General features: G+C 72.6%; 49 protein-coding genes and 2 tRNA genes (2 of these 51 running past the window's edge). 41 read left to right on the top strand and 10 right to left on the bottom strand.

Features of this window, described 5'->3' with window-relative positions:
* The 3 genes from ABZ576_RS03235 to ABZ576_RS03225 all read left to right on the top strand — a co-directional run.
* Nucleotides 1-800, top strand: the 3' portion of a protein-coding gene (locus tag ABZ576_RS03235; RefSeq protein ID WP_360735184.1) for a bifunctional cytidylyltransferase/SDR family oxidoreductase. The gene continues 697 nt to the left of window position 1, outside the view; the window shows 800 of its 1,497 coding nt (coding positions 698-1,497); its start codon lies beyond the left edge, outside the window; the stop codon is at nt 798-800.
* Between the two features lie 157 nt (nt 801-957).
* Nucleotides 958-3,078 (top strand): hypothetical protein, encoded by a 2,121-nt coding sequence (locus ABZ576_RS03230; protein ID WP_360735182.1) that lies wholly within the window; start codon nt 958-960, stop codon nt 3,076-3,078.
* 338 nt (nt 3,079-3,416) lie between these two features.
* The gene (locus ABZ576_RS03225) at nt 3,417-4,577 is read left to right on the top strand and encodes a glycosyltransferase (RefSeq protein WP_360735521.1); all 1,161 of its coding nucleotides are present in this window, start codon (nt 3,417-3,419) and stop codon (nt 4,575-4,577) included.
* Between the two features lie 52 nt (nt 4,578-4,629).
* Here ABZ576_RS03225 and ABZ576_RS03220 read toward each other — a convergent pair whose 3' ends face one another.
* Nucleotides 4,630-6,060 carry a polysaccharide pyruvyl transferase family protein gene (locus ABZ576_RS03220; RefSeq protein WP_360735180.1) on the bottom strand — a complete coding sequence of 477 codons (1,431 nt, stop codon included), beginning with the start codon at nt 6,058-6,060 and terminating at the stop codon, nt 4,630-4,632.
* 211 nt (nt 6,061-6,271) lie between these two features.
* Here ABZ576_RS03220 and proB point away from each other — a divergent pair, with 211 nt between their 5' ends.
* The 5 genes from proB to ABZ576_RS03195 all read left to right on the top strand — a co-directional run bounded on the left by proB (nt 6,272) and on the right by ABZ576_RS03195 (nt 11,354).
* Complete coding sequence (gene proB, locus ABZ576_RS03215) at nt 6,272-7,378, top strand: glutamate 5-kinase (RefSeq protein ID WP_360735519.1); 1,107 nt, start codon at nt 6,272-6,274, stop codon at nt 7,376-7,378.
* 168 nt (nt 7,379-7,546) lie between these two features.
* Nucleotides 7,547-7,972, top strand: a complete 426-nt coding sequence (locus ABZ576_RS03210; RefSeq protein WP_360735178.1) for a hypothetical protein — start codon at nt 7,547-7,549, stop codon at nt 7,970-7,972.
* Nucleotides 7,973-8,224: 252 nt separating this feature from the next.
* Complete coding sequence (locus tag ABZ576_RS03205) at nt 8,225-9,511, top strand: glutamate-5-semialdehyde dehydrogenase (protein ID WP_360735176.1); 1,287 nt, start codon at nt 8,225-8,227, stop codon at nt 9,509-9,511.
* Between the two features lie 92 nt (nt 9,512-9,603).
* Entirely contained in the window at nt 9,604-10,194 is a 591-nt protein-coding gene (locus ABZ576_RS03200; protein ID WP_360735174.1) for a hypothetical protein, read from the top strand.
* 89 nt (nt 10,195-10,283) lie between these two features.
* Nucleotides 10,284-11,354: a hypothetical protein gene (locus ABZ576_RS03195; RefSeq protein ID WP_360735172.1), complete on the top strand. Its 1,071-nt coding sequence runs from the start codon at nt 10,284-10,286 to the stop codon at nt 11,352-11,354.
* Nucleotides 11,355-11,508: 154 nt separating this feature from the next.
* Here the strand turns inward: ABZ576_RS03195 and ABZ576_RS03190 are convergent, their stop codons facing one another.
* The gene (locus ABZ576_RS03190; protein ID WP_360735170.1) at nt 11,509-12,594 is read right to left on the bottom strand and encodes a M48 family metallopeptidase; all 1,086 of its coding nucleotides are present in this window, start codon (nt 12,592-12,594) and stop codon (nt 11,509-11,511) included.
* A 104-nt stretch (nt 12,595-12,698) separates the two neighbouring features.
* Between ABZ576_RS03190 and ABZ576_RS03185 the strand changes: the two genes are divergently transcribed.
* The 7 genes from ABZ576_RS03185 (at nt 12,699) to ABZ576_RS03155 (ending at nt 17,092) form a co-directional block, all read left to right on the top strand.
* Nucleotides 12,699-12,860 carry a hypothetical protein gene (locus ABZ576_RS03185; RefSeq protein WP_360735168.1) on the top strand — a complete coding sequence of 54 codons (162 nt, stop codon included), beginning with the start codon at nt 12,699-12,701 and terminating at the stop codon, nt 12,858-12,860.
* A 168-nt stretch (nt 12,861-13,028) separates the two neighbouring features.
* Nucleotides 13,029-13,193 (top strand): hypothetical protein, encoded by a 165-nt coding sequence (locus ABZ576_RS03180; RefSeq protein WP_190013708.1) that lies wholly within the window; start codon nt 13,029-13,031, stop codon nt 13,191-13,193.
* Nucleotides 13,194-13,248: 55 nt separating this feature from the next.
* Nucleotides 13,249-13,935: a nicotinate-nucleotide adenylyltransferase gene (gene nadD, locus ABZ576_RS03175; protein WP_360735166.1), complete on the top strand. Its 687-nt coding sequence runs from the start codon at nt 13,249-13,251 to the stop codon at nt 13,933-13,935.
* 16 nt (nt 13,936-13,951) lie between these two features.
* The gene (locus ABZ576_RS03170) at nt 13,952-15,676 is read left to right on the top strand and encodes an LCP family protein (protein WP_360735164.1); all 1,725 of its coding nucleotides are present in this window, start codon (nt 13,952-13,954) and stop codon (nt 15,674-15,676) included.
* Nucleotides 15,677-15,814: 138 nt separating this feature from the next.
* On the top strand, nt 15,815-16,258 hold the full coding sequence (gene rsfS, locus ABZ576_RS03165; RefSeq protein ID WP_360735162.1) for a ribosome silencing factor: 444 nt from the start codon (nt 15,815-15,817) through the stop codon (nt 16,256-16,258).
* On the top strand, nt 16,258-16,926 hold the full coding sequence (locus ABZ576_RS03160) for a histidine phosphatase family protein (protein ID WP_360735160.1): 669 nt from the start codon (nt 16,258-16,260) through the stop codon (nt 16,924-16,926). The genes rsfS and ABZ576_RS03160 overlap by 1 nt, the downstream gene beginning before the upstream one ends.
* A 93-nt stretch (nt 16,927-17,019) precedes the next feature.
* A tRNA-Ala gene (locus ABZ576_RS03155) sits at nt 17,020-17,092 on the top strand.
* Between the two features lie 122 nt (nt 17,093-17,214).
* On the opposite strand, the gene ABZ576_RS03150 is transcribed toward ABZ576_RS03155, so the two are convergent.
* A complete protein-coding gene (locus ABZ576_RS03150) occupies nt 17,215-18,114 on the bottom strand; it encodes a helix-turn-helix transcriptional regulator (RefSeq protein WP_360735158.1) in 900 nt (299 codons plus the stop codon).
* A 301-nt stretch (nt 18,115-18,415) separates the two neighbouring features.
* On the opposite strand from ABZ576_RS03150, the gene ABZ576_RS03145 reads away from it, so the two are divergent.
* The 3 genes from ABZ576_RS03145 to ABZ576_RS03135 all read left to right on the top strand — a co-directional run bounded on the left by ABZ576_RS03145 (nt 18,416) and on the right by ABZ576_RS03135 (nt 20,259).
* On the top strand, nt 18,416-19,780 hold the full coding sequence (locus tag ABZ576_RS03145) for an MFS transporter (protein ID WP_360735517.1): 1,365 nt from the start codon (nt 18,416-18,418) through the stop codon (nt 19,778-19,780).
* A 68-nt stretch (nt 19,781-19,848) separates the two neighbouring features.
* Nucleotides 19,849-20,022, top strand: a complete 174-nt coding sequence (locus tag ABZ576_RS03140; protein WP_360735156.1) for a hypothetical protein — start codon at nt 19,849-19,851, stop codon at nt 20,020-20,022.
* Between the two features lie 3 nt (nt 20,023-20,025).
* Nucleotides 20,026-20,259, top strand: coding sequence for a hypothetical protein (locus tag ABZ576_RS03135; protein WP_030653820.1), 234 nt, complete (start codon nt 20,026-20,028; stop codon nt 20,257-20,259).
* Here the strand turns inward: ABZ576_RS03135 and ABZ576_RS03130 are convergent.
* The gene (locus tag ABZ576_RS03130) at nt 20,228-21,472 is read right to left on the bottom strand and encodes a glycosyltransferase 87 family protein (protein WP_360735154.1); all 1,245 of its coding nucleotides are present in this window, start codon (nt 21,470-21,472) and stop codon (nt 20,228-20,230) included. The genes ABZ576_RS03135 and ABZ576_RS03130 overlap by 32 nt on opposite strands.
* Before the next feature lie 103 nt (nt 21,473-21,575).
* Here ABZ576_RS03130 and ABZ576_RS03125 point away from each other — a divergent pair.
* Nucleotides 21,576-21,648, top strand: a tRNA-Ala gene (locus tag ABZ576_RS03125).
* A gap of 118 nt (nt 21,649-21,766) precedes the next feature.
* Here the strand turns inward: ABZ576_RS03125 and ABZ576_RS03120 are convergent.
* Together ABZ576_RS03120 and ABZ576_RS03115 are read right to left on the bottom strand one after the other, a co-directional pair.
* Nucleotides 21,767-23,377: an NADH-ubiquinone oxidoreductase-F iron-sulfur binding region domain-containing protein gene (locus ABZ576_RS03120; RefSeq protein WP_360735152.1), complete on the bottom strand. Its 1,611-nt coding sequence runs from the start codon at nt 23,375-23,377 to the stop codon at nt 21,767-21,769.
* Complete coding sequence (locus tag ABZ576_RS03115) at nt 23,374-24,642, bottom strand: cytochrome b/b6 domain-containing protein (RefSeq protein WP_360735150.1); 1,269 nt, start codon at nt 24,640-24,642, stop codon at nt 23,374-23,376. Before ABZ576_RS03115 ends, ABZ576_RS03120 begins: the two co-directional genes overlap by 4 nt.
* Nucleotides 24,643-25,044: 402 nt before the next feature.
* On the opposite strand from ABZ576_RS03115, the gene leuS reads away from it, so the two are divergent.
* The 5 genes from leuS to ABZ576_RS03090 all read left to right on the top strand — a co-directional run bounded on the left by leuS (nt 25,045) and on the right by ABZ576_RS03090 (nt 34,007).
* Nucleotides 25,045-27,918: a leucine--tRNA ligase gene (gene leuS, locus ABZ576_RS03110; protein ID WP_360735148.1), complete on the top strand. Its 2,874-nt coding sequence runs from the start codon at nt 25,045-25,047 to the stop codon at nt 27,916-27,918.
* 141 nt (nt 27,919-28,059) lie between these two features.
* Nucleotides 28,060-28,794 carry a hypothetical protein gene (locus ABZ576_RS03105; protein ID WP_360735147.1) on the top strand — a complete coding sequence of 245 codons (735 nt, stop codon included), beginning with the start codon at nt 28,060-28,062 and terminating at the stop codon, nt 28,792-28,794.
* 72 nt (nt 28,795-28,866) lie between these two features.
* Nucleotides 28,867-29,712, top strand: coding sequence for a DegV family protein (locus ABZ576_RS03100; protein ID WP_360735145.1), 846 nt, complete (start codon nt 28,867-28,869; stop codon nt 29,710-29,712).
* A gap of 255 nt (nt 29,713-29,967) precedes the next feature.
* Nucleotides 29,968-31,128: a helix-hairpin-helix domain-containing protein gene (locus tag ABZ576_RS03095; protein ID WP_360735143.1), complete on the top strand. Its 1,161-nt coding sequence runs from the start codon at nt 29,968-29,970 to the stop codon at nt 31,126-31,128.
* Between the two features lie 83 nt (nt 31,129-31,211).
* Nucleotides 31,212-34,007, top strand: coding sequence for a ComEC/Rec2 family competence protein (locus ABZ576_RS03090; RefSeq protein WP_360735515.1), 2,796 nt, complete (start codon nt 31,212-31,214; stop codon nt 34,005-34,007).
* On the opposite strand, the gene ABZ576_RS03085 is transcribed toward ABZ576_RS03090, so the two are convergent.
* A complete protein-coding gene (locus tag ABZ576_RS03085; RefSeq protein WP_360735141.1) occupies nt 33,984-34,280 on the bottom strand; it encodes a hypothetical protein in 297 nt (98 codons plus the stop codon). The two genes, ABZ576_RS03090 and ABZ576_RS03085, sit on opposite strands and share 24 nt — an antisense overlap.
* Here ABZ576_RS03085 and ABZ576_RS03080 point away from each other — a divergent pair.
* From ABZ576_RS03080 to holA, 3 genes are all read left to right on the top strand, one after another.
* Complete coding sequence (locus ABZ576_RS03080) at nt 34,279-35,115, top strand: arylamine N-acetyltransferase (RefSeq protein WP_360735139.1); 837 nt, start codon at nt 34,279-34,281, stop codon at nt 35,113-35,115. The genes ABZ576_RS03085 and ABZ576_RS03080 overlap by 2 nt on opposite strands.
* A 148-nt stretch (nt 35,116-35,263) precedes the next feature.
* A complete protein-coding gene (locus ABZ576_RS03075; RefSeq protein WP_360735137.1) occupies nt 35,264-35,509 on the top strand; it encodes a hypothetical protein in 246 nt (81 codons plus the stop codon).
* Between the two features lie 87 nt (nt 35,510-35,596).
* Nucleotides 35,597-36,586 (top strand): DNA polymerase III subunit delta, encoded by a 990-nt coding sequence (holA, locus tag ABZ576_RS03070; protein ID WP_360735135.1) that lies wholly within the window; start codon nt 35,597-35,599, stop codon nt 36,584-36,586.
* A gap of 263 nt (nt 36,587-36,849) precedes the next feature.
* On the opposite strand, the gene rpsT is transcribed toward holA, so the two are convergent.
* Nucleotides 36,850-37,116: a 30S ribosomal protein S20 gene (gene rpsT, locus ABZ576_RS03065; RefSeq protein WP_067006864.1), complete on the bottom strand. Its 267-nt coding sequence runs from the start codon at nt 37,114-37,116 to the stop codon at nt 36,850-36,852.
* Between the two features lie 225 nt (nt 37,117-37,341).
* Between rpsT and lepA the strand changes: the two genes are divergently transcribed.
* From lepA to hemW, 4 genes are all read left to right on the top strand, one after another.
* Nucleotides 37,342-39,216: a translation elongation factor 4 gene (lepA, locus tag ABZ576_RS03060; RefSeq protein ID WP_360735133.1), complete on the top strand. Its 1,875-nt coding sequence runs from the start codon at nt 37,342-37,344 to the stop codon at nt 39,214-39,216.
* Between the two features lie 259 nt (nt 39,217-39,475).
* Nucleotides 39,476-41,350, top strand: a complete 1,875-nt coding sequence (locus tag ABZ576_RS03055) for an AMP-dependent synthetase/ligase (RefSeq protein WP_360735131.1) — start codon at nt 39,476-39,478, stop codon at nt 41,348-41,350.
* 458 nt (nt 41,351-41,808) lie between these two features.
* Nucleotides 41,809-43,629, top strand: a complete 1,821-nt coding sequence (locus ABZ576_RS03050; RefSeq protein WP_360735513.1) for a SpoIIE family protein phosphatase — start codon at nt 41,809-41,811, stop codon at nt 43,627-43,629.
* A gap of 28 nt (nt 43,630-43,657) precedes the next feature.
* Nucleotides 43,658-44,890, top strand: coding sequence for a radical SAM family heme chaperone HemW (gene hemW, locus ABZ576_RS03045; RefSeq protein ID WP_360735129.1), 1,233 nt, complete (start codon nt 43,658-43,660; stop codon nt 44,888-44,890).
* Nucleotides 44,891-45,121: 231 nt separating this feature from the next.
* Here hemW and ABZ576_RS03040 read toward each other — a convergent pair whose 3' ends face one another.
* Together ABZ576_RS03040 and ABZ576_RS03035 are read right to left on the bottom strand one after the other, a co-directional pair.
* Nucleotides 45,122-45,952 (bottom strand): DUF3097 domain-containing protein, encoded by an 831-nt coding sequence (locus ABZ576_RS03040; protein WP_360735127.1) that lies wholly within the window; start codon nt 45,950-45,952, stop codon nt 45,122-45,124.
* Between the two features lie 248 nt (nt 45,953-46,200).
* Nucleotides 46,201-46,923, bottom strand: a complete 723-nt coding sequence (locus ABZ576_RS03035) for an MBL fold metallo-hydrolase (protein ID WP_360735125.1) — start codon at nt 46,921-46,923, stop codon at nt 46,201-46,203.
* Between the two features lie 162 nt (nt 46,924-47,085).
* Here ABZ576_RS03035 and hrcA point away from each other — a divergent pair, with 162 nt between their 5' ends.
* The 10 genes from hrcA to ABZ576_RS02985 all read left to right on the top strand — a co-directional run.
* Nucleotides 47,086-48,102, top strand: a complete 1,017-nt coding sequence (gene hrcA / locus ABZ576_RS03030) for a heat-inducible transcriptional repressor HrcA (RefSeq protein WP_360735123.1) — start codon at nt 47,086-47,088, stop codon at nt 48,100-48,102.
* Complete coding sequence (gene dnaJ / locus ABZ576_RS03025) at nt 48,103-49,239, top strand: molecular chaperone DnaJ (protein ID WP_360735121.1); 1,137 nt, start codon at nt 48,103-48,105, stop codon at nt 49,237-49,239.
* A 468-nt stretch (nt 49,240-49,707) separates the two neighbouring features.
* Nucleotides 49,708-50,784, top strand: coding sequence for a nitronate monooxygenase (locus ABZ576_RS03020; protein WP_360735119.1), 1,077 nt, complete (start codon nt 49,708-49,710; stop codon nt 50,782-50,784).
* Nucleotides 50,781-51,527, top strand: a complete 747-nt coding sequence (locus ABZ576_RS03015; protein WP_360735117.1) for a 16S rRNA (uracil(1498)-N(3))-methyltransferase — start codon at nt 50,781-50,783, stop codon at nt 51,525-51,527. Before ABZ576_RS03020 ends, ABZ576_RS03015 begins: the two co-directional genes overlap by 4 nt.
* A gap of 16 nt (nt 51,528-51,543) precedes the next feature.
* Nucleotides 51,544-51,936, top strand: a complete 393-nt coding sequence (locus tag ABZ576_RS03010; protein ID WP_360735115.1) for a VOC family protein — start codon at nt 51,544-51,546, stop codon at nt 51,934-51,936.
* An 85-nt stretch (nt 51,937-52,021) separates the two neighbouring features.
* Nucleotides 52,022-52,549, top strand: coding sequence for a hypothetical protein (locus ABZ576_RS03005; protein ID WP_360735113.1), 528 nt, complete (start codon nt 52,022-52,024; stop codon nt 52,547-52,549).
* A 120-nt stretch (nt 52,550-52,669) separates the two neighbouring features.
* Nucleotides 52,670-55,828 carry a PDZ domain-containing protein gene (locus ABZ576_RS03000; RefSeq protein WP_360735511.1) on the top strand — a complete coding sequence of 1,053 codons (3,159 nt, stop codon included), beginning with the start codon at nt 52,670-52,672 and terminating at the stop codon, nt 55,826-55,828.
* A gap of 84 nt (nt 55,829-55,912) precedes the next feature.
* Nucleotides 55,913-56,266 (top strand): histidine triad nucleotide-binding protein, encoded by a 354-nt coding sequence (locus tag ABZ576_RS02995; RefSeq protein WP_360735111.1) that lies wholly within the window; start codon nt 55,913-55,915, stop codon nt 56,264-56,266.
* A gap of 6 nt (nt 56,267-56,272) precedes the next feature.
* Nucleotides 56,273-57,178, top strand: coding sequence for a ribonuclease Z (locus tag ABZ576_RS02990; protein WP_360735109.1), 906 nt, complete (start codon nt 56,273-56,275; stop codon nt 57,176-57,178).
* A 20-nt stretch (nt 57,179-57,198) separates the two neighbouring features.
* Nucleotides 57,199-57,465, top strand: the start of a protein-coding gene (locus tag ABZ576_RS02985) for an adenosine deaminase (protein WP_360735108.1). 738 nt of this gene lie beyond the right edge of the window; only the first 267 of its 1,005 coding nucleotides appear in the window; its start codon is at nt 57,199-57,201; its stop codon lies off the right edge, out of view.

The raw sequence follows: 57,465 nt of genomic DNA, 5'->3' as shown, positions 1-57,465 counted from the left end.
CGGTCGACGTCTTCATCGCCGACAAGCTGTTCCAGCTCGCCTCCACCGCCGCGCCCGAACAGAAGGGCGAGGAGGTCTACCGCGAACTCCTCACCGGCAAGACCGTCGTCATCTTCGGCGGCTCCTACGGCATCGGCAAGGACATCGCCGAACTCGCCGGTTCCTACGGCGCGAACGTCTACGCGCTGGGCCGCTCCACCACCGGCACCCACGTGGAGAACCCGGAGGAGGTCGACGACGCGCTGTCCAAGGCGTACGCGGAGACCGGCCGGATCGACTACGTCGTCAACACCGCGGGCGTGCTGCGCATCGGCAAGCTCGCCGAGACCGACAACGCCACCATCGAGGAGGCGCTGAAGGTCAACTACCTCGCCCCGGTGCAGATCGCGCGCTCCTCCTACAAGTACCTGGCCGAGACCAAGGGCCAGCTGCTGCTCTACACCTCCAGCAGCTACACCCGCGGCCGCGCCGAGTACTCCCTGTACTCCTCCACCAAGGCCGCCATGGTGAACCTCACCCAGGCGCTGTCCGACGAGTGGGCCGGCGACGGCATCCGCGTCAACTGCATCAACCCGGAGCGCACCGCCACCCCGATGCGCACCAAGGCCTTCGGCCAGGAGCCCGCGGGCAGCCTGCTGTCCTCCGAGGCCGTGGCCCGCACCTCCCTCGACGTGCTGCTGTCGGAGCTGACCGGGCACGTCATCGACGTCCGCCAGCAGGACCCGACCGCCGGCGCGGCCAAGGCGTCCGGCTTCGAGCAGGCGCTGGCCACCGTGCTGGACCGTCAGGCCGACGTGTAATAATCGGAAGTAATCAAGGTTTTGGAATTCAGGCCTCTGTGGGTACTCGTTCACCGGGTATTCGCAGGGGCCTGAATCCGTACCCCGCCCTCTTTCCGGCCTCTCCCGGCATTTGTGTACAAAACCGGCAGTCCCCCCTCCCAGAGCAGGTTTCTCCGTGATATCCACCGCTATTCGCGTCGCCCGGGTGGGCAGCGCGGCCGAGCTGGCCGCGGCGGCCCTCGTGATGCTGGGCTTCCCGGCGCTCATGCTGGCCGCGCTCGTCCCGAGCATTCCCGCCTTCGCGGCCGTGGCCGCCGTGACGTACCTGGCGGACCACTATCTGCACCGCAAGGGCAGCTACCTGATCAACCGCCTCAGCAAGGTCCGGGCGGGTCTGTCGATACGCTTCCTGATCCGCCAGCTGCTGCTGATCCTGCTGCTCGCCCGCCTGTCCCTCTCGGACGACCTGATCTTCTACGGCGCGGTCGCCTGCTTCATCGCCTTCTACGGCCTCCAGGCCCCGCACGGCGCCCTGGTCACCCTGATCCGCAACCGCCGCCGGATGCCGGTCGCCACCCGCAACGTCGACCTCAAGTCCCGCATCCGGATCCCGGACTCCCCGCCGCGCCGGCTGCTGCACCGCTCCGCGGAGAAGATGCTCCACCTCGACCTGTTCGCGGTCGTCGGCATCCTCGTTGCCGCCCAGCTGGAGTCGGCCGGCTTCGGCTTCTTCGGCATCGGCCTCACCGTCGGCCTGGGCATCGGCTACGTCCTGCGCCTGCTGCCGTACGTCCGGGGCAAGAGGATCCCGCCGCGCGCCGACGTCGTCCTCGCCGCCGTGGACGACTGGCTCGCCGCCTACCGGCCCGAGACCGTGCTGTACTTCTCCGGCTCCAAGGACTCCGCCTACCAGGTCAACATGTGGCTGGAGACGATGGAGCAGCTGGAGACCCGGCCGCTGATCATCCTGCGCGAGCGCGCCATCCTGAACAACCTGGCGCCCACCACGGTCCCCGTCATCTGCGTGCCCGGAGGGGTGCACCTGATGAACATGGACCTGTCGACCGTGCGCGTGGCCCTGTACGCGGCCAACGTCGGCAAGAACATCCACATGCTGCGCGTGCCCACCATCAAGCACGTCTTCATCGGCCACGGCGACAGCGACAAGCTCGCCAGCGTCAACCCGTACAGCAAGGTCTACGACGAGGTGTGGACCGCCGGCCGCGCCGGCCGGGACCGCTACGCCATCGCCGACGTCGGCGTCCGCGACGACGACATCGTGGAGGTCGGCCGCCCGCAGCTCGCGCCCATCCAGACCTGGCAGGGCGTGCCCGAGGACCGCATCCCGACCGTCCTGTACGCGCCGACCTGGGAGGGCTGGGACGGCAACCCGGGCAACACCTCGATCGTCCTCGCCGGCGAGAACATCGTCACCCGCCTGGTGACGGCCGACCCGCCGGTCCGCGTCCTGTACAAGCCGCACCCGTTCACCGGCACCGTCAGCAAGGAGGCGGGCGCCGCCCACAAGCGGATCACCGCCCTGGTCGAGAAGGCCGCCGCCGAGCGCGCCGCCGACCCCCGCTTCACCGCCGACACCGCCGCCATGGACCAGGCCAGGGCCGAACTGGCCCGGATCGAGGCCCGGCTCGCCGAGCTGGCCGGCTCCGGCGGCACCAGGCGCGACGAGGCCGAGGCCACCCGCGACGGCATCGTGGACGTGCACAAGCACGAGGAGATCGCCCGGCTGCGCGCCGAGTGGAACGCCGCCTACTGGCGCTCCTTCCCGACGTACGAGCACCGCGTCATCAAGGGTGCCCAGCCGCGCCTGTACGACTGCTTCAATGTCTCGGACGCGATGGTCTCCGACATCTCCTCCGTGGTCTCCGACTTCATCGCCAGCGGCAAGCCGTACGCGGTCACCGACTCCGGCGAACTCGGTCACGAGGAGTTCAGGCGGCAGAACACCGCCGTGCGCGCCGCGGTGATCCTCTCCAACGACGCGGGTGAACTGGGCGGCCTGCTGGACGCCGTACGCGACCCGTCCGCCGACCCGCTCGCGGACGCCCGCAAGGAGCTCAAGCAGTACCTGCTCGGTCCGGACGAGCCGGCGTCGATCGACCAGTTCAACGCCGCGGTCGCCGACCTCGCCCTCAAGGCCGAGGCCCGCAACGTCGGCCAGGAGTCCCGGGTGGGCGCGGCCAACGCCGACCCCGCCGAGACGGCCGAGCTGACCAACGCGGTACCGGGCCAGCGCGCCGCGTCGGCCGGGGAGACGGACGGCGTGAGCGCGGGCTGACCGTCCCGCCGCGCGCCACGGGCCCCCGAGGAGCACCTCCTCGGGGGCCTTCGTCATGTTTTGCCCTACGGCGCCCCGCTCCCACCGTGCCCCGCTCCCACCATGCCCCGCTCCCGCCGTGCCCTGCTCCGTCCGTTGCCGGGCGGCTCCTGCCTCGTACGCGTACGGTTATGTGACGTGCACCACTCATTACCCAGGGTGAGGCAACCCCTTTCCCTGTGTACCCGTCTAACAAATTGCGATTGAGGCGATACGGGGGAAATATTCCGTGGCGAGGGGGAAGAGTGACCGTCGTGGCGCAGCCTGATGTCAGCGTGATCATCGGGGCGTACGAAGCGATGCCGTACCTGGTCGAATGCCTGGCATCCGTCGAGGCGCAGACCATCGACCCGGCACGCGTGGAGGTCATAGCGGTCGACGACGGCTCGACGGACGGCACGGGGGAGTGCCTGGAGGAGTTCGCGGCCCGCGCCGCCATGCCGGTCACCGTCGTCCGCCAGGAGAACTCCGGCGGCCCCAGCGGCCCCCGCAACGTGGGCCTCGGCAAGGCGTCCGGGCGGTACGTCTTCTTCCTCGACGCCGACGACCGGCTCGGCCCCGAGGCACTGGAGCGCATGGTCGCCATGGCCGACGAGAACGGCACGGACGTCGTCCTCGGCCGCGTCGAGGGCGTCAACCGCACCGCCCCCAAGTCCATGTGGGGCAAGACGCTCGGCCGGACCGACGTCTTCTCCTCCAACATCAAGTTCACGCTGAGTGCGCAGAAGCTGTTCCGCCGCGCCCTGCTGGAGCGGCACGGCATGCGGTTCGACGAGTCGCTCTTCACCGGCGAGGACGCCCTGTTCACGCTGGAGGCGTACCTGCGCGCGGACGGCGTCTCGGTGATCGCCGACTACACGTGCTACTACCTGGTCGGCCGCGACGACGGCAAGCACGTCACCAAGACCGGCTCCTACACCCTGCGCTTCGACTCCGCGCGGGCCCTGATGAAGCTGATCTCCGACATGGTCCCGGCCGGCGACAAGCGCGACCTGCTCATGGTCCGGCCCTTCCTCATCACGCTGCTGCCGCAGTTCGGGCCCAAGTTCCTCACCGACACCGAAGAGGTGCGGCGGCACAAGTTCGAGCTGGCCAAGCCGCTGATGGAGGCCTACTGGACGCCCGGCGTGGCCCGCCGCCTCAAGGTCCACGAGCGGCTGCGGCTGCACCTGGTGGCCATGCAGCGGGCCGATCTCCTGCTGGACGTCGTCAAGTTCGTCAAGGCGAAGAAGCAGGCCGCCGCCGTCCTGGAGAAGCGCGGAACCCGGCTCTACCTCGTCTACCCGCACTTCCGGTCCAAGACGGCCGGCATCCCCGACGAGATCTTCCTCGCCGAGGCCCGCGAGGCCCGCGTCTTCGAGGGCTACCGGGAGGCGGCCGCCAACTCCCTGCCGCGCCGCGCCCTGCGCAAGCTCCGGCGGATCCTGCGCACCAAGGGCTTCGGAACGGCGGCCACCTGAGGCGCCGGGCCGGCCGGTCCGTCCGGTCCGCTCGTCCGGCCCGGCGTCCGCGCTACTGCTTGCCCGACTGGAGCGCCCGCCGCAGCGGCCGGCCCACCACGCGCCGCGCGCGCCGGTAGACGGACGCGGCGGGGGCCGGCACCACCGCCGCCGCCTTCTGCTTGACCTTCTGCGTCTTCGCCAGCTCCCGCCGCAACCGGGCGTTGTCCTGGCTCAGTTCGGTCACCTGGCTGTGCAGCCAGCCGAAACGGGTGCTCAGCGACGTGAGATCGGTGTCGTTCCACGGCCGGATACCCGGCGGGAACGGAAGCGACCGCATCCTCTCGTCGAAGGCCGCACCCCCGTCCCCATGCGTGAAGGTGTTGCGCAGCCCGTTCTTGTCCAGGAAACCCACGAACCGGTCGAAGCGCTCCGCGTGGCCCCCGACCAGCCCGCTCAGATCCGTCTCCGCGTACAGCCGGGCCGGGTCCGCCGACTCCGGGTCCTTCGCGACCTGGTCCAGCCGGCGGTGCGGGATCTCGAAGTAGCGGCACAGCTCCAGCGTGCGCGAGTCCCCGCACAGCACCATGGCGGGCGTCCCGGCGAGCAGCGCCGCGATGTTGCCGTGGATGCGGGAGCCGAAGGAGAAGTCGAAGGACCGCAGGTCGTCGATCCAGGTGACCGGGTCGACGTACACCCGGACCTTGCCCTCCCGGTACATCGGGTGGTCCGGGTGCGTCGGCATCGCCGTCACGCGGGCGTTCGGGTCCGTGAGGTCCCGCCAGTGCAGCTGCCGCGCGTCGCTCAGGTTCTGCCCGACGAAGCACAGGTTCGGGTAGCGGGCGTGGGTGCGGGTGATGATCCGGTCCAGGCCCTGCTTCTGCACCGCGCTGTGCGAGCCGTTCACCGCGATCCGCGCGTCCGTCGTCAGCTCGGGCACCCGCTTGCGGACGTCGAGCTCACGGCCGTACAGGAACAGCGACGGGCAGCCGATGACCTCCACGTCGTTGAAGCCCATGTCCCGCAGGTACTGCTCGGTGAACTCACCGCGCACCCCGATCGAGGCGCTGCGCTCCAGCACCGCCGCGCAGAACTCGCGCACGGACTGCTCCATCGGCTTCAGCCGCGCCGGGTCGTAGCTCACTCCGGTCTGCGCGCCGACGCCCAGCACCACGACGGGGATCCGCAGCTTGCCGATCAGCCGGGTCAGCCGCTTGAGCCGGCCTTCGAAGGACGGCCGGAAGGCGTTGGCGAGCGGTACGACGAAGGCGTCGTACTCCTCGTTGATCCGGGCCGCCGCCGACAGGTCCGTACCGATGCCGTTGGAGACGACCTCGGTCTGTGGCGTCGACAGGATCTTGTGGGCGGCGTCGCTGAAGATCAGGTTGCCGGCGTTGGTGGCGATGACGTCCCGGTGGAGGGCTTCCTCGACGGAGAGCGCGTCGAACGGGCTCTTGCCGGAGCGCAGCAGAATGCGTTGAGCAGGGCGAACGGTAGATGACACAAAGTTCAACTTATGTTGGAAGAGGATTTAATTTCTACAAGCAACCGACACAACCTTTTTGCCGTATGCGAACAGTGAGCGAACGGCTACGGCCGCGCCGTCCGCGAGGTGGACCGGCGCGCACCGACCGATCCACTTCGCGTAGATTGCCGCAGAGGCAGCCGGAACGCGCGAGGGGACGGAAGGCACCGTGGCAAGGGCAAGGCAGGCCGTGGGCGAGGCCCGCAGGATCGTCGTCAAGGTGGGCTCCTCGTCCCTGACCACCGCCACCGGCGGCCTGGACGCCGACCGCGTCGACGCGCTCGTCGACGTCCTCGCCAAGCTCCGCAGCGGCGGGGAGAAGGAGATCGTCCTCGTCTCCTCCGGTGCCATCGCCGCCGGCCTCGCCCCGCTCGGCCTGCGCCGCCGCCCCAAGGACCTCGCCCGCCAGCAGGCCGCCGCCAGCGTCGGCCAGGGCCTGCTCGTGGCCCGCTACACCGCCTCCTTCGCCCGCTACGGCGTCCGCGTCGGCCAAGTCCTCCTCACCAGCGACGACATGAGCCGCCGCGCCCACCACCGCAACGCCTCCCGCACCCTCGACAAGCTGCTCGCGATGGGCGCGTTCCCGATCGTCAACGAGAACGACACCGTCGCCACGGACGAGATCCGCTTCGGCGACAACGACCGCCTCGCCGCCCTCGTCGCCCACCTCGTCCACGCCGATCTGCTCGTCCTGCTCTCCGACGTCGACGGCGTCTACGACGGCGACCCCAGCAGGCCCGGCACCTCCCGCATAGCGGAGGTGAGGGGCCCCGAGGACCTCGCCGACGTCGAGATCGGCAGCGCGGGCAAGGCCGGCGTGGGCACCGGCGGCATGGTCACCAAGGTGGAGGCCGCCCGGATCGCCGCCGCCGCCGGCATCCCGGTGGTGCTGACCAGCGCCGTCCACGCGGCCGAAGCCCTGGCCGGCGGCGACACCGGCACCTTCTTCCACCCCACCGGCAAGCGCTCCGCCGACCGGCTGCTCTGGCTCCAGCACGCCTCCACCCCGCAGGGCGCGCTGATCCTGGACGACGGCGCGGTGGACGCGGTCGTGCACCGGCGCACCTCGCTGCTGCCCGCCGGCATCGCCGCCGTGGAGGGCGAGTTCGCCGCCGGCGACCCCGTCGAGCTGCGGGACGCGGCGGGCCGCGCGGTGGCCCGCGGGCTCGTCAACTTCGACGCCAAGGAGATCCCCCGGCTGCTCGGCCGTTCCACCCGCGAGCTGGCGCGCGAGCTGGGGCCCGCCTACGAACGCGAGGTCGTACACAGGGACGACCTGGTGCTCCTGCACACCTGACTCTCGCAAAACCACTCGTAAAACAGGGCGTAAGGAACGCCCCCGGTGGGGGACGTTCCGTAAAACCCCCACGCGGAGCCCTGCGGCCTGCTCAACTTTGTGTCGGGGACAGTTGAAGGGACAGGTTCCGTCAAGGGGTCCTGCGAGCCATGCGTGAAGGAGGCCGTCGTGAGACGAGTGCGCCCTGGGGCGGCGTCCCGCGGTGCTCTGACGAGCGTCGCGGCCGGGGACACCTACGAGGAGCCGAAGGGCCTGCCCAGGCTGTGGCACGTCACCCTCAGCGTCTCCGGGAAGAAGGTCCCCCTGCCCGAGCTGCGGCGGGCGCTGGAACAGCTCGCCCACGACCACCCCTTCCTGCTGACCAGCAGATACGCGACCGACCACGCGGAGATCCGGTACTGGGAAGAGGCCCGCGACCTGCACGACGCGGCCGCCGTGGCGCTGCGCCTGTGGGGCGAGCACCGGCAGAGCGCCGGCCTGCCGCCCTGGGAGATCGTCGGTCTGGAGGTCATCGACCGCGAGACCTACCACCACCGCATCGCCGCGGGCTACGGCCCCGCCCCGGCGACACCGGTGGGAGTCCACCCCTTCTGACCCCCCGGACCACCCCGGCCGCGCTCCGGCGAGCCCGGGCTCGCGGCGGGCGGGGGTATCGGGAGTGGTGAGCCGGGCCTTGTGAGTGGCCGGCCGGGCCTCGGGGCGGGCGGGAGCTCGCGGCGGGCGTGCTCAGGGGTTGAGCCCCGGGAGGGGCCGGTGGACCCGGCCGCGGCAGTTCACCCCTTTTGAGGTGTCTCGGGGTGTGGGACGACCGCTGAACCGCCGCGCCCCGCGCACTACGCTTCCCTCATGACCACGCTCTCGCCGTACGACTCGATGTCCCCGGTCACCCAGGCCGCCTACCGGGCCAAGGCCGCCGCCGCCGACCTCGCGCCGCTCCCGCGCGCCGTGAAGGACGACGCGCTGCTCGCCATCGCCGACGCCCTGGAGGTCAGGACCGCCGAGATCGTCGAGGCCAACGCCAAGGACGTGGCGAAGGCCCGGGAGAACGGCACCAGCGAGGCCATCGTCGACCGGCTCACCCTCACCCCCGAGCGGGTCCGCGCCATCGCCTCCGACGTCCGCGACGTCGCGGGGCTGCCCGACCCGGTCGGCGAGGTCGTCCGCGGTTCCACCCTGCCCAACGGCATCGACCTGCGCCAGGTCCGCGTCCCGCTCGGTGTCGTCGGCATCATCTACGAGGCCCGCCCGAACGTCACCGCCGACGCCGCCGCCCTCTGCCTGAAGTCCGGCAACGCGGTCCTGCTGCGTGGATCCTCCTCCGCCTTCGAGTCCAACACCGCGCTCGTCCGGGTGATCCGGGACGCCGTCGGCGGCGCCGGGCTGCCCGCCGACGCCGTCCAGCTCGTCCCCGGCGAGAGCCGCGACTCCGTGCGCGAGCTGATGCGCGCCCGCGGCCTGGTCGACGTCCTCATCCCGCGCGGCGGCGCCTCCCTGATCCGGACCGTGGTCAACGAGTCCACGGTCCCCGTGATCGAGACCGGCACCGGCAACTGCCACGTCTACGTCGACGCCCAGGCCGACATCGACACGGCCATCGAGATCCTGATCAACTCCAAGGCCCAGCGGGTCAGCGTCTGCAACGCCGCCGAGACCCTCCTGGTCCACCAGGACATCGCCCCCGACTTCCTGCCGCGCGCCCTGGACGCCCTCGCCGAGGCCGGCGTCACCGTCCACGGCGACGAGCGGGTCATGGCCTACGGCAAGGACTCCAAGGCCACCGTGGTCGAGGCGACCCCCGAGGACTGGGAGACCGAGTACCTGTCCTACGACATCGCCGCCGCCGTCGTGGAATCCCTCGACAGGGCCGTCGAGCACATCCGGCTGTGGACCTCCGGCCACACCGAGGCCATCGTCACCACCTCCCAGCAGGCCGCCCGCCGCTTCACCCAGCTGGTCGACTCCACCACCGTCGCCGTGAACGCCTCCACCCGCTTCACCGACGGCGGCCAGTTCGGCTTCGGCGCGGAGATCGGCATCTCCACCCAGAAGCTGCACGCCCGCGGGCCGATGGGCCTGCCGGAGCTGACCAGCACGAAGTACATCGTCACCGGCGACGGGCACGTCCGCCGCTGAGGTTCACCCGTTCGGCGGTGTCTGCCCGCGCGGGGCGGAACGGCCGAAAGGCGTCTCACCAGGCAGACGAATTTCCGTACCGTCTGCCCAAATTGACCCCCCAGGTCTACTCTGGATCCGTGCCGGAGGACGTGGGGGGCACGCCGTTCCCGGACGGCTGGGAGCCCGACGACGACCACGACCGCGGGGTGTCGGACGAAGAGTTCGCCTCCGTGGTCTTCGACGAGGCCTTCATACGGGCGGCCACGGTCCACGAGCCGACCGCCGTCGAACGCCTCCTTGCCGCCGCCCAGGCCAGAGCCGAGGCATCCGAGGCGGAGGCCCGCCGCGCCCACGCCCGAGGCGAGCGCTACGACGACGGCTACGGCCCCGAGAGCGCCGCATTCGGCCAAGATCACGACGACGACGAACTGGACGACACCTACGTCCTCGGCGACCACCACGGGCCCTACGGCAGGCAGGTCCGCTGGCACCGGCCCGTGGCCTGGATCCTCGCCGTCGTGATGGGCATCGGCATGGTGGCCCTGGCCTTCGCCGCCGTCTACCGCGGCAGCTCCTCGGGCACCCGCGACCGGGTCCCCGCCCCCGCCTCGACCGGCCTCGGACAGGGCGGCGCGTCGTCTCCCGCCACCTCCGCCGAACACTCCCGGCCGGCCGTCTCGGCCATCCCGCCCTCCCCCTGAACACCGCCTCCCGTTCTTGGTGAGAACCTGTCAGAAGTTGTCGCCCGGCGGGGCGTTTACCCGGGGCTGCCGAGACCTACCCTGAAAGTATGGGCGGGCCTGGAGACCCACCGGAGGGGACACCCGAGGGCGGCCCCGGCGGTGCGGAGGACGAATACCGATCCGTCGTCTTCGACGAGTCGTTCGTCCGTGCTGCCCGCCTCCGGGAGTACTCCGCCGAGGAGCGGATGGCCGACCACGCCCCCGCCGTACGCCGCCGCCCGCCCCTGCACCGCGGGCTCACCCGGCAGGCCCTGATCCTCGCCGCGCTCATCGCCATCGCCTTCACCACCGCGATCTACATGGGCCTCCGCCAGCCCTACGACTCCCCGCAGGCCCGGCGCTCCGTCGAGCCGCTGCGCACGACGGTCATTCCACTCGCCCCCCAGGGCAAGGTGCCCGGCGCCACCGACGCCGAGCGGCTGTACGCACACAGCCCCGCCGCCCGGTTCGAGACCGGCGCCGAGGGCATACCCCTGCCGGCCTCCCGCAGCACCGCCCACTTCTCCGACAGCCAGGTCGTGACCGCCCTCACCACCGCCAAGGACTACATCGTCCGCTCCTCCCTCCACCCCGAGGTGCTCACCGGCCGCGACGTGCACCCCGCCCGCGCCCTGGTCGACCCGGACCAGCTCGACCAGTTCGACCGGAGCCTCGACCACCCGGCGGCGGACGGCCGGCACGCGCCCACCGGCTGGATGGTCCGTTTCGACCCCGCCCGTGCCGAGCTGGCCGACGACAGGATCCGCGTCTCCGGCGACCTGCGAGCCGCCGAGACCGACTCCGCGACGCTGGAGGTCACGGCCGACCACACCTTCGTCTACGCCCTGCGTCCCACCGGCGCCGCCTCCGACGCGCCCGCCTCCCTGTTCACGGTCCGCCGCGAGCTGACGTTCCGCTTCGACCACGCCGACCTGCGCACCCGCCAGGTCCAGCTGGCCACGTCCTACGTCCAGGCGGGCCCCCTCGCCTGCGCCGAGGACGCCACGGCCTACCTCCGCCCCCTCCTGGCCGGCCAGACGGCCAGGTCGGGCGGCCCCGCGGGCACCAACCCCTACGAGACCGACAGCGCCACGGCCCTGTGCGGAACCCTGTCCACCAGCGCCCAGCCGAAGGTGTGAGCGGCAGCCGGGCGGAGGGCTCCGGCGGCCGGCCGGCCGCGCGGGCGCCAGGCGGCGGGGTGGCCCTCCACCATCCGCTCCCGGTCGCCGGCCGGCCCCGGTCGCCGGCCGCGCGGAACGTCATCCGGCGACCCGGGGGCGGCGGTCACTGCGGTCACTCCCCGTCCGGGTCCCGACCGTCGCCCCCGGCCGGCGGCGCGCTCCTGAAGCCGTCGAAGCCCCGCCGCACCCGGCCGCCCAGGCCGCCCGCGCCGCCCGCCAGATCCGTGACCAGCTTCATCAGCGGGTCCTTGGACGTCTTCACATCGCTCGCGTAGCTCGCCGCCGACTCGCGGAAGGAGTCGCTGACGGAGGTGTCCCCGTCCTCGCTGCGCCGCGGGTAGTGGCCGTCCATCAGCCGCTGGTGGTCGCGGGACTCGGCCCACTTCTTCAGCTCGGCCGCCCGGATCGTGGCGAACGGGTGCGAACGCGGCAGCACGTTGAGGATCTTCAGCACGGAGTCGCGCAGATCCCCACCGGACTCGTACTCCTCGGCCTGCTCGAGGAAGGCGTCCACGTTCATCTCGTGCAGGTGGTTGCCACCCGCGATCTTCATCAGCCCCCGCATCGAGGCCTGGAGGTCCTGGCCCACCAGCAGCCCCGCCCGGTCCGCCGACAGCTCCGACTTGCGGAACCACTCCCGCAGCGCCGTCACGATCGCCATGATCGCGAAGTTGCCCAGCGGGATCCAGGCGACCTTCAGCGCCAGGCTCGTCAGGAAGAGCAGGATCGTGCGGTACACCGCGTGCCCGGACAGCGCGTGCCCCACCTCGTGCCCGACGACCGCCCGCATCTCCTCCTCGTCGAGCAGCTCCACCAGGCCCGTACTGACCACGATGACCGGCTCGTCCAGCCCGATGCACATCGCGCTCGGCTGCGGGTCCTGGGTGACGTACATCGGCGGGACCTTCTCCAGGTCCAGGATGTAACAGGCGTCCAGCAGCATGTCGTGCAGGTGCGGGAACTGCCGCTCGGAGACGCGCACCGAGTCGGACAGGAACAGCAGCCTGAGACTCCGCTCCGGCAGCAGCCCGCTGAGCGCCTTGAAGACGGTGTCGAACCCGCTCAGCCTGCGCAGCGCGACCAGGGCCGAGCGGTCGGCCGGGTGCTCGTAGGCACGCGAGGAGATCCCCGGGAAGCGCCTGCGCTGCCTGCTCGGCACCCGCTCGTGCCCCGTCTGCCGGTGGCCGTCGTCGGACATGTCTTCCCCCATGTGCGTGTGAGTGCCCACGTGTGCCCCCGAGGCGGGGCCCAGCCTAGGCGGAGATACCGTGGACGGGCAGTACACCCGAAGGAGTCCACGCCATGGAGCACCACCCCGCAGCCGCCCGGCTGACCGAGGCCGCCACACTGGCCGTCCAGCAGCACGGGTCGGGAAACCTGCTGCGTGTCGTCCTGATCGTGATGGTGCTCGGCTGTGTTCTGACCGCCTGGTTCCTGCTGCGCGGCTACAAGAAGGACGACTGACGGGCGGGGAAGGTTCCCCGCGCGCGGCCGGCGTCACGACACCCGCCGCGGCCGGCCCGCCGGGCCCCCTCCTCCCCAACGGCGGAGTCGGCGTGATAGCCGCGGACCCGCCCGCTTACGATGAGCCGACATCTTTATTCCGCCCACACGCGATAGGTCCTGCCGAAGATGAGCTTCCACAGCGCCGCAGCCCAGTTGGTCACCCTCGCCGCCGAGGGCGAGGAGCACGGCGGAAACCACAACAGCCTGAACCCGGCCGTCACCGGCGGCGGCGCCCTGATCATCCTCCTCCTCCTGCTGTGGATCACCACCCGCTTCAACCGCGACCGCTGAACGGGGACCCGTCCCCGGCCGGACGTCCGAAGCCGGGCCGGTAGGGTCTGCACGCATGGGAGAGCAGGACATGCCTACCGGTCCGGCGCACGAGGCGGCCGGCGACACGGCGAAGCACCCGCAGCACGGACCGGGCAACGGCCCCGCCCACACGGGCAAGCGGCGCCTGGGCGTCATGGGCGGAACCTTCGACCCGATCCACCACGGGCACCTCGTGGCGGCCAGTGAGGTCGCCGCGCAGTTCCAGCTGGACGAGGTGGTGTTCGTCCCCACCGGCCAGCCGTGGCAGAAGTCCCACCGCAAGGTCTCCCCGGCCGAGGACCGCTACCTGATGACGGTCATCGCGACCGCCGAGAACCCGCAGTTCTCCGTCAGCCGCATCGACATCGACCGCGGCGGCCCCACCTACACCGTGGACACCCTGCGCGATCTGCGCGCCCTCAACCCGGACACCGACCTCTTCTTCATCACCGGCGCCGACGCCCTCGCCCAGCTGCTGACCTGGCGCGACTCGGAGGAGCTGTTCTCCCTCGCGCACTTCATCGGCGTCACCCGTCCCGGCCACCACCTGACCGACCCGGGACTGCCCGAGGGCGGCGTCTCGCTCGTCGAGGTCCCGGCGCTCGCCATCTCCTCCACGGAGTGCCGCGCGAGAGTCGCCAAGGGGGACCCCATCTGGTACATGGTGCCGGACGGAGTCGTGCGCTACATCGACAAGCGCGAGCTGTACCGCGGCGAGTGAGCCGAGAGGGGCACCGGTGAACGACCGATACGACGCGGGGTACGGAACGGAACCGTACGAACTCGTCGGCTACGACGAGTACGGCCGGCCCATGTACCGGCAGATCCCGGCACAGCAGGCTCCGGCACAGCCGTCCGCGCAGGCCCAGCAGGCGGCCTACGACCCGTACGCCCAGCAGCAGGGCTACGGCTACGACCTCTACGCCACCGGCCAGCAGGCCCCGGCGCCCTCCTACGGCCCGGACCGGCAGCATCCCGCCCACGACCCCTACGGCTCCCCGGCCCCGTACGACCCCTACGGGACCGGCACCCAGGACGCCGCCGGCCACGACCCCTACGGGCAGGCGGCGACCAGCGCGCAGCAGCCCCGGGCCGCCGGGCAGACCGCCTACATCCCGCAGCAGGCGGGCCCCGCGGAGGACGCGCACACCCCCGAGGAGACCGAGCCCGCCCCGGGACGAGGGGAGTACCACACCGAGCAGTTCGCCTTCGTCGAGGAGCCGGACGGCGACTCCGAGGACGTCATCGACTGGCTGAAGTTCACCGAGAACCGCACCGAGCGCCGCGAGGAGGCCCGCCGTCGCGCCCGCGCCCGGATCACCGCCCTCCTCGTCGTCCTCGCCCTGGTCGCGGTCGGCAGTGTCGGCTACCTCTGGTTCGCCGGAAAGCTGCCCGGGCTGTCCTCCTCCGACGGCGAGAGCGGCACCGCCACACCGGTCGCCGCCCAGAAACGCGACGTGATCGTCGTCCACCTGCACAACACCGGCAAGGGCGGCACCTCCACGGCACTGCTGGTCGACAACACCACCACCGAGCAGGGCACCACGGTCCTGCTGCCCAACTCCCTCGCGCTGACCGGCGACGACGGCTCCACCACGACCCTCGCCAAGTCCGTGGACGACGACGGCGCCTCCGGCACCCGCGACCAGCTCGACACCGTCCTCGGCACCAGCATCCAGGGCACCTGGCGGCTGGACACCCCCTACCTGCAGAACCTGGTCGAACTCGTCGGCAACATCGAGGTCGACACCGACACCGACGTGCCCGACCCCGATGCCAAGACGAAGGGCACCACGCCGCTCGTCCACAAGGGCCGGGACCAGACCCTCAGCGGCAAGATGGCCGTCGCCTACGCCACCTACCGCGCGTCCGGCGAGTCCGAGAACGCGCAGCTGGAGCGGTTCGGCCAGGTCATGCAGGGCGTGCTGCGCAAGATCTCCTCCGACCCGTCGTCGGCCACCACCACCGTGCAGACCCTCGCGCAGATCCTCGACCCGCCGCTCACCGACAAGGACCTCGGCGCCTTCCTCGCCAAGCTCTCCGACCTCGCCAAGAGCGGCGACTACAAGACCGCCCTGCTGCCCGTACAGGCCGACGGCACGCTGAGCGCGCAGACCGGTGACAGCGTGGTCAAGGACATCCTGGGCGGCACCGCCAAGAGCCCCGACGCGGGCTCCGCGGTCCGGGTCTCCGTGCAGAACGCCACCGGGGCGAAGGACGACACCGAGAAGGCCCGGGTCGTACTCCTCAACGGCGGGTTCACCTTCCTGGAGGGCGGCAGTGCCTCCGGTACCCGGGCCGCCAGCGAGGTGATCTACGCGGACGCCGCCGACAAGGCGAACGCCTCCGAGGTCGCCAAGACCCTCGGCCTGCCCGCCGGCTCCGTGACCAAGGGCACCGTCTCCTCCGGCGCCGACGTCTCGGTGGTCCTCGGCCGCGACTACGAGCCGTCGTCCTCCTGACCACGGGCCGGCCGCCGGCCGCCTCCGCTTGCGGGGTGCGGCCGGGGGCCACCCCACGTGCCGCGGTAATCACGTGGGGTGCTCCGGGCCGTCCGTGAGACCCTTGAGGGCAAAAGTCCGCCGACGGAAAGCCATGTAGTGACCGCCACCGACCGTTCCCTTGAGCTCATCAACACCGCCGCCCAGGCGGCGGCCGACAAGCTCGCCCATGACGTCATCGCCTACGACGTGAGCGACGTGCTGTCGATCACGGACGCCTTCCTGCTGGCGTCCGCGCCGAACGACCGCCAGGTCAGGGCCATCGTCGACGAAATCGAAGAGCGCCTGCTGAAGGAACTCGGCGCCAAGCCGGTCCGCCGCGAGGGCGACCGCGAGTCCCGCTGGATCCTCCTCGACTACGTCGACATCGTCGTGCACGTGCAGCACAGCGAGGAGCGGGTCTTCTACGCCCTGGAGCGGCTGTGGAAGGACTGCCCCGAGCTGGAACTGCCCGCCGACGCCAAGGCGACCCGTGGCAAGGCCGAGGAGCACGCCCGGCTCCAGGCCGCCGAGGCCGACCAGGAGCCGGGCGGGGAGTGGTGATGAGCGCCACAGGTGAGGTGACCGACCGCAAGGGCCGGGGCCGCCGCATCATCCTGTGGCGGCACGGCCAGACGTCCTGGAACGTGGAGCGCCGCTTCCAGGGCACCACGGACGTCGAGCTGACCGAGACCGGCCTCGGCCAGGCGCGCCGCGCCGCCCGGCTGCTCGCCTCCCTGCGGCCCGACGCCATCGTCTCCTCGGACCTCCGGCGTGCCGCGCACACGGCCGCGGAGCTGGCCGCCCTCACCGGTCTCGACGTCACCCGCGACGAGGCCCTGCGCGAGACCTACGCGGGCGTCTGGCAGGGGCTGACGCACGAGGAGATCATCGCCCGGTACGGCGAGGAGTACGCCGCGTGGAAGCGCGGCGAGGCGGTCCGCCGCGGCGGCGGCGAACTGGAGACGGAGGTCGCCGACCGCGCGGCCCCCGTCGTCCTTCGGCACGCCGAGAAGCTGCCCGAGGACGGCACCCTCGTCGTCGTCAGCCACGGCGGCACCATCCGCACCACCATCGGCCGGCTCCTCGGCCTGGAGGCCCGGCACTGGGAGAGCCTCGGCGGCCTCTCCAACTGCTGCTGGTCGGTGCTCGGCGAAGGCGCCCGCGGCTGGCGCCTGCTGGAGCACAACGCGGGCACCCTCCCGGAGCCCGTCCTCGGCGACGACGACTGACCGTCCCGAGGGTCCTGAACCCCGGATTTCACTTTCCGGCAGGTCACAGGCTAAAGTTCTTCTTGTTCGCCCCGCCGAGCGGGAAGAACACCAGGGGCTATAGCTCAGTTGGTAGAGCGCCTGCATGGCATGCAGGAGGTCAGGAGTTCAATTCTCCTTAGCTCCACTGGTCGACACTCTGTTGAGTTGTCAAAGATCGGTGATGAGAATCCCGTCCCCGCAGGGGGCGGGATTTTTCGTGTCCGGCCGTGTGCCGCGGGCAGGGCCTGTCGGACGTGTCCGGCGCCGTCAGCCGCGGACGGCCTCCTCGGCCTCCCTTCCCTCGGCCGCCGTCGGACGCGGCCGCTCCCGCCGCTCCCGCAGCAGCGCCATCTTCCGCGTCGTCTCGTCGTCCACCGGGGTGTAGACGACGATCCGGCATTCGGGCATCCCGTCGATGGACAGCGACTGCGAGGTCATCCGCAGCTCGCCCACCGCCGTGTGCCGCAGCGTCTTCACCCGCGGTCCCGGAGGCACCACCGCACCGCTCGCCCACAGCTGCGCGAACCAGTCACTCGCCGCCGACAGCCGGCGTATGTACTCCTCCCAGGCCGGCTCGCCCACGTGTCTGCCGTAGGACGACCGCAGCGTCGCCACCATCAGCGGCAGCTCCTCCTCGCGGCGGACCAGCGGGCAGACCCCCTCCGGCAGCGTGAACAGCGTCCACAGCGCGTTCGGCAGGCCCAGGCCGGCGCCGAGCGCCTCCTGTCCCAGGAACAGGTCGCGGTAGGCCGGGTTGGTCGCCAGGATGTCGTACCGCGAGTTGTAGACCACCGCCATCATCGGGTCGAGGGCGTCGATGACGCCCTGCACCTCCGGGCCGACCTGCCGGACGAGGCCCTTCGGGTCCGGCTCGAACGGGACCTCCGCCAGCCGGTACAGGTGCTCCCGCTCCGGCGGGTCGAGTCGCAGTGTGCGCGCGACCGCGTCCAGCACCTGCGGCGATGCGTTGATCGGCCGGCCCTGCTCCAGCCAGGTGTACCAGGTCACACCCACCCCCGAGAGCTGGGCGACCTCCTCCCGGCGCAGACCGGGCGTACGCCGCCGCAGGCCCGGCGGCATCCCCACGTCGGCCGGTGTCACCCGGGCCCGCCTGCTGCGCAGAAAGGTGGCCAGCTCCGGCCTGCGCCGCTGTGTCCTCGTCCCCATCGCCATCGTCCAGCCCCCGTCGTCCCCGTCTCCATCGATCGTCGGCGCCCGGAGCCGCCCCTGCCAGGTGCTGGCACTACCAGCATCGGCGGGCACTCGGCACCGGTACCGGCCCGCCGCGAAGCTCGACGCCATGACGACGACCTCCCCCGGGCCGGGCTCCGAGCCCGCCTCGCCCCTCGCCTACAGTCAACCATCCACCACTGACAGTGACGAACCGGCCGTCGGCCGATCATCCTCACCCGTCACCGACAGTGAAGCACCCGCCACTGACAACCGGCCCCGGCTGCTGCTCGGTGTGCTGCTCGCCGCCCTGTTCATGGCGGCCCTCGACGTCTTCATCGTGAACGTCGCGGCCCCGTCGATCGGTTCCGGCCTGCACGCCTCGGGCGCCGACCTCCAGCTGGTGATCGCCGGCTACACCATCACCTACTCCGTGTTCCTGATCACCGGGGCGCGGCTCGGCGACCGGCTCGGCCACGGCCGGGTCCACCTGGCCGGACTGGCCCTGTTCACCCTGGCCTCGCTCGCCTGCGGACTGGCGCAGGGCGCGACCGGGCTGATCGTGTTCCGGCTCGTGCAGGGCCTGGGCTCGGCGCTGATGATCCCGCAGGTGCTCAGCCTGATCCAGCGCTCCTTCACCGGCGAGGCCCGGGCCCGGGCGCTGGGCGCCTACTCCGCCGTCCTCGCCGTCGGCGCGGCGGCCGGGCAGGTCGCCGGTGGAGTGCTGGTCAGCGTCGACCTCCTCGGCACCGGCTGGCGGCCGGTGTTCCTGGTCAACGTGCCGGTCGGGGCGCTGCTGCTCGTGCTGGGCCGGCGGGTCCTGCCGCTGGGGGTCACGGCCGGGCGGCGGCGGGTCCGGGCACTGGACCTGCCGGGACTGGTGCTGCTGGGCGCCGCCGTGTCACTGCTGACGGTGCCGCTGGTGCTCGGGCAGGAGGAGGACTGGCCGCTGTGGACCTGGCTGTCGCTGGCCGCGGCCGTCGTGCTGTTCGTCCTGTTCTGCGGCTACGAGTCGCGGCTGGCCCGGCGCGGTGGCGCCCCGCTCATCAGGCCGCGGGTGCTGCGCCACCCCGGGATCGGGCGGGCCGTCTTCCGGATCCTCGCCGTGATGTCGGTGAACGCCGGCTTCCTCTTCGCGCTGACCCTGCACGTCCAGGGCGGCCTCGGCTACAGCGCGCTGCGGGCCGGACTGAGCTTCGTGCCGACCGCGGCCGTGTTCGGTGCCGTCAGCCTGACCTGGCGGAGGTGGCCGGCCGCCTGGCAGCGGGCCCTCGCGCCGGCCGGGTTCACGCTCACCGCGGTGTCCGTCGCCGTAGTGGGGCTCGCCTTCCACGGCGGCGGGGACGGGGGAGCTCTCCTGTACGCGGGGTACGCGGGCACGGGTGCCGGACTGGCGCTCGCCTTCAGCCCGACGCTCACCGGGGCGCTGGCCACCGTGCGGCCCGAGGACGCGGCGGACGCCAGCGGCCTGCTGGCGACGGTGACGCAGCTCGGTCAACTCATCGGCGTGGCGGCTTTCGGCACACTGTTCCTGAACCGGCTTGAGTCATACGGGGTCCTGCGGCCGTACACCTCTGCGGAGGCGTTCTGGGTCTGCGCCTGGGCACTGGCCGGAACGGCCGCGGTGGGCGCCGTGTCCGGACTGGTACTGAGGCGTCGCTGACCGTATTGCTCCGGCCGTGGCAGAATCAAACGGCCGGAAGGGGGCGCGGCCCGACGGGAGGAGTAGCGATGCCTGCGAGCATCCTTGAGGAGGTCGGCCACCTCCTCGGTGCGGCGTTGACACAGGACACGACCACCCGGCTCAGCTGCCCTTCCTGCGGTTCCGCGCACGTGGCGCAAGTTCTCGGCGACAATGGCGGAATCTCCTACGTGTGCACGGCCTGCGGCCACAGCTGGAGCTGATCGATGGGTGCACACCGGCGAAAGTGCGACTGGTGCGGGAGCGGTACGCCGATCGTCCGCGACATGGAGCCGATCAATCCCGATTACCAGTACTGGTGCGAGGAATGCGCGCGGGCGCTGATCATAAAAGGCGACCCCATCGAGACGTACCGGGAACTGGAGGGCGAGCCGATCTACGGCCGGCTCCTCGAGGAGCACTGCACGCTCAAGAGGTTCTACCAGTTCGTGACGGCCTGACGTCGATCGCACCGGACCCGGTCCTCGGCAACGATGTCCGGGCCAGTGCGAGGAAAAGCGCACCGGCGCCTGTGTAGAGCGCGGACAGCGTCAATTCCGCGCCGTCCAGGTGCAGTTCCGGCCGACCGGATCCGTGCGGCACCCACCACGGGGCGTACGAGCAGAAGACCACCAGCGCGCCCAGGGCCGCCGCCCGGTGCCCGCGCGTCCACAGCAGCAGCACCAGTGGCACGCACCACACCCAGTGGTGGGTCCAGGACACCGGGCTGACCACCAGGGCGGTCACCGCGCAGGCGCACACCGCCCAGGCCCGCCGCCCCCGCAACTCCGCCCGTACGGCCAGCGCCAGCCCCAGGACGGCCACCAGGGCCGCACAGACCGCCCAGAGCGCTCCCGGGTCGCCCGTGCACAGGAGGCGGGCCAGGACGCCGCGCAGGGCCTGGTTGGCGGTGTCCTCGGCATGACCGACCCGGCTCGCGCGGAACGCGAAGTCCGTCCAGAACCGCCAGGAGTCCCGCGGCAGGAGGGCCGCCGCCAGCAGGGTCGCCCCCAAGAACGCGGCAGCGGCCCCGCGCGCGTGCCGCAGCCACGGCCGCCCGTCACCGCCCGCCAGGCGGGCCACGAGGCCGGTGGCGAGCAGGAACGCGGGGAACAGCGCCGGCGTCAGCTTCACCGCGGCGGCCAGGCCGAGACCCGCCCCCGTCCAGCGGTCGCACCCGCCGGCGGGGCGACGGGTCAGATCCCACAGCACCAGGACGGCCAGCAGCAGGTTGATCTGGCCGTAGCGCAGGGTCGTCCACACCGGCTCGCACCACACGGCCGGCGCGGCGACCCACCAGACGGTCTCCACGCGCGCGTGGCCGACGAGTTTCAGCGACAGCCGCACGAACACCACCAGCAGCGCGAGATTGCCGGCGGTGGCCAGCACGCGCAGGACCTCCGTGTCCAGCAGGGACAACGGGGTGAACAGCAGGGCCGCGAACGGCGGGTAGGTGGTGGGCAGGTGCGCGGCCGTCGCGCGCAGCGCGTAGAGATCTCCGCCGGCGCGCACGGTGGCGCCCTCGGCCCGGTACACCATCAGGTCGATCAGCGACACGTGCGCCGCCCGCTGTGCGGCCCAGAACGCCGCGAAGGACGCCAGGCACACGCCCAGCGCGACCGGGACCCGGCGGTGGGCTGCGGACGACGCGATCACACTCACGAAAGCCGACATTAGTGGTCGTATCGGCACTGAGTCGAAACCGATTTGGTGCTGCGCCGACGGGCCTGTAATGTTTACGTCGTCGCCGGGGGAACCGGGCGAGACAACAAAACAAGGGGCTATAGCTCAGTTGGTAGAGCGCTTGCATGGCATGCAAGAGGTCAGGAGTTCAATTCTCCTTAGCTCCACAGCAATCGAAGGCGGATCATCCTCACGGACGGTCCGCCTTCGGCGTGTTCCCAGGCGCGGCACGCGTGAACGGCGCGGCGGGCCACCCGGTCGGGTGGCCCGCCGCGCCGTTCGTCCTCAGCGGCCCAGTGCGCGCCGGCCGCGCCCTTGGGAGAGGACCGGCAGATTGCGCGACGGTGCCTGCCCGCGCGTGTCCTCCTCGATGCGCAGGGCGAGTGCGGGGCAGCGGCGCACCGCGCGCAGCGCCTTCGCCTCCGCGTAGCGCGGCACCTGCGCCTGGGCGACGGTCGGGAAGCCGTCGGCGCCCAGCTCGAACACCTCCGGGAGGATGTCCGCGCACAGTCCGTGGCCCCGGCAGAGCGTCCAGTCGACGTAGATCTTCTGGCGGCTGGAGCCCGTCTCCTCGGCGTCTGCGCCGCCCAGGGCGCCCGTGGCGGCCCTGCCTCCCTCGAAGAGCGGCAGAACGCCCTCCACGGGCCGTCCGCAGCCGTTGCCGAGGACATGCGCGGCCAGGTCGTCGGTGAACGCCTTGATGGTCGATTCCAGGAACATCGCCGAGCCGTCCGGGTGGGAACACGCCCCGCGCCTCTTGACGTTCTTCGCGACCTGCTTCAGCGCTTCCAGGGCGGCCGGTCCACCGCCGTTCAGGATGTCCTCCAGGCCGCGAGCGGCGGCCGGCAGCCCCAGGTAGCAGGGGCCGCACTGCCCGGCGCTCTCCTCGGCCAGCCACTGCGCCACCCGCAGCGACTCGCCCAGCGGGCAGGTCTCCTGGCTGATCGGCAGGATCGCGCCCGCGCCCAGGGAACCGCCCACGGCGTCCAGCGAGTTGCGGGAGACCACCGCCTCGCCCACGGTCGCCGCGTCGAGCCACTTGCCGTGATAACCACCGGTCAGCACGCCCTGCGGCACCGGCGGGGCGCCCGCCAGCTGGAGTATGTAGCGCAACGGCACGCCGGTGGGCGCCTCGATCACCATCGGGCGGGCGACCGCGCCGGACACGGTGAGCATCACGGTGCCCGGTTCGTCGTACAGGCCGGTGTTGCCGTAGCGCTCCGGTCCGATGCGGGCGGCGATGGCCAGCTGTGCGAAGGTCTCCGCGTTCGACAGCAGGGTGGGTGCTCCGCCGACGCCGCTCTGCGAGGCGCTGATCTTGCGGCCGGGCGGGATCGCCGGGCCCCCGTCGATCGAGCGGATCAGCGAGGCGGCCGCGCCGGTGACCATCCGCACCGGATTGCGCTGCACCCACGCGCGCAGCGCCGATCTACGGCTGTTGCTCAGGCCGCGCTCGGCCAGCGCGGCCTCCATGGAGCGCTGTGTGGACTCCCGGGTGACGCCGATGACGAGCGTGCGCGCGCCGAGCGCCTCCGCGCACAGCAGCGCGCCGTCCAGGATCAGGTGCGGCGCACGGTTGATGAGGACCGTGTCCTTGCGGCAGGCCGGTTCGTCCTCGCTGCCGTTGACCACGACGACCGGCCGCACCCCGCGCTTGATCGCCGATTCCGCGACCGAGCGCAGCTTCTTGTGGAAGGGGAAGCCGGCGCCGCCGCGGCCCCTGAGGTTGATGCGTTCGGCGAGCTGGGCGAGCTGCTCGCCGCCCAGTGGGTCGAGCGGCCCGTGCACCTTCAGGTGCATGGGCAGGTCGAGCCGCTCCACAAGGTCGAAGCCCGACGTGAGCTGGGGAAGTCCGACCACACGGACCTCGGGGACGTCGGGCAGGGCCTCGTTCACTTAAAGCCTCCGGAAGGCGTGTTCCAAGGTTCGCCCGAACCCGGCGTGTCATAGGGGAAGCCGGGCAGCGTTTCGGTGGCGGGACCGCTGTTGTACATGTCGGAGGGGTAGTACGTGCCGTACAGGCCGTTCGTCTCACCGGTGTCGTACACGTCACTCCCGCCGTATCCGGCCGCGCCCGTGTCGCCGTAGGCGGGGATGGTGTGCCCGGTGTCCTGGAGCGGGTCGTACGCGGACGGCGGGGCCTCGCCGACCGGTGGCGGGGACGGGATCGGCCAGCTGCCCGAGGTGCTGGAGGGGCCGTCCACGCGCGGGAAGGCCTCCGTGGGCCGGAGGTCGGGCGGCAGGTCCGCACGCGCCGTCTGGGCGGCCGTGAAGGGCTGCTGGGGGCGGCCCGGCGTGGACACCGCGCGGTAGGCCGCCGCGAAGCCGGAGGCGGGCTCGGCCGGGGTCTGGTAGAGCGGGCCGGCCGCCGTGGCGGCGGGCGAGGACTGCGGCTCGCGGCGGCCCTCGAAGCCGGGCGGCGGGGACCCGGCCCGGGAGCGGCTCGCGTCCAGTTCGTCCAGCCCGGGCCGCTCGGAGCTGCCGAACAGGGCCACCAGCCGGTCGGCGACCTTGCGCTTGACGGGCCGCGGGGCCGAGCGCAGCGCGAGGGCGCCCATGACGCCCAGCAGGGACAGGCTGTAGAGGATCACGAAGACCGGTTTGGCCGGTCGACCCGCGTAGAGGCCGTGCACGAGCGCCGCGCACCAGGCCGGGTAGGCCAGCATGTGCATGGCCCGCCAGCGGGCGGCCACCGGGGCGGGGGTGGCGAAATTGCTGCGCAGCGCGCCGGTGACACCTACGAAGATCATCAGCAGGCCCGCGAGCGAACCGAGCCCGATCAGGCCGGCGATTCCGGAGACGCCGAGCGAGAACGGGATGATCGCGGCGATCAGCTCGGTGTGGCCGAGCGCGATCTTCGTGGTGACGTGCAGCAACAGGAACGCGATCGAGGCGACCGCGGTCGTCCGGTGCACCGCCTGTCCGATGATGCGCTGCCGGGTGTTCAGGAAGATCCGGTCCTGGGCGAACAGGCCCCAGATCACCGAGCAGCTCAGCGAGACGAGGGACAGCACGCCCGCGCCGAAGTTCAGGAACTCGCGGAACTGGCTGCCTCCGACCAGCACGACCACGGGTATGAGCAGCAGGGCGACAGCTGACGCCACCCCATAGGCCGAGCGGCCCGGTTTGGGGAGCGAACTGGTACTACGACGAGGGTTCATGGGGGCAACTCCGAGCAGTTTCGGGAAAGCGGTCCCGCTGCCGCACTCTAAGTGGAGCCATACCGATCAGTACGGGGTTTGAGTTATTGCGTTGTTATCAACGGACAATGCGACTGGGGCGGTGTCCCTTAGGGGACGGTACGCGCAGTAATCCTTGACCTTTGTTCAGCTTCGGCGGGCTACGTGACATGTCCACCAGGCATACGGAAGCGCGTCGCGGCTTGCTCAAGGGCTGCGGTACCCTAGCGCCATGCGTGCCGTACGCCTTCTGCTTAGCGGGCCGCGCTGATCAGTACCGACCCCCGGTCAAGCCGTGAGGTCGGCATCGGCGCGGCGTCCCCTCCTGTGCGAGGGGTTTTTTCATTTCCGCAGGCAGAGACGATCGATGGAGCTTTGAGGATCATGAGCGAGACGAACCCCGCTGCCACCGCCGAGGTGGCTGCGCCGCACCGCTACACGGCCGCCGTGGCAGCCGAGATCGAGGCACGCTGGCAGGACTTCTGGGACGCCGACGGCACCTACGCGGCGCCGAACCCCACGGGCGATCTGGCGGGCGACGCCGAGCTGGTCGCACGGCCCAAGAAGTTCATCATGGACATGTTCCCGTACCCCTCCGGTGCGGGCCTGCACGTCGGCCACCCGCTGGGCTACATCGCCACCGACGTCTACGCCCGGTTCCAGCGCATGACCGGCCACAACGTCCTGCACACCCTGGGCTTCGACGCCTTCGGCCTGCCCGCCGAGCAGTACGCCGTGCAGACCGGCACGCACCCGCGCGTCTCCACCGAGGCCAACATCGAGAACATGAAGGCCCAGCTGCGCCGGCTGGGCCTGGGCCACGACAAGCGCCGGTCGTTCGCCACGATCGACCCGGAGTACTACAAGTGGACCCAGTGGATCTTCCTGCAGATCTTCAACTCCTGGTACGACGACGAGGCGCGCAAGGCCCGCCCGATCTCCGAGCTGATCGCCCAGTTCGAGTCCGGTGAACGCGGGATCGAGGGCACCACGCGCGCGTGGAACGAGCTGAGCGCCGCCGAGCGCGCCGACGTCCTGGGCGAGTACCGCCTGGCCTACGCCTCCGACGCGCCCGTCAACTGGTGCCCGGGCCTGGGCACCGTGCTGGCCAACGAGGAGGTCACCGCCGACGGGCGTTCCGAGCGCGGCAACTACCCGGTCTTCAAGGCCAAGCTGCGCCAGTGGAACATGCGCATCACCGCCTACGCCGACCGGCTGCTGGAGGACCTGGAGGAGCTGGACTGGCCCGAGGCCATCAAGCTGCAGCAGCGCAACTGGATCGGCCGCAGCGAGGGCGCCCGCGTCGACTTCCCGATCGACGGCGAGCGCATCACGATCTTCACCACCCGCCCGGACACCCTGTTCGGCGCCACCTACATGGTGCTGGCGCCCGAGCACCCGCTGGTCGACAAGTTCACCCCCGCGGCGTGGCCCGAAGGCACGCACGAGGTGTGGACCGGCGGCCACGCCACCCCGGCCGACGCCGTCGCCGCCTACCGCGCGCAGGCCGCCTCCAAGTCCGACGTCGAGCGGCAGGCCGAGGCCAAGGACAAGACCGGCGTCTTCACCGGCGCGTTCGCGACCAACCCCGTCAACGGCGAGCGGATCCCGGTCTTCATCGCCGACTACGTCCTGATGGGCTACGGCACGGGCGCGATCATGGCCGTCCCGGGCCACGACAGCCGCGACTTCGCCTTCGCGCGCGCCTTCGAGCTGCCGGTCCGCTGCGTGGTCGAGCCGACCGACGGCCGCGGCACCGACCCGTCCACCTGGGACGACGCCTTCGTCTCCTACGACGCGAAGATCGTCAACTCCGACAGCGACGACGTGCGGCTGAACGGCCTGGGCGTGGCCGACGCCAAGGCCCGCATCACCGAGTGGCTGGCCCGCAAGGGCATCGGCGAGGGCACCGTCAACTTCCGGCTGCGCGACTGGCTGTTCAGCCGCCAGCGCTACTGGGGCGAGCCCTTCCCGATCGTCTACGACGAGGACGGCATCGCCCACGCGCTGCCCGAGTCGATGCTGCCGCTGGAGCTGCCCGAGGTCGAGGACTACAGCCCGCGCACCTTCGACCCGGACGACGCCGACACGCAGCCCGAGACGCCGCTGTCGCGCAACGAGGAATGGGTCAACGTCACCCTGGACCTGGGCGACGGCCCGAAGAAGTACCGCCGCGAGACCAACACCATGCCCAACTGGGCCGGCTCCTGCTGGTACGAGTTCCGCTACCTGGACCCGCACAACGAGCAGCGGCTGGTCGACCCGGAGATCGAGCGCTACTGGATGGGCCCGCGCGAGGGCCAGCCGCACGGCGGTGTCGACCTGTACGTCGGCGGTGCCGAGCACGCCGTACTGCACCTGCTGTACGCGCGCTTCTGGTCCAAGGTCCTGTACGACCTGGGGCACGTCTCCTCCGCGGAGCCGTTCCACAAGCTGTTCAACCAGGGCATGATCCAGGCCTACGTCTACCGTGACAGCCGGGGCATCGCGGTGCCGGCCGCCGAGGTGGAGGAGCGCGACGGCGCCTACTACCACCAGGGCGAGAAGGTCAGCCGCCTGCTGGGCAAGATGGGCAAGTCCCTGAAGAACGCGGTGACCCCGGACGAGATCGCCGCGGAGTACGGCGCCGACACGCTGCGCCTGTACGAGATGGCCATGGGCCCGCTGGACGTCTCCCGCCCGTGGGACACGCGCGCGGTGGTCGGCCAGTTCCGGCTGCTGCAGCGGCTGTGGCGCAACATCGTCGACGAGACGACCGGCGAGGTCACCGTGACCGACGCCGAGCCGGACGAGGAGACCCTGCGCGCCCTGCACAAGGCCGTCGACGGCGTGCGCCAGGACCTGGAGGGCCTGCGCTTCAACACCGCCATCGCCAAGATCACCGAGCTGAACAACCACCTGACCAAGGCGGGCGGCGCGGTGCCGCGGTCCGTGGCCGAGCCGCTGGTGCTGATGATCGCCCCGCTGGCCCCGCACATCGCCGAGGAGCTGTGGCGCAAGCTGGGCCACACCGACTCGGTCGTCCACCGGGACTTCCCGGTCGCCGACCCGGCGTACGTCGTCGACGAGACCGTGACCTGCGTCGTGCAGATCAAGGGCAAGGTCAAGGCCCGTCTGGAGGTGCCGCCGGCCATCTCCGAGGAGGAGCTGGAGAAGGTGGCGCTGGCCGACGACAAGGTCGTCGCGGCGCTGGGCGGCGCGGCCATCCGCAAGGTCATCGTGCGGGCGCCGAAGCTGGTCAACATCGTCACGGCGTGATGACCGGGCGCCGGGCACGACCGGCGTCGGGGTAGTCCCCTACGGGCAGGTTCGGGGTCCTTCCGGAACTCCGGGCCTGCCCGCTGCGTTTACCGTGGAGAGCACAGCGGCCCGGGCCGTGCCGACCGGAGGAGGAGCGTCATGGAAGTTCTGCTGACCGTGTTCGCCCTGATGTTCCTGCTCTTCGTCGGTCTGGGCGCGTACGCCACGGTCAAGGCGGTCGGCGCCGCCAAACGCGGAGTGGACCGGACCATCGCGCAGGCCCGCCGCACGGTCGAGGACCACACGCTGCGCGCAAAGTCCTTCGCCCAGCTCGGCCCGGCCGGGGAGATCGCCCAGCTGCGGCTCGCGCTGCGCACCTCCATGCGGGCCACGCAGGACGCGCTGCACGCCGGCGCGGCCGAGGACGCGTCGCTGAAGGAGTCCCGCGGCCTCTTCGAGCGGCTCAGCGCGCACGGGCACGAGCTGGACGCGGACCTCAGGCGTCTGGAGTCCGAGCCGGACCGGACCACGCTCGCCGCGCACCTGCCCGAGCTGCGCAGCCGCACCGAGCGCATCACCAAGTCCGCGGACTCCCTGCGCTGGGCCGTCCGCGACCGGGCCCGCCGGTTCGCCGAGGACGATCTGAGCACTCTCAGCGCGCAGATCGACATCGAGGCGGGCGCCCTGCGCCACTGGACGCGTACCGAGACCGGCCAGGTGCCCCCGCAGTGGTCCGACGCGCCGTCCCCCGCCGACGGCCCGGCCGCGGAGCGGCCCCGGCCGACGGCGCCCGGGGCGGCCGCCGAGGAGCCCGCTCCCGACGCCATCGCCCCGCCCTCATGGCGTCCCGGGTTTCCGTGGCAGAAGAAACCCCGCCCCGAGAGCACCACATGAGCGGGCGGCTCCGGGGCCGCACCGCAGGGGCCGGGCTGCCGAGCGAGCACTACGCCAGGTAACCTCCAGGGCATGTCCCGCCATGTCGCGATCGTCACCGATTCCACGGCCTACCTGCCGCCCCGGACGATGGAGCGTCACGGCATCACCGCGGTACCGCTGACCGTCGTCCTCGGCAACCAGGCTCTCGAAGAGGGCACCGAGATCTCGACCCGCTCCCTGGCTCAGGCGCTGCAGAAACGGCGCTCCGTCACCACCTCCCGCCCCAGCCCCCAGCTCTTCGCGGAGACCTACCGCAGGGTCGCCGAGTCCGGCGCCGACGGCATCGTCTCCCTGCACCTGTCCGCCGAGTTGTCCGGCACCTACGACGCGGCGGTCCTCGCGGCGCGCGAAGCACCGGTTCCGGTGCGGGTAGTGGACACCGGGATGGTCGCGATGGCGCTCGGCTTCTGCGCGCTCGCCGCGGCCGAGACCGCGGAGGCGGGCGGCACCGTGGACGAAGCCGTCACGGCCGCCGAGAAGCGGGCCGCGGGCACGTCCGCCTACTTCTACGTCGACACCCTCGACTATCTCCGCCGTGGTGGCCGTATCGGAGCCGCGCAGGCGCTGCTGGGTTCCGCGCTCGCCGTGAAGCCGCTGCTCCAGCTGGACGGCGGCCGCATCGAGCTGCTCGAGAAGGTGCGCACGGCGTCCAGGGCGATCGCCCGCCTCGAGGAACTCGCAACCGAGCGGGCGGGCGGCGCGGAGGTCGACATCGCCGTCCACCACCTCGCCGCCCCGGACCGGGCCGCCGCACTCGCCGACCGCCTGCGAGCCCGCCTCCCGGGCCTGGCCGACCTGCACGTCAGCGAGGTCGGCGCGGTGATCGGCGCACACACCGGGCCCGGACTGCTGGGCGCGGTCGTCTCACCCCGCTGACACCGCGAACTCCTGCGCTTCCGCTCCAGTCGGCGGCCGGGGTGGGGCTGTGCTCTCTCCGGTCGGCGTCCGAGGTGGGGTGATGTGCTCTCTCTGGTGGGCGTTGGGGGTGGGGCGGTCCGCTTTCTCCCCAGTCGGTTTCCGGAGCCGGCTGGTTTCCCTCGTGCGAGTGACGCGGTTTTCCACAACCTCGCTGTCATCCACGGGAATTGACCAAGATCATCGCGAAGCGGCGGAAGCGTCCACGCTCGTCGCATGGCACTTCGATCCCGTTCACGCACAGCGACCCCGACCAGTGGCCCCGGCCGCGGCCCGGCCTCGGACGGCCGCATCCGCCACCGGCGCGTCACCGGGCGCCGCCACACCACCGAGCGCCGCCGCACCCGGCACCACCGGCCCGCACCGGGGGAGGAGACGCGCCGTCGAGCGGAGCTTCTCTTCGGCGAACGGGCCGTGCAGTGGCGGGAGTCGGGGAACGCACCACCGGGTCACAGCGGGTCCGCGAGCACGCCGACGGCCACGGTGACGGGCCAGGTGCTCGGCCTGAGTCCGGCGCGGACAGCCACGGCGGCCGCACCCGAGCCGGGCCCGACGCCGGCACGGGAACCGGACGGTGCGGCCGGCCCGGCGCCGCTGCCGGGCGGCACCACACGTCGCGGACCGGCCGGGTCGGCGCGAGAAACCGGGCCCGAGGAGTCCGCCGGCCCGGACTGGCGGGAGCGAGCCGGGTCGGCGCTGCGGGAGCGGATGCCGGTGTGGCTCCAGGCGCGGTACGGAGTGGAACGGCGGGGAGTCCTGGCGCTCGCCGTGGTGCTGCTGGCCGCCGCCGTGTTCGCCGTGCAGCACTTCTGGACGAGCCGGCCGCAGTCCGTGAGCGCCCCTCAAGTGGTGCGCCCGGCAGCGCCGTGCGGCAAGAAGAGTGAGGGAGGGGCAGCGGGTGCGGCCGGCGGTGATCGGGCGGCACCGGGCGGACAGATCGTCGTGGACGTCAGCGGCAAGGTCCGGGAACCGGGGATCCGGCGGCTGCCCGCCGGCGCCCGGGTGGCCGACGCGCTGCGGGCGGCGGGCGGGGTCAGGCCGGGTGTGAGCACGGAGGGACTCAACCGCGCCCGCTTCCTGATCGACGGCGAACAGGTGGTCGTCGGCGCTCCGGCCGCCCAGGCCGCTCCGCCCGGTCCGGCAGCGGGATCGCTCACCGGACCCGGCGGCACCGGCTCCGCGGCGGCGCCGGTCTCCCTCAACACGGCCACCGCGGACCAGCTGGACACCCTGCCCGGAGTCGGCCCGGTACTGGCGCAGCACATCATCGACTACCGCACCCGGCACGGCGGTTTCCGTTCGGTGGACGAACTGCGCGAGGTCAACGGCATCGGTGACCGCCGGTTCACCGACCTGCGTGCCCTGGTACGGCCATGAGCCGCGCGCTCGACAGAGCGGGCCCGCGCACGCCCAGGAATCCCGAGGAGCCCGCGACCGCGCCCGAAGGCCCCAGCGGCCCCATGGACCTCCGCCTGGTGCCGCCCGCGCTCGCTGCCTGGGCCACGGCGGCCCTGACCCTGGACGCACCAGCGGCCTGGACCACCGGGACCGTCGTCGTCGGCCTGGTCGGAGGACTGCTTCTGCTGTCGGCGCGGTGGCCGGGGCGGGCCGGGGCAGCCGCCTGGGCTGGGCGGGCTGGCGGAGCCGAAGGGGTGGGGCGGGCCGGAGGAGCTACGTGGGCCGGGCGGGCCGGGGAAGTCGAAGGGGTTGGGCGGGCCGGGGAAGCCTCGTCGGCCGGGCGGGTACGGGCCGGGTGGGTGCGTGACCGGTTCGGCTGGGCGAGGGCCGCCGTCGCCGCGGTGCTGCTCTGTGCCGCCGCCGCAGCCGCGTCCGCCGGACTGCACGGGGTGGACGTGCGACGTGGGCCGGTGCCCGAGCTGGCCCGGCGGTTCGCGACCGTGACCGCCGAGGCCGAGGTGACCGGCGACCCATGGCTGAGCAGGCCACGGGTGCGCGGCGATCACGCGGCGCCCGTGGCGGTACTGGTGAGGGCCGAGCTGCGGAGCGTCGAGGAGGCCGACGGTAGGCGTGAGCGGATCCGGACTCCCGTGCTGCTGATCGTCGACGCCGACGTTCCGGCACCCGGCCGGAGTGCCGAAGACACCCGGAGTGCCGAAGACACCCGGAGTGCCGAAGACACCCGGAGCGCCGGGGGCAACGGGAGAAGCGAGGGCAACGGGAGAAGCGAGGGCACCGGGAGTGGCGAAGGCGCCTGGAGTGACGCGCCGCCGCGGGCCGTCGCCGAACGGGCGGGGCACGGGGGCCGTGCCGCCTGGCTCGGGCTGCTGCCGTCCACGCGGCTCCGGCTGGCAGGACGGCTGGCGCCCGCGCTGACGGGTGGGGACCGGACCGCGGCCGTGCTGCGGGTCCGCGGCCGGCCGGAGCCCCGGATCGTGGCGGGGCCGAGCGGGCCGCAACGGCTGGCGGGGCGGCTCAGGGCCGGTCTGCGCGAGGCCAGCGAAGACCTGCCGGACGATGCTCGGGCGCTGCTTCCCGGGCTGGTCGTCGGGGACACCTCACGCATCACGCCCGAGCTGGACGACGCCTTCCGGGCCACGGACCTGACGCACACGCTCGCCGTCTCCGGCAGCAACCTCACCGTCCTGCTCGCGCTGCTCATCGGTCCGCCCGGCCTGGCCCAGCGGGCCGAGCGCCGTGGCCTCGCGCCACGCCTGGGGCTCTCCCTGCGGGCGACCGCCCTGCTCGCGGGAGCGCTGACGCTGGGCTTCGTGCTCGTCTCCCGGCCCGACCCCAGTGTCCTGCGGGCTGCCGCCTGCGGTGCGGTGGCGTTGCTCGCCCTGGCCACCGGGCGGCGCAGATCCCTGATCCCGGCGCTGGCCACCGCCGTTCTGCTGCTGGTGCTCTACGACCCCTGGCTGGCCCGCAGTTACGGCTTCCTGCTGTCCGTACTGGCCACCGGCGCACTGCTGGTGCTGGCGCCGGGCTGGAGCGCGGCGCTGCGCCGGCGCGGGGTACCCCCGAGGCTCGCCGAGGCGCTGGCGGCGGCTGCCGCCGCGCAGGCCGTGTGCGCACCGGTGGTGGCGGTGCTGTCGGCCCGGGTGAGCCTGGTGGCGGTGCCGTGCAACCTGCTGGCCGAGGTGGCGGTGGCGCCGGCCACGGTGCTGGGGTTCGCGGCGCTCGCCACGGCGCCGCCGGCCATGCCGGTCGCCAAGGCGCTGGCCTGGTGCGCGGGCTGGCCCGCCGGGTGGATCGCCGGCGTCGCCAGGGCCGGTGCAGCGCTGCCGGGCGCCGGCGTGGACTGGCCGGCGAGCTGGCCGGGGGCGCTGGCGCTGGCGGCGGTCACCGTGGCCGTCGTCCTGGCAGGCCGCCGGCTGCCACGGCACCCAGGGTGGGCCGTGCTGCTGGCGCTCCTGGTCGTGGTGCTGGTGACGCGGCCGGCGCCGCTGACCCGGGTGCTCACGGGCTGGCCGCCGCCGGGCTGGCGGTTCGCGATGTGCGACGTCGGACAAGGGGACGCGACCGTGCTGGCGGCGGGCGAGGGTGCCGGAGTGGTCGTGGACGCCGGACCGGACCCTGCCCTGGTCGACGACTGCCTGCGGCAGCTGGGCATCACGCGCGTCCCCCTCCTGGTCCTGACCCACTTCCACGCCGACCACGTGGCGGGCCTGCGCGGCGTCCTGCGGGGCCGCCCGGTGGCCGCGATCGAGACCACGGGCTTCGCGGAACCCGCGGACCAGGCGGAATTCGTCCGCAAGGAGGCGGCTGAGCGGCACATCCCGGTCACGACGGCCGTCGCGGGAGAGGAACGGCACACCGGACCGCTCACCTGGAAGGTCCTGTGGCCCCCTCCGCGGAGCGGGCCGCCCTCCGGCACCCGGGTACCCCCGGCCCGGCCGGGCGCCGTCTTCGAGCCCGAGGGCCCCAACGACGCCAGCGTCGCACTGCTGGTGCGTACGGGCGGGCTGCGGATGCTGTTGCTCGGCGACCTCGAACCACCGGCCCAGCAGGCGCTGCTGCGGTCACCGGCGGCGGCCGAGCTGGCCGGAGTGGACGTCCTCAAGGTGGCGCATCACGGATCGGCCTATCAGGACCCGGAGCTGACACGGCTCGCGGCACCCCGGGTGGCGCTCGTGTCCACCGGTGCCGGCAACCCCTACGGCCACCCGGCACCGGCCACCGTGGCCGCGCTGCGGGCCGGCGGCGCGGTGGTCCTGCGCACCGACCGGGACGGCGCGCTGGCGGTCGGTGGGACCGGAGGGAAGGACGGGGAGCTACAGGTGACCGCAGAGGACTAGCGCGCACGGCAGGCCCCTGCGGACGAGCAGGCCGAACAGGCGCAGGAGGGCCAGGAGAGCGAAGAGAGCCAGGAGAGCCAGGAAAGCGAAGAGGGCGGGGAGGGCGGGGAGGGCGGGGAGGGCCAAGAGAGCCGGGAGGAGCTGGAGGCTTGGGAGAGCGAGGAGGGCGCTGGAGGCCAAGTGGTACTGGAGGGCCGGGAGGAGCTGGAGGGCCGGGAGGAGCTGGAGGGCCGGGAGGACGGCGGTGTCCGCGGTCGCCGAGACTGGGCACATGACATCAGCACAGCTGGACGCCTATCTCCGCCGTCTCGGCATCGCACGCCCGCAGCGGCCCACCAGTGAGGCGCTGCGCGAGCTGCACCTGCGCCATCTGCTGACCGTCCCCTTCGAGAACCTGTCGGTCCACCTCGGCGAGGAGATCGCCCTGGACGAGAAGCGGCTGCTGGACAAGGTGACCGAGGCCCGCAGGGGTGGCTTCTGCTACGAACTGAACGGCGCGTTCGGGACGTTGCTCACCGCCCTCGGGTACGAGGTGGAGCTGCTCGCGGGACGTGTGTACGGCGACGAGGGCCGGCTCGGGATCCCCTTCGACCACCTCGCGCTGCGGGTGCGGACGGCGGAGGGGGACACCTGGCTCGCCGACGTCGGCTTCGGGGCGCACAGTCACTACCCGTTGGCGCCGGGGGAACGCGGGGAGCAGGACGATCCCGGCGGGAGCTTCCGGGTGGTGGAGGCCGTACCGGATCCGGCCGGGGCACGCGGCGGGGACACGCCGGGCACCGGTGACCTGGACGTCCTGCGCGACGGCAAGCCGCAGTACCGGCTGGAGACCCGGCCCCGGGCGCTCGGGGACTTCGCGGCCGGTGCCTGGTGGCACAGCACCTCGCCGCGGTCGCACTTCACCCGGTCACTGATCTGCTCACGGGTCACCGAGGACGGCGGGAGGATCACGCTCGGCGGGCACCGGCTGAAGACGACCTGCGCGGACGGCACGCACGCTTCGAGAGAACTGGAGACGGACGACGAGGTGCTGGCGGTCTACCGGGAGTCGTTCGGAATCGAGTTGGACCGCGTGCCGACTGTGCGGAACCCTGTCGCGGGCGACTGATTGGGTCTCGCGCGCCCTCGAGGACCACACAGCTCGTGCCCGAGAACCGGCACCGGGAGGCGAGCCGGCCCCGACGGCCCGGCACCGGCGCCGGCACGTGAGCCGGCCTCGCTCTCCCGGGGCGTGGCCGGTGCCGGAGAATGGGCCCGTGAGCGATGTGAGACACGTGCTGGTGCTGCCCGACCGCGATGCCGCCGAGGAGGCGGCCGAGGCGCTCGGGCAGCGGTTCGGCATCGACGAGGAGCCCCGGCTCGTCCGTGACGCGCTGGCCGGCGAGGACGATGCCGAGGACGCCCAGTGGCTGCTGGTCCTGCGGGACGAGGGCGAGCGGCTCGACCCGGCCGAACTGGACGCGTTCGCGGGGGAGTGGGACGGCTGGCGCGAGGAGCCGTGACCCCGAGACGGACTCGGGGCCCGCTCCGGGACCGGTCGGGGTGCCGGGGTCGCTTGTTTGTCAGTGCCGCGTGGGATGCTGTCGGTGATGGCCAGGAAGACTGCGAATGACGACCCTCTCGCCCCGGTGACACTCGCCGTGGGCCAGGAGGACCTGCTGCTCGACCGTGCCGTGCAGGAGGTGGTGGCCGCCGCCAGGGCCGCCGACGCCGACACGGACGTACGTGACCTGACCCCGGACCAGCTCCAGCCCGGCACCCTCGCCGAGCTGACGAGCCCGTCGCTCTTCGCCGAGCGCAAGGTCGTGGTCGTACGCAACGCGCAGGACCTGTCCGCCGACACGGTCAAGGACGTGAAGGGGTACCTCGGTTCGCCCGCCGAGGAGATCACGCTCGTGTTGCTGCACGCCGGCGGCGCCAAGGGCAAGGGGCTGCTGGACGCCGCCCGCAAGGCGGGAGCGCGGGAGGTCGCCTGCCCGAAGATGACCAAGCCGGCGGACCGGCTGGCCTTCGTGCGGGGGGAGTTCCGCTCGGCCGGGCGGTCGGCCACCCCCGAGGCGTGCCAGGCCCTCTGCGACGCCATCGGGAGCGACCTGCGAGAGCTGGCCTCTGCGGTCTCGCAGCTGGTCGCCGATGTGGAGGGGACGATCGACGAGGCGGTCGTCGGGCGGTACTACACGGGGCGTGCGGAGGCCTCCAGTTTCACGGTCGCCGACCGGGCCGTGGAGGGGCGTACGGCGGAGGCGCTGGAGGCGCTCAGATGGTCGCTGGCCACGGGTGTGGCGCCCGTGATGATCACCAGCGCGCTGGCGCAGGGCGTGCGGGCGATCGGCAAGCTGTCCTCGGCCCGGGGCGGACGCCCGGCCGATCTGGCGCGCGAGCTGGGTATGCCGCCGTGGAAGATCGACCGGGTCCGGCAGCAGATGCGGGGCTGGACGCCGGACGGGGTCGCGGTGGCGCTGCGGGCGGTCGCGGAGGCCGACGCGGGCGTGAAGGGCGGGAGCGACGATCCCGAGTACGCGTTGGAGAAGGCGGTCGTGGTGATCGCGCGGGCCGCCCGGTCCCGCGGGCGCGCATAGCCGACCGGCTCCGCCGCCGAAGCCGAACCAATCCCTCGCCACCCCCACCCGTAACGACCCGCCCGGGCACGGCGCAGTGCGCAGACAGCCGAAAGCCCCGGCATCCGCCCTGGGGAAGGGTGGGGTGCCGGGGTCCGGTGCAAGCTGTTGGACTCGTACCCGCGTGGCGAACGCAGGCCGCGTACGAGTCCGAGGGTGCCGGGCGGGAGCGGATGAGAGAGGGCCCGCTCTGCGTCCGACCGGCGGTCAGATCAGGAAGGAGCTCAGCCCTTGAGGGACGTGACCTTGGAAGCAAGCGCCGACTTCTTGTTGGCGGCCTGGTTCTTGTGGATGACGCCCTTCGAGACGGCCTTGTCGAGCGCACGCGCGGCAGCGCGCTGCAGCTCGGTGGCCTTCTCGACGTCACCCGCGGCAGCGGCCTCGCGAGCCTTGCGGATCGCGGTCTTCAGGGAGGACTTGACGGCCTTGTTGCGCAGCCGAGCCTTCTCGTTGGTCTTGATCCGCTTGATCTGGGACTTGATGTTCGCCACGAAGGAGCCTTTTCAGGTTCTGGTGCGGGGCCGCACGGGTCCCGTACCGGTGATCCAAAATGATGTGTCGCGCTTCGCGCTGAGAGGGCATGAGGCGCAGCCATCTACAGTACCAGTGGCCCTCCGGACGGCCCAAAACGGCCCCCGGTCCCTGCCCGTGGGACCATGGAGACTACGTAACGATCCGACCCGAGGCATAAGGCGCCTCAAGAGACAGGACCCTGCGTGCCCGCGACCCCTAACCATGTGCCCGAGCCGAGCCGTACCGCCCCGGCTCTGATCCGCAACTTCTGCATCATCGCGCACATCGACCACGGCAAGTCCACGCTCGCCGACCGGATGCTCCAGCTGACCGGTGTGGTCGAGCAGCGGCAGATGCGTGCTCAGTACCTCGACCGGATGGACATCGAGCGCGAGCGCGGCATCACGATCAAGTCCCAGGCGGTGCGTCTGCCCTGGGCCCCCACCGAGGGCCCCGACCAGGGCACGACCCACATCCTCAACATGATCGACACCCCCGGGCACGTCGACTTCACCTACGAGGTCTCGCGGTCGCTGGCCGCCTGCGAGGGGACCATCCTCCTCGTCGACGCCGCCCAGGGCATCGAGGCGCAGACCCTCGCCAACCTCTACCTGGCGATGGAGAACGACCTCACGATCATCCCGGTGCTGAACAAGATCGACCTGCCGGCCGCCCAGCCGGAGAAGTTCGCCGAGGAGCTGGCGAACCTGGTCGGCTGCGACCCGCAGGACGTGCTCAAGGTCTCCGCGAAGACCGGCCTCGGCGTCGACGCGCTGCTGAACAAGGTCGTCAAGGAGATCCCCGCGCCGGTCGGGGTCGCCGACGCGCCCGCCCGCGCGATGATCTTCGACTCGGTCTACGACTCGTACCGCGGTGTCGTGACGTACGTCCGTGTCATCGACGGCCAGCTCAACAAGCGCGAGCGCATCCGGATGATGTCGACCGGCGCCACGCACGAGCTGCTGGAGATCGGCGTCAACTCGCCGGAGATGCTGCCGGCGGACGGCCTCGGCGTCGGTGAGGTGGGCTACCTCATCACCGGTGTGAAGGACGTCCGGCAGTCCAAGGTCGGTGACACCGTCACCAGCCAGCACAAGGGCGCCACCGAGGCCCTCGGCGGCTACAAGGACCCGAAGCCGATGGTCTTCTCCGGTCTGTACCCGCTGGACGGTTCCGACTACCCGGAGCTGCGCGAGGCGCTGGACAAGCTCCAGCTCAACGACGCCGCGCTGGTCTACGAGCCGGAGACCTCCGCGGCCCTCGGCTTCGGCTTCCGCGTCGGCTTCCTCGGCCTGCTGCACCTCGACGTGATCCGGGAGCGGCTGGAGCGCGAGTTCGGCCTGGACCTGATCGCCACCGCCCCCAACGTGGTCTACCGCGTGATCATGGAGGACGGCACCGAGGCCACGGTCACCAACCCGAGCGAGTTCCCCGAGGGGAAGATCGCCGAGGTGTACGAGCCGGTCGTGCGGGCCACGATCCTCGCGCCCACCGAGTTCATCGGCGCGATCATGGAGCTGTGCCAGACCCGGCGCGGCACCCTGCTCGGCATGGACTACCTGTCCGAGGACCGGGTCGAGATCCGCTACACCCTGCCGCTCGCGGAGATCGTCTTCGACTTCTTCGACCAGCTGAAGTCCAAGACGCGCGGTTACGCGTCCCTGGACTACGAGCCCACCGGCGAGCAGTCCTCCAGCCTGGTCAAGGTCGACATCCTGCTGCACGGCGACAAGGTGGACGCCTTCTCGGCGATCACCCACAAGGACCAGGCGTACGCGTACGGCGTGCGGCTCGTCGCCAAGCTCAAGGAGCTCATCCCGCGGCAGAACTTCGAGGTCCCGGTGCAGGCCGCCATCGGCTCCCGGGTCATCGCCCGCGAGACCATCCGCGCCATCCGCAAGGACGTCCTCGCCAAGTGCTACGGCGGTGACATCTCCCGCAAGCGGAAGCTGCTGGAGAAGCAGAAGGAAGGCAAGAAGCGGATGAAGATGGTGGGTTCCGTGGAGGTTCCGCAGGAGGCCTTCATCGCCGTTCTGTCCAGCGATGACAGCGCGGGGTCGGCCAAGGGCAAGAAGTAACCGGAGGTAACAAACGGTTACGTCCGCAATCCGGGCATGTGGGGGCCCGCCGTGCGAAAGTGCGGCGGGCCTCCGCGCGTGCCCGGCGTCGCCGCCGGGGGAAAGTGACAGGCCGTTGCCCCTTACGCAGCGGGCACTCGCGCCTTACCCTGATGCCTGCTTGATAGTTACTCGCGAGTTAAACAACGCTCGAAACCCCACTGTGAGTTAACCCAGCCGCACCGAGTCAGCCGCGATGTCGCGGGCCCCGGAGGATGTCGTGAGCGACACACAGACCCTGATCGAGAACCGTCCGCCGTCCGTGGCGGCCCTCTTCCTGGAGCGCGTGGCGGCCACTCCGGACGCCGAGGCATACCGCTACCCCGTCCCGTCCGCCACCGGTCAGGGCCCCGACGACTGGAAGTCGCTCAGCTGGGCGCAGACGGCCGAGCGGGTGTACGCGATCGCGGCCGGACTCATCGCACTGGGCCTCCAGCCCGAGCAGCGGGTCTCCCTCGCCTGCTCCACCCGCGTCGAGTGGCTCCTCGCCGACCTCGGCATCATGTGCGCGGGCGGCGCCACCACGACCATCTACCCGCAGACGAACGCCGACGAGTCCGCGTTCATCCTGGCCGACTCCGAGAGCCGGGTGCTGATCGCCGAGGACGCGGCCCAGCTCGCCAAGGCCGTGGAGAAGCGCGCCGAGCTGCCCGACCTGACCAAGGTCGTCGTCATCGACCCCACCGGCGTCGAGCCGGACGAATGGGTGACCACCCTGGCGGAGCTGGAGGAGCGCGGCGCCGCCTACCTGGAGGAGCACCCGCAGCTGATCAAGGAGCGGGTCGGCGCGATCACCAAGGAGCAGCTCGCCACCCTCATCTACACCTCCGGCACCACCGGCCGTCCCAAGGGCGTGCGCCTGCCGCACGACAATTGGTCGTACATGGCGAAGGCCATCGCCGCGACCGGGCTGATCAGCGGCGCGGACGTGCAGTACCTGTGGCTGCCGCTCGCGCACGTCTTCGCCAAGGTGCTCATCTCCGGGCAGATCGAGGTGGGTCACCTCACCGCCGTCGACGGCCGGGTCGACAAGATCATCGAGAATCTCCCGGTGGTGCAGCCGACGTACATGGCGGCCGTGCCGCGGATCTTCGAGAAGGTCTACAACGGCGTCGCGGCCAAGGCCCGGGAGGGCGGAGCGGCCAAGTACAAGATCTTCCAGTGGGCCGCCGGGGTCGCCCGCGAGTACGCCCGGACCAGCCAGGACAACTTCCGGCGCACCGGCACCGCCTCCGTGCCGTTCGGGCTCGCCGCCAAGCACAAGGTGGCCGACACCCTCGTCTACGGCAAGCTCCGCGAGGCGTTCGGCGGCCGGCTGCGCGCCTGTGTCTCCGGCGCCTCCGCGCTCGCGCCCGAGATCGGCTACTTCTTCGCCGGCGCCGGCATCCACATCCTGGAGGGCTACGGCCTCACCGAGACCTCCGCGGCCTCCTTCGTCAACCCCGGCGAGGCCTACCGCACCGGCACGGTCGGCAAGCCGCTGGCCGGCTGCGAGGTGCGGATCGCCGACGACGGCGAGATCCTGCTGCGCGGCCCCGGCATCATGGAGGGCTACCACAAGCTGCCCGAGAAGACCGCCGAGGTGCTGGAGTCCGACGGCTGGTTCCACACCGGCGACATCGGCGAGCTGTCGCCCGACGGCTACCTGCGCATCACCGACCGCAAGAAGGACCTCATCAAGACCTCGGGCGGCAAGTACGTCGCTCCTGCCGAGGTCGAGGGCCAGTTCAAGGCCGTCTGCCCGTACGTCTCCAACATCCTGGTGCACGGCGCCGACCGGAACTACTGCACCGCCCTCATCGCCCTGGACGAGATCGCGCTCCAGGAGTGGGCCAAGGAGAACGGCCTGGAGGGCCGCTCGTACGCCGAGATCGTCGCCGCCCCGCAGACGGTCGAGATGGTCGACGGGTACGTGCAGCAGCTCAACGCCGGGCTCCAGCGCTGGCAGACCATCAAGAAGTTCCGGCTGCTGCCGCGGGACCTGGACGTGGAGCACGGCGAGATCACGCCGAGCCTGAAGCTGAAGCGGCCGGTGGTCGAGCGCGTGTACAAGGACCTCATCGACGAGATGTACGCCGGGAGCAAGGAGCGCTGACGCGTCCGCCGGGAGTGCTGCGCCCCAGGCCGAACGGCTCGGGGGGCGCACCGCTCCGGGCGTGTGGGCGCGGGGGGTGCGTTCTCGGGCGGCGCCTCCGCGGGGGCGTACGTTCTCGGACCGCGCCTCCCGCCCCGGTGGCACGTCCCCGCAGCGGGTCCGCCCGGAGCACGACCCCGCAGCGGAACGGCCCGGAGCGGGCGCCCGCAGCAGGTCCGCCCGGGGAGTGTGTCGACTCCCGTGGCTCCTGCTCCCGCTCCCGTGGCTCCTGCCCCCGCGCCCGGCACTCCCGTGACCCGCACCCCCGGCGCCCGCACGAGGGCGCCCTTTCCCGTTCGCCGGCGCTCGAAAGATTCCCGCTTCTGGTGCACCCGTAGCACAGTTCTCGGCCATTACCGTCCGCTTCGGTGACTCAGCGCTCACGGCCGCCCCCGGTCTGTCACCCTGGCGGCATGGACATGGCGGCCATACCGACGCAGCGGGAGAGCGGCACCGAGCCCGGTGGGACGAGCGGGCGGGCGACCCTGCCCGGGAGCCCTCTCGCCCCCGGCTCGGCCCGCGCGCTGGTGCGTGCCGCGCTGGAGAACGCGCCCGGGATGTCCGCGCGGCTGGCCGACGACGTCATGGCCGTGGTGAGCGAGCTGGTCACCAACGCCGTGGTGCACGCCGGCACCGACGTGCACGTCGAGTGGCGGCTGGAGGAGACCGGCGCGTTCGTCGTCGAGGTCCGGGACCAGCACCCCTCCCGCGCCCCGCGGGACGCCGGCGGCGGCGAGGGCGGGTACGACACACCGGAGTACGGCCGCGGCCTCCGCCTCGTCGCCACGCTCGCCGAGTCCTGGGGCGTCACCTACCGCACCGGCGCCAAGACCGTGTGGGCGCGGCTCCCCCCGGGCGGCAGCGAGGCACTGGACGGACCGGCCCCGGACCCCGCCCTGGAGGTCGCCGAGGACCTCGCCCCGCAGCCGCACCGCGCCGACGGCGACCGGGACTGGCTCGGCCGGGGCGCGCTGTCCTTCCTCGCCGAGGCGTCCGATCTGCTCGCCGGGCAGCTGGACGAGAACCTGGTCGCCGCGCTCACCGGCCAGCTGATCGTGCCCCGGCTCGCCGACTGGTGCGCGATCTGGCTGGAGGACGAGGCGAGCGTGCGCGGCCGCGCGGGCGGCGGGCCCGCCCGGGTCTGGCACGCCAGCGAAGCCCGCATCGAGGAACTGCGGTGCGCCCTGGAGAAGGAGCCGCCGGGGCCGCCGGACGGGCTGCGCTCCGGCCCCGAGCCCTACCCCTGGCCCGGCCACGCCCTCGGTCCGCAGGGGGCCGACGGCACGGCGCTGTCGTACCGGCTGATCGCGGGCGGCCGCCCGCTCGGCACCCTGGTCATCGGCCGGAACGGGCCGGCCGGCTTCCCCGAGGAGGTCACCGGGCTGGTGGAGGACCTCGGCCGGCGGGTCGCCCTGGCCATCGGCGCGGCCCGGCAGTACGCCCGCCAGGCCACCATCAGCGCCGTCCTCCAGCGCGGCCTGCTGCCCGGCGCGGTCGCCGAGATCCCCGGCGTGCGCAGCGCGCTCGTCTACGAACCCTGCGACAAGGGCGGCCCGAGCGGCGATTTCTACGACCTGTTCCCGGCGGGCGACGGACGCTGGTGCTTCGCCGTCGGCGACGTCCAGGGCAAGGGCCCGGAGGCGGCCGTGGTCATCGGCCTCGCCCGCCCCTGGCTGCGCCTCCTCGCCCGCGAGGGCTACCGGGTCGCCGACGTCCTGGACCGGCTCAACCAGCTGCTGCTGGACGACGCCACCGAGGCCGCCGACGCCGCCGCCCGCGCCCTGGTCGCCGCCGGCGGCCGGCCCCTGGCCGGCGGGGACGGCCCGCAGACCCGCTTCCTCTCCCTCCTCTACGGCGAGCTGACACCGCACGACGGCGGGGTCCGCTGCACCCTCGCCTCCGCCGGCCACCCGCTCCCGCTCGTCCTCGGCCCCGACGGCACCGTGCGCACCGCCGCCCGCCCGCAGACCCTGCTCGGCGTCGTGGAGGACGAGACGTACACCAGCGAGACCCTGGAGCTGCGGCCCGGCGACAGCCTGCTGTGCGTCACCGACGGGGTGACCGAGCGCCGCTCCGGCTCCCGCCAGTTCGACGACGGCGACGGGCTCGCCCGCGCGCTGGCGGGCTGCGCCGGGCTCGGCGCCGAGCTGATCGCGGAGAGGATCCGCCGCCTCGTCCACGACTTCGGCGGCGGGCTCCCCGAGGACGACCTGGCCCTGCTGGTGCTCCAGGCGGAGTGACACCCCCGGGTGCTGGACAATGGAAGGCATGCCTTCCGCACTCCCCGACGGCGAGCCCGTCCCCGCCGACGGCGCGCTGCCCGCGCACGCGCTCGCCGGGGCCGCCGCCCGCCCGCTCGGTTTCTACCTGCACGTCCCGTACTGCGCCACCCGCTGCGGCTACTGCGACTTCAACACCTACACCGCCACCGAGCTGCGCGGCACCGGCGGAGTGCTCGCCTCCCGGGACAACTACGCGGACACGCTGGCGGACGAGGTCCGGCTGGCGCGGAAGGTGCTCGGCGACGACCCGCGCGCGGTCCGTACGGTCTTCGTCGGCGGCGGCACGCCGACCCTGCTCGCCGCCGACGACCTCGTCCGCATGCTGGGCGTGATCCGCGACGAGTTCGGGCTCGCCCCGGACGCCGAGATCACCACCGAGGCGAACCCGGAGTCCGTCGGCCCCGCCTATCTCGCCACCCTCCGCGAGGGCGGCTTCAACCGGATCTCCTTCGGCATGCAGAGCGCGAGGCGGCACGTGCTGCGCGTCCTCGACCGCACCCACACCCCGGGCCGCCCGGAGCGCTGCGTGGCGGAGGCCCGGGCGGCGGGCTTCGACCACGTCAACCTCGACCTGATCTACGGCACGCCGGGGGAGAGCGACGACGACTGGCGGGCGTCCCTGGAGGCCGCCCTGGGCGCCGGCCCCGACCACATCAGCGCCTACGCGCTCATCGTGGAGGAGGGCACCCAGCTCGCCCGCCGGATCCGCCGGGGCGAGATCCCGGCGACCGACGACGACGTCCACGCCGACCGCTACCTGATCGCCGAGGAGATGCTCGGCCGGGCGGGCTTCGACTGGTACGAGGTCTCCAACTGGGCCACCTCCGAGGCGGGCCGCTGCCTGCACAACGAGCTGTACTGGCGGGGCGCCGACTGGTGGGGCGCCGGGCCCGGGGCGCACTCGCACGTGGGCGGGGTGCGCTGGTGGAACGTGAAGCACCCGGGCGCGTACGCGGCCGCCCTCGCCGCCGGCCGTTCCCCGGGCGCGGGCCGCGAGCTGCTGTCCGAGGAGGACCGGCGGGTGGAGCGGATCCTGCTGGAGCTGCGGCTGCGCGAGGGGGTGCCGCTGTCGCTGCTGAAGGAGGAGGGGCTGGCGGCGTCCCGGCGGGCGCTGGCCGACGGGCTGCTCCAGGAGGGGCCCTACGCGCAGGGGCGGGCCGTGCTCACCTTGCGGGGCCGGCTGCTGGCGGACGCGGTGGTGCGGGACCTGGTGGACTGATCACTCCGGGTGCGGGGAACCGCCGGTAAACGCCGGTGCGGGGAGCCTCCGGGAACGCCGGTGCGGGGAGCCTCCGGGAACGCCGGTGCGGGAACCCGGACCGGTGTTCCGGGAACCCGCACCGGGGCTTCGGGAACCCGCACCGGGGTTCCGGGAACCCGGACCGGGGCTTCGGGGAGCCGGACCGGCATGGTCCGGGAGATCGGCGGCCCGGACCACCGTGTCCGGCACTCACCCGGACGTCGGGCCGTCGGGCCCCCCGCTCCCCGTGACGAAGTCGATCAGCTCCTCCACCCGTCCCAGCAGCTCCGGCTCCAGGTCCTTGTAGGAGCCCACCCGCCGCAGGATCGCCTGCCACACCGCCCCGGTGTTCTCCGACGGCCACCCCAGCGCCCGGCACACCCCCGTCTTCCAGTCCTGCCCCCTGGGCACCGCCGGCCATCCCGCGATGCCCAGCGCGGCCGGCTTCACGGCCTGCCAGATGTCGATGTAGGGGTGGCCGACCACCAGCGCGTGCTCGCTGGTCACCGACTGCGCGATCCGCCACTCCTTCGTGCCTGGCACCAAGTGGTCCACCAGCACGCCCAGGCGGGCGTCCGGGCCCGGAGCGAAGGACTCCACGATCGCCGGCAGGTCGTCCACGCCCTCCAAGTACTCCACGACCACCCCCTCGACGCGCAGGTCGTCCCCCCAGACCTTCTCGACCAGCTCGGCGTCGTGCCGGCCCTCGACGTAGATGCGGCCGGCGCGGGCCACGCGCGCGCGTGCCTGGGGGACGGCGACCGAACCGGATGCCGTACGGGCCGGCCGCGCCGGAGCTGACGACGGCCGGACCAGCGTCACCACCCGCCCCTCCAGCAGGAAGCCGCGCGGCTCCAGCGGGAACACCCGGTGCTTGCCGAAGCGGTCCTCCAGGGTCACCGTGCCGGCCTCGCAGCGGATCACCGCCCCGCAGAACCCGGTGCCGGGCTCCTCCACGACCAGTCCCGGCTCGGCCGGCACCTCCGGCACGGGCTGCTGCTTCTTCCACGGCGGGGTGAGGTCGCGGGAGTACTGGCGCATTCGAACGACGATAGGAGAAGACGCCCGCCGAGGCTCACGACACGCCGTGGAACGCCCCCGGGAGCCGCCCGGATCACGCCGGGCACCGGCCGGCCGCCCCGGGAAGCCGGTCAGGGAACGCCGGTGCGGGCCGCCGAGAGAGGACCGGGCCGCCGAGGGAAGACCGGGCCGCCGAGGGAGGACCGGGCCGCCGAGGGAACGCCGGGCCGCCGAGAGAGGACCGGGCCGCCGAAGGAACGCCGGTCCGCTCAGAGCACGCCGAAGCGCGCGGCCAGCGCGTCCCGCTGGCGGCGGACGAAGGACGCGTCCACCACCGCGCCGTGACCCGGCACGTACACCGCCTCCTCGCCGCCGAGCGCCAGCAGCCGGTCCAGCGCGTCCGGCCAGCGGGACGGGACCGCGTCGGGCCCCGCCTGCGGCTCGCCGGACTCCTCCACCAGGTCACCGCAGAAGACGACCTCCGGGTCGCCCGGCACCAGCACCACCAGGTCGTGCGCGGTGTGGCCGGGGCCCACGTTCGCCAGCAGCGCCTGCCGGCCGTCGCCGAGATCGAGGGTCCACTCGCCCGAGACCAGGTGCCCGGGCGGGACCAGCGCCTCCACCGCGCGCTCCGCGTCCGCGGCGGGCAGACCGTTGCGCACCGCGTCCAGGCGCAGCTCCTCGCGCTCGTACGCCAGCACCGCGTCCAGGCCCACCGCCGCGTACGCCTGTACGCCGGCGAACGCGGCGGCGCCGAAGACGTGGTCGAAGTGCGGATGGGTCAGGGCGAGATGGGTCACACGGCCGTCGGCCAGTTCCTGCGCCTGCGCCCGTAGCCGCGCCCCCTCGGTGAGGCTCGATCCGGCGTCCACCACGAGCGCCGTGCCCGCGCCGATCACCAGGCCGGCGGTGCAGTCCCAGCCGGGCAGCCGGCACCGCCCCACCCCGGCCGCCAGCCGTTCCCACCCGAGCTCTTCCCAAGTCACGGTCATACCGGCGACGCTAGCGGTACGACCCGGTACGGCGGCCCGACCTTGCCCAGTGTGTACCCGACAGCCGTACACTGGGCCGGGGAACGCTGGCACTCGCATGGGAAGAGTGCCAGGCGGACGACCCGAAGGGACGAGGGGACGACGTGCTGGAGGTGCGCGCGAATGCTGAGTGAACGCAGGCTTCAGGTACTGCGCGCCATCGTCCAGGACTACGTGGGCACCGAGGAGCCGGTCGGTTCCAAGGCGCTCACCGAGCGGCACAACCTCGGTGTCTCCCCGGCGACCGTCCGCAACGACATGGCGGCCCTGGAGGACGAGGGGTACATCGCCCAGCCGCACACCAGCGCGGGGCGCATCCCCACGGACAAGGGCTACCGGCTCTTCGTGGACAAGCTCGCGGGCGTGAAGCCGATGACCGCGCCCGAGCGGCGGGCCATCCAGAACTTCCTGGAGGGCGCCGTCGACCTCGACGACGTGGTGGCCCGGACCGTCCGGCTGCTCGCGCAGCTGACGCGGCAGGTCGCCGTCGTGCAGTACCCGTCCCTGACCCGGTCCACGGTCCGGCACGTGGAGCTGCTCTCGCTCGCCCCGGCGCGCGTGATGCTCGTGCTGATCACGGACACCGGCCGGGTCGAGCAGCGGATGGTCGACTGCCCGGCGCCGTTCGGCGAGGCCTCGCTGGCGGACCTGCGGGCACGGCTGAACAGCCGGGTCGCGGGCCGCCGGTTCACGGACGTGCCGAAACTGGTCGAGGACCTCCCGGAGGCGTTCGAGCACGAGGACCGCGGTACGGTCTCCACGGTGCTCTCCACCCTCCTGGAGACACTCGTGGAGGAGAACGAGGAGCGGCTGATGATCGGCGGTACCGCCAATCTCACCCGCTTCGGGCACGACTTCCCCCTCACGATCCGGCCCGTCCTGGAGGCCCTGGAGGAGCAGGTCGTGCTCCTCAAGCTCCTCGGCGAGGCGAAGGACCCCGGCGTGACCGTGCGCATCGGCCACGAGAACGCCCATGAAGGACTCAACTCAACCTCCGTGGTGTCGGTGGGCTACGGTTCGGGCGGCGAGGCGGTTGCCAAGCTCGGCGTGGTCGGACCGACCCGCATGGACTACCCGGGAACGATGGGAGCGGTACGCGCAGTGGCACGGTACGTCGGACAGATCCTGGCGGAGTCGTAAGTGGCCACGGACTACTACGCCGTTCTCGGCGTGCGCCGCGACGCGTCGCAGGATGAGATCAAGAAGGCGTTCCGCCGGCTCGCGCGCGAGCTGCACCCGGACGTCAACCCCGATCCGAAGACCCAGGAGCGGTTCAAGGAGATCAACGCCGCTTACGAGGTGCTGTCGGACCCGCAGAAGAAGCAGGTCTACGACCTCGGCGGCGACCCGCTCTCCCAGTCGGGCGGGGCCGGCGCCGGCGGCTTCGGCGCCGGTGGCTTCGGCAACTTCTCGGACATCATGGACGCGTTCTTCGGCACGGCGTCGCAGCGCGGGCCGCGCTCGCGCACCCGGCGCGGCCAGGACGCGATGATCCGCATCGAGGTCGAGCTGGACGAGGCGGCCTTCGGGACCACCAAGGACATCCAGGTGGACACCGCCGTCGTGTGCGGCACGTGCAGCGGTGAGGGCGCGGCCCCGGGCACGTCCGCCCAGACGTGCGACATGTGCCGCGGCCGCGGTGAGGTCTCGCAGGTCACCCGGTCCTTCCTGGGCCAGGTCATGACCTCGCGGCCCTGCCCCCAGTGCCAGGGCTTCGGCACGGTGGTGCCGACCCCGTGCCCGGAGTGCGCCGGCGACGGCCGCGTCCGCTCGCGCCGCACGCTCACCGTGAAGATCCCGGCCGGTGTAGACAACGGCACCCGGATCCAGCTCGCCGGCGAGGGCGAGGTCGGCCCCGGCGGTGGTCCGGCCGGCGACCTGTACGTGGAGATCCACGAGCTGCCGCACCCCACCTTCCAGCGGCGCGGCGACGACCTGCACTGCACGGTCACCATCCCGATGACGGCGGCGGCCCTCGGCACCAAGGTGCCGCTGGAGACGCTGGACGGCATGGAGGAGGTCGACATCCGGCCCGGCACCCAGTCCGGCCAGTCGATCCCGCTGCACGGCCGGGGCGTCACGCACCTGCGCGGCGGCGGCCGGGGCGACCTGATCGTGCACGTGGAGGTCACCACCCCGACCAAGCTCGACCCCGAGCAGGAACGCCTGCTGCGCGAGCTGGCCAAGCTCCGCGGCGAGGAGCGCCCCCAGGGCCAGTTCCAGCCCGGGCAGCAGGGGTTGTTCTCCCGCCTGAAGGACGCTTTCAACGGCCGCTGACCCGGGCAGGCCGGGGAGTGGCTGGGGGTCCGGGGGTCGTCCCCCGGGCAGGCACGATCGGCCCGGGCAGCAGGGGTTGTTCTCCCGTCTGAAGGACGCTTTCAACGGCCGCTGACCTGGGCAGGCCGGGGAGTGGCTGGGGGTCCGGGGGTCGTCCCCCGGGCAGGCACGGTCGGCCCGGGCAGCAGGGGTTGTTCTCCCGTCTGAAGGACGCTTTCAACGGCCGCTGACCCGGGCAGGCCGGGGAGTGGCTGGGGGTCCGGGGGTCGTCCCCCGGGCAGGCACGGTCGGCCCGGGCAGCAGGGGTTGTTCTCCCGCCTGAAGGACGCCTTCAACGGACGCTGAGGGACACCCTCGGGCGGGTGCCGGGCGCCCGCTCCGGGGTGCTCCGGTGCCCCGTATGCCGGTGGCCTATGCCCGGGGAAGCCTGGATTCGGTCTTGTTCGGAGGACGTGACAACATGCCGTCATGTCCTCCGCGCTGACCGATCTCTTCCCCCACCCGATCGTGCAGGCCCCCATGGCGGGCGGTGTCTCCGTCCCGCAGCTCGCCGCCGCCGTCTCCGAGGCCGGCGGCCTCGGGTTCCTCGCCGCCGGATACAAGACCGCCGACGGCATGTACCAGGAGATCAAGCAGCTGCGCGGGCTCACGAGCCGCCCCTTCGGCGTCAACGTGTTCATGCCCCAGCCCGAGCACGCCGAGTCCGGCGCCGTCGAGGTCTACGCCCATCAGCTGGCCGGCGAGGCCGCCTGGTACGAGACCGAGCTGGGCGACCCGGACAGCGGCCGCGACGACGGCTACGACGCCAAGCTCGCCGTCCTGCTCGACGACCCGGTGCCGGTGGTCTCCTTCCACTTCGGCGTACCGAGCCGGGACGTGTTCGACAAGCTGCACCGGGCCGGCACCTACACCCTGGTCACCGCCACCACCGCGGAGGAGGCCCGCGCGGCCGAGCGGGCCGGCGCGGACGGGGTGATCGCCCAGGGCGTGGAGGCCGGCGGCCACCAGGGCACGCACCGGGACCTCCCGGAGAACGACGGCTCCGGCATCGGCCTGCTGTCGCTGCTCACGCAGATCCGGGAGGCCGTGCGCATCCCGGTCGTCGCCGCCGGCGGCATCATGCGCGGCGGCCAGATCGCCGCCGCCCTCGCGGCGGGCGCGAGCGCGGCCCAGCTGGGCACCGCCTTCCTCGCCACGCACGAGTCCGGCGCCCCCGCCCCGCACAAACAGGCGCTGACCAACCCGCTGTTCACGCGCACCGAACTGACCCGCGCCTTCTCCGGCCGCCCGGCCCGCGGACTGGTCAACCGCTTCCTGCGCGAGCACGGCCCGTACGCCCCCGCCGCCTACCCGGAGGTCCACCACCTCACCTCGCCGGTGCGCAAGGCCGCCGCCAAGGCCGGTGACGCACAGGGCATGGCGCTGTGGGCGGGGCAGGGACACCGCCTGGCCCGCGAGCTGCCGGCCGGACGGCTGGTGGAGGTGCTGGTGGCCGAACTCGCCGAGGCCCGGACAGCGTTGTCGGCCGGAGGTGACCCGCGATGACCGCCCCCGTCTTCGTCGTCGAGCACTTCGACCCGGACGGCGACCGGTACGTCCTGGACGGCCCCGAAGGCCGGCACGCCGTGTCCGTGAAGCGGCTCCAGGCCGGCGAGGAGGTCGTCCTCACCGACGGCGCCGGGCGCCACGCGGTGTGCGAGGTGATCGGCTCCGAGGGCAAGGACCGGCTGGTCGTCCACCTGGGGGAGATCTCCGAGGAGCCGGCGCCCAGCCCCCGCATCACCGTCGTCCAGGCCCTGCCCAAGGGCGACCGCGGCGAACTCGCCGTCGAGACCATGACCGAGGTCGGCGTCGACGCGATCGTGCCCTGGCAGGCCGCCCGCTGCATCACCCAGTGGAAGGGCGACCGCGGGCTGAAGGCCCTCGGCAAGTGGCGGTCCACCGCCCGCGAGGCCGGCAAGCAGTCCCGCCGGGTCCGCTTCCCCGAGGTCGCGGACGCGGCGACCACCCGACAGGTGGCCGCCCTCCTCGCCGGGGCCGACTTCGCCGCCGTGCTCCACTCCGACTTCGAGCACCCCAGTGAGCCGCTGGCCACCGCGGAACTGCCCGCCGAGGGCGAGATCGTACTCGTCGTCGGCCCCGAAGGAGGCGTGTCCCGGGACGAGTTGGCGCTGTTCGCGCAGGCGGGCGCCAAGCCGTACGTCCTCGGGCCCACCGTACTGCGCACATCCACCGCCGGCACCGCCGCCGCGGCCCTGCTGCTGGGCCGTACCGGCCGCTGGTCCTGACACACCTGGGGACACCGTGGAACTCGCCCAAGTCCGGCTGCTGGTAACCGACTTCGCCGCCTGCTACCGCTTCTACGCCGACGTGCTCGGCCTCAAGCCGCAGTCCGGGGCGACCGGGGGGCCGTACGAGAAGTTCAGCCCGCAGACCGGCTCCGCCGGGATCGCGCTGCAGGACCGGGCGGCGATGGCCGAGGTCCTGGACGAGCTCGGCGACACGGCCACCGGCCACCGGTCCCTGGTCGTCCTGCGCGTCGACGACCTCGACGCCTACTGCGCGCAGATCACCGGCCGGGGCGCGGCCCTGCTGCACGGCCCGGCCCCCATGACCGACCGCATGCGGGTGGCCCACCTCAAGGACCCCGAGGGCAACCTGGTCGAACTCCAGGAGTGGCTGCTGCTGCGCGGCTGACGGCACCGGACGGAAGCGGCCACGAACGGGTGAGTGGCCGTATGCGGCCTTCCGCGCCGTTGCTCCCGGTGGCACGCTGCCGGGTATGGGGGCAACGAGACGAAGGCGGACGGTGCCGCGGGCGACGGCCGTGCTGGCGCTCGTCGTGGTGGCCGGCGGGGCCGCGGTGGCGTGCCGGCCGGAAGGTCTCGGCTCGGCGACCGTCGCGTACACCACCGACCGGACCGCGACCGCCGCGCTGGAGGCACGGCACGTCGACGTCGGCTGGCTGACCTGCACCGGCAGTTACGACGACGGTGACGGCGACGGCGGCGGCACGGGCCGGTCGCCCTCGCCGACCGCGACCACCGTCGTCTCCGTCGACTGCCGGGGCGAGACCCAGGACCGGCGAAAGATCACCGTCACCGGACACGTGACCAGGGCCGTCGACGGCGCCTGCGTCCGCGGTGACCTGACGGCCGAGGTCGACGGCAGACGGGTGTTCCACGTGAGCGGCCTCGGCGACTGCGAGGCGACGCAAGGGCCCACGTACCGCCCGCCCACGGGAGGCCGGCCGCAACCGACCGTGACCGTCACCGTCACCCGGACCGTCTGGCCGGTGCCGGGCAAGTGATCGGCAAACCGGGAGCGGCGCACAGCGGTCGCTGCGTAGAGTGACGGCGTGACTCAGGGTGCTTCGACCGGAACCGCGGACACGTCCGGCTACCTCCGCTTCCCCCATCTCCACGGCGACCTGGTGACCTTCGTCGCCGAGGACGACGTGTGGCTCGCGCCGCTCGACGGCGGCCGCGCCTGGCGGGTCAGCGCCGACAACGTGCCGGTGACCCAGCCCCGTATGTCGCCGGACGGCCGGCACCTCGCCTGGACCTCCACCCGGGACGGCGCCCCCGAGGTGCACGTCGCCCCGGTCGACGGCGGCCCCGCCCGGCGGCTGACGTACTGGGGCAACCACCGCACGCAGGTACGCGGCTGGACCCCGGACGGGCGGGTGCTCGCGCTGGGCGCGCAGGGCCGGCCAAGCTCCCGGCAGACCTGGGCGCACGCCGTCCCGCTGGACGGCGGACCGGCCGAGGCCCTGCCGTACGGCCCGGTCGGCGGCGTGGCCCTCGGACCGGCCACCGTGCTGCTGTCCGTGCCGATGGGCCGCGAGGCCGCCTACTGGAAGCGCTACCGGGGCGGCACGGCCGGCAAGCTGTGGATCGACCGGGCCGCCGAAGGCGAGGAAGGCGCCGGGGAGTTCACCCGGCTCCACGAGGACATCGCCGGGAACATCGAGTGCCCGGTGTGGGCCGGGGACCGCATCGCGTTCCTCTCCGACCACGAGGGCACCGGAGCGCTGTACTCCTCCCTCGCCGACGGCTCCGACCTGCGCCGGCACACCCCCCTCGGGGGCTTCTACGCCCGGCACGCGGCCGGCGACGGCACCCGGGTCGTCTGGTCCTGCGCCGGTGAACTCTGGCTGCTGGACGACCTGGAGGACGCCGAACCGCGCCGGCTGGACGTCCGGCTCGGCGGCCCGCGGGCCGACCTGCGCCCCCGCCCGGTGAACGCCGCCGGCTGGTTCGGCGAGGCGTCGCCCGACCACAGCGCACGCGGCAGCGCCGTCTGCGTGCGCGGCGGGATCCACTGGGTCACCCACCGCCTCGGCCCGGCCCGCGCCCTGGCCGCCACCCCCGGCGTCCGCGCCCGGATGCCGCGCACCTTCCGCGCCGACGGCGAGGAGTGGGTGGTCTGGGTGACGGACGCCGAGGGCGACGACGCCCTGGAGTTCGCCCCCGCGACCGGCACCGTGCCCGGCTCCCCGCCCCGCCGGCTCGCCGCCGGACAGCTCGGCCGGGTCCTGGAGCTGGCCATGGCACCCGACGGCAGCCGGGCCGCCGTCGCCGCGCACGACGGCCGGCTGCTGCTCGTCGAACGGGAGACCGGCGAGGTCCGCGAGGTCGACCACAGCGACGACGGCGAGGTCTCCGGCCTCGCCTTCTCCCCCGACTCCGCCTGGCTCGCCTGGGCCCACCCCGGCCCCCGCCCGCTCTCGCAGCTGCGCATCGCCCACACCACCGACCTCTCGGTCACCGAGGCGACCCCGCTGCGCTTCCAGGACTACGCGCCCGCCTTCACCCTCGACGGCAAACACCTCGCGTTCCTCTCCAACCGCGCCTTCGACCCGGTCTACGACGAGCACGTCTTCGACCTCGCGTTCGTGGTCGGCGCCCGCCCCCACCTGATCACCCTGGCCGCCACCACCCCCTCGCCGTTCGGCCCGCAGCGCCACGGCCGCCCCTTCGAGACCCCCGACCGGGACGAGACCACCGACGGCGAGGGCACCCCCGCGACCCGCATCGACCTCGAAGGGCTCGCCGACCGGATCGTGCCCTTCCCGGTGGAGGCCGGCCGCTACTCCACCCTGCGCGCCGCCAAGGACGGCGTCCTGTGGCTGCGCCACCCGGTGCAGGGCGTCCTGGGCGCCTCCCGCGCCCACCCCGAGGACCCCGACCCGCACACCGAGCTCGAGCGCTACGACCTCGCCCAGCGCCGCCTGGAACACCTCGCCTCCGACGCCGACCACTTCGAGGTCAGCGGCGACGGCAGGCGCGTGCTGCTGTGGAGCGACGGCCGGCTGCGCGTCGTCCCCAGCGACCGCCGCACCGGCACCGACGACGACGGCGACTCCAGCGTCACCGTCGACCTCGCCCGGATCCGGCAGACCGTCGACCCGGCCGCCGAGTGGCGGCAGATGTACGACGAGACCGGCCGGCTCATGCGCGACCACTTCTGGCGGCCCGACCTCGGCGGCGTCGACTGGGACGGAGTCCTCGCCCGCTACCGCCCGCTGCTCGGCCGGCTCGCCACCCACAGCGACCTGGTCGACCTGCTCTGGGAGCTGCACGGCGAACTCGGCACCTCGCACGCCTACGTCACCCCGCGCGGCGGCCCCCGCGGCGCCCGGCACGGTCTGCTCGGCGCCGACATCTCCCGGCACGCCGACGGCAGTTGGCGCATCGACCGGATCCTCCCGTCCGAGACCTCCGACCCGGACGCCCGCTCCCCGCTCGCCGCGCCCGGGGTCGCCGTACGCCCCGGCGACGCGATCATCGCCGTCGCCGGTCACCCCGTCGACCCGGTGGCGGGCCCGGGTCCCCTGCTCGTCGGCACGGCCGGCCACGCCGTCGAACTGACCGTCTCCCCGGCGGGCGGCGGCGAACCCCGGCACACCGTCGTCGTCCCCGTCGCCGACGAGGAGGCCCTGCGCTACCACGCCTGGGTCGCCGACCGCCGCGCCCACGTCCACGAGGCCTCGGCCGGCCGGCTCGGCTACCTGCACGTCCCCGACATGCAGGCTCCGGGATGGGCCCAGATCCACCGCGACCTGCGCGTGGAGGTCGCCCGGGAGGGCCTGGTGGTCGACCTCCGGGAGAACCGCGGCGGCCACACCTCACAGCTCGTGGTGGAGAAACTGGCCCGCCGGATCATCGGCTGGGACCTCCCGCGCGGCATGCGCCCCACCAGCTACCCCCTGGACGCGCCCCGCGGCCCGGTCGTCGCCGTCGCCAACGAGTTCTCCGGTTCCGACGGTGACATCGTCAACGCGGCGATCAAGGCCCTCGGCATCGGCCCGGTCGTCGGCACCCGCACCTGGGGCGGTGTCGTCGGCATCGACAGCCGCTACCACCTGGTCGACGGCACGCTGGTCACCCAGCCGAAGTACGCGATATGGCTGGAGGGCGTCGGATGGGACGTGGAGAACCACGGCGTCGACCCGGACGTGGAGGTCGTACAGCGGCCCCAGGACTGGGCATCCGGCACGGACGCCCAGCTGGACGCGGCGATCGCGCTCGCCCTGGAGGCACTGGAGGAGCAGCCCGCGAAGACTCCGCCCGGTCTGCCGGCTTGAGGGCGCAGGGAACCGCGAGCAACCCCGTACGACCCGCACCCGACCGACTACGATGCCACGGTACTGATCACAGGAGGCACAGCCATGGCCGGAGAGCCGCAGGACGACTGCCTGTTCTGCAAGATCGTCGCGGGCGAGATCCCGGCGACGATCGTCCGCGAGACCGAGACGACCGTAGCCTTCCGGGACATAAACCCGCAGGCCCCCACCCACGTCCTGGTGATCCCCAAGGCCCACTGGGCGAACGCGGCCGAACTCGCCGCCGGCGCCCCGCAGGTGGCCGCCGACGTGCTCGCCGAGACCAAGGCCGTGGCCGACGAGGAGAAGCTGGACAGCTACCGCCTCGTCTTCAACACCGGCTCCGGTGCCGGCCAGACCGTCTGGCACGCCCACGCCCACGTCCTCGGCGGGCGTGGCCTCCAGTGGCCGCCCGGGTAACTCGGCATGTCCGTCCGTGAACTGGTGGTCCTCGGCACCGCCAGCCAGGTCCCCACCCGGCACCGCAACCACAACGGCTACCTGCTGCGGTGGGACGGCGAGGGCATCCTGTTCGACCCCGGCGAGGGCACACAGCGGCAGATGCTGCGGGCCGGGGTCGCCGCCCACGACCTGCACCGGATCTGCGTCACGCACTTCCACGGCGACCACTCCCTCGGTCTCGCGGGCGTCATCCAGCGGATCAACCTCGACCAGGTGCCGCACGAGGTCACCGCGTACTACCCGCGCTCCGGGCAGCGGTTCTTCGACCGCCTGCGGTACGCGACCGCCTACCGGGAGACGGTCCGTCTCACCGAGGCCCCGGTCGCCGCCGACGGCGTCCTCGCGGTGACCCCGGCGTACACGCTGGAGGCCCGCAGGCTCTCCCACCCCGTCGAGTCCTTCGGCTACCGCCTGGTCGAACCGGACGGCCGGCGCATGCTGCCCGACCGGCTCGCCGCGCACGGCGTCAAGGGCCCGGACGTCGGGACGCTCCAGCGCGAGGGCCGGCTCGGTGACGTGACACTGGAGCAGGTCAGCGAGGTGCGGCGCGGGCAGCGGTTCGCGTTCGTCATGGACACCCGGCTCTGCGACGGCGTGCACGCGCTCGCGGACGGCTGCGACCTGCTCGTCATCGAGTCGACCTTCCTCGACGAGGACACCCGGCTCGCCGAGGAGCACGGCCACCTGACGGCCGGACAGGCCGCCGCGGTGGCCCGGGACGCGGGGGTACGGCACCTCGTCCTGACCCACTTCAGCCAGCGCTACTCCGAGCCCGCCGAGTTCGAGCGGCAGGCGCGGGCGGCCGGCTTCGAGGGGGAGCTGACCGTCGCCCACGACCTGCTGCGGGTGCCGGTTCCGAAACGGCGGTGAAACCGCCGTACGATGCTTCGATGCCCCTCCCGAAAGCAGAACTGCACCTCCACATCGAAGGCACCCTGGAACCGGAGCTGGCTTTCGAGCTGGCCGCCCGCAACGGCGTGACCCTCCCGTACGCGGACACCGACGAGCTGCGCGAGGCGTACCGGTTCGAGGACCTGCAGTCCTTCCTGAACCTGTACTACGAGCTGATGGCCGTCCTGCGCACCGAGCAGGACTTCGCGGACCTGGCCGACGCCTACCTCGCCCGGGCCGCCGCACAGGGCGTGCGGCACGCCGAG

The organism is Streptomyces sp. NPDC013455, from assembly GCF_040632975.1.
In the GTDB taxonomy this organism is placed as follows: domain Bacteria; phylum Actinomycetota; class Actinomycetes; order Streptomycetales; family Streptomycetaceae; genus Streptomyces.
Note: the sequence above shows the minus strand (reverse complement) of the source record. Positions and strands in the feature narration are given on the sequence as shown.

Excerpts from the sequence above, each read along its gene's own strand:
- ABZ576_RS03225 (WP_360735521.1), top strand. The coding sequence starts at position 3,417 with ATGCCGTACCTGGTCGAATGCCTGGCATCCGTCGAGGCGCAGACCATC.
- ABZ576_RS03205 (WP_360735176.1), top strand. The coding sequence starts at position 8,225 with ATGACCACGCTCTCGCCGTACGACTCGATGTCCCCGGTCACCCAGGCC.
- ABZ576_RS03195 (WP_360735172.1), top strand. The coding sequence starts at position 10,284 with ATGGGCGGGCCTGGAGACCCACCGGAGGGGACACCCGAGGGCGGCCCC.
- ABZ576_RS03190 (WP_360735170.1), bottom strand. The coding sequence starts at position 12,594 with ATGTCCGACGACGGCCACCGGCAGACGGGGCACGAGCGGGTGCCGAGC.
- ABZ576_RS03185 (WP_360735168.1), top strand. The coding sequence starts at position 12,699 with ATGGAGCACCACCCCGCAGCCGCCCGGCTGACCGAGGCCGCCACACTG.
- ABZ576_RS03180 (WP_190013708.1), top strand. The coding sequence starts at position 13,029 with ATGAGCTTCCACAGCGCCGCAGCCCAGTTGGTCACCCTCGCCGCCGAG.
- nadD (WP_360735166.1), top strand. The coding sequence starts at position 13,249 with ATGGGAGAGCAGGACATGCCTACCGGTCCGGCGCACGAGGCGGCCGGC.
- ABZ576_RS03160 (WP_360735160.1), top strand. The coding sequence starts at position 16,258 with ATGAGCGCCACAGGTGAGGTGACCGACCGCAAGGGCCGGGGCCGCCGC.
- ABZ576_RS03150 (WP_360735158.1), bottom strand. The coding sequence starts at position 18,114 with ATGGGGACGAGGACACAGCGGCGCAGGCCGGAGCTGGCCACCTTTCTG.
- ABZ576_RS03140 (WP_360735156.1), top strand. The coding sequence starts at position 19,849 with ATGCCTGCGAGCATCCTTGAGGAGGTCGGCCACCTCCTCGGTGCGGCG.
- ABZ576_RS03135 (WP_030653820.1), top strand. The coding sequence starts at position 20,026 with ATGGGTGCACACCGGCGAAAGTGCGACTGGTGCGGGAGCGGTACGCCG.
- ABZ576_RS03130 (WP_360735154.1), bottom strand. The coding sequence starts at position 21,472 with ATGTCGGCTTTCGTGAGTGTGATCGCGTCGTCCGCAGCCCACCGCCGG.
- ABZ576_RS03115 (WP_360735150.1), bottom strand. The coding sequence starts at position 24,642 with ATGAACCCTCGTCGTAGTACCAGTTCGCTCCCCAAACCGGGCCGCTCG.
- leuS (WP_360735148.1), top strand. The coding sequence starts at position 25,045 with ATGAGCGAGACGAACCCCGCTGCCACCGCCGAGGTGGCTGCGCCGCAC.
- ABZ576_RS03105 (WP_360735147.1), top strand. The coding sequence starts at position 28,060 with ATGGAAGTTCTGCTGACCGTGTTCGCCCTGATGTTCCTGCTCTTCGTC.
- ABZ576_RS03100 (WP_360735145.1), top strand. The coding sequence starts at position 28,867 with ATGTCCCGCCATGTCGCGATCGTCACCGATTCCACGGCCTACCTGCCG.
- ABZ576_RS03095 (WP_360735143.1), top strand. The coding sequence starts at position 29,968 with ATGGCACTTCGATCCCGTTCACGCACAGCGACCCCGACCAGTGGCCCC.
- ABZ576_RS03090 (WP_360735515.1), top strand. The coding sequence starts at position 31,212 with ATGGACCTCCGCCTGGTGCCGCCCGCGCTCGCTGCCTGGGCCACGGCG.
- ABZ576_RS03080 (WP_360735139.1), top strand. The coding sequence starts at position 34,279 with ATGACATCAGCACAGCTGGACGCCTATCTCCGCCGTCTCGGCATCGCA.
- ABZ576_RS03085 (WP_360735141.1), bottom strand. The coding sequence starts at position 34,280 with ATGTGCCCAGTCTCGGCGACCGCGGACACCGCCGTCCTCCCGGCCCTC.
- holA (WP_360735135.1), top strand. The coding sequence starts at position 35,597 with ATGGCCAGGAAGACTGCGAATGACGACCCTCTCGCCCCGGTGACACTC.
- ABZ576_RS03050 (WP_360735513.1), top strand. The coding sequence starts at position 41,809 with ATGGCGGCCATACCGACGCAGCGGGAGAGCGGCACCGAGCCCGGTGGG.
- hemW (WP_360735129.1), top strand. The coding sequence starts at position 43,658 with ATGCCTTCCGCACTCCCCGACGGCGAGCCCGTCCCCGCCGACGGCGCG.
- ABZ576_RS03040 (WP_360735127.1), bottom strand. The coding sequence starts at position 45,952 with ATGCGCCAGTACTCCCGCGACCTCACCCCGCCGTGGAAGAAGCAGCAG.
- ABZ576_RS03035 (WP_360735125.1), bottom strand. The coding sequence starts at position 46,923 with ATGACCGTGACTTGGGAAGAGCTCGGGTGGGAACGGCTGGCGGCCGGG.
- hrcA (WP_360735123.1), top strand. The coding sequence starts at position 47,086 with ATGCTGAGTGAACGCAGGCTTCAGGTACTGCGCGCCATCGTCCAGGAC.
- ABZ576_RS03020 (WP_360735119.1), top strand. The coding sequence starts at position 49,708 with ATGTCCTCCGCGCTGACCGATCTCTTCCCCCACCCGATCGTGCAGGCC.
- ABZ576_RS03015 (WP_360735117.1), top strand. The coding sequence starts at position 50,781 with ATGACCGCCCCCGTCTTCGTCGTCGAGCACTTCGACCCGGACGGCGAC.
- ABZ576_RS03005 (WP_360735113.1), top strand. The coding sequence starts at position 52,022 with ATGGGGGCAACGAGACGAAGGCGGACGGTGCCGCGGGCGACGGCCGTG.
- ABZ576_RS02995 (WP_360735111.1), top strand. The coding sequence starts at position 55,913 with ATGGCCGGAGAGCCGCAGGACGACTGCCTGTTCTGCAAGATCGTCGCG.
- ABZ576_RS02990 (WP_360735109.1), top strand. The coding sequence starts at position 56,273 with ATGTCCGTCCGTGAACTGGTGGTCCTCGGCACCGCCAGCCAGGTCCCC.